Origin of the sequence: Flavobacterium sp. UMI-01 (assembly GCF_019656315.1) — a bacterium.
GTDB lineage: Bacteria > Bacteroidota > Bacteroidia > Flavobacteriales > Flavobacteriaceae > Flavobacterium.
On the sequence record NZ_BPLU01000035.1, the window covers coordinates 57,672 to 115,342 of the forward strand.

48 protein-coding genes and 1 tRNA gene (2 of these 49 cut by a window edge) are annotated in these 57,671 nt (G+C 36.1%); 28 read left to right on the plus strand and 21 right to left on the minus strand.

From position 1 onward, the window contains the following. From K5R64_RS10480 to K5R64_RS10510, 7 genes are all read left to right on the plus strand, one after another. Positions 1 to 322 carry the 3' portion of an NADH-quinone oxidoreductase subunit J gene (locus tag K5R64_RS10480; protein WP_220763298.1) on the plus strand. The gene continues 191 nt to the left of window position 1, outside the view, so the window shows 322 of its 513 coding nt (coding positions 192–513); its start codon lies off the left edge, out of view; it ends in the stop codon at positions 320 to 322. Further along, on the plus strand, positions 322 to 642 hold the full coding sequence (gene nuoK / locus K5R64_RS10485) for an NADH-quinone oxidoreductase subunit NuoK (RefSeq protein ID WP_220763299.1): 321 nt from the start codon (positions 322 to 324) through the stop codon (positions 640 to 642). Before K5R64_RS10480 ends, nuoK begins: the two co-directional genes overlap by 1 nt. A gap of 6 nt (positions 643 to 648) precedes the next feature. Next, a complete protein-coding gene (gene nuoL / locus K5R64_RS10490; protein WP_220763300.1) occupies positions 649 to 2,532 on the plus strand; it encodes an NADH-quinone oxidoreductase subunit L in 1,884 nt (627 codons plus the stop codon). A gap of 9 nt (positions 2,533 to 2,541) precedes the next feature. Next, positions 2,542 to 3,981 (plus strand): NuoM family protein, encoded by a 1,440-nt coding sequence (locus tag K5R64_RS10495; RefSeq protein WP_220763301.1) that lies wholly within the window; start codon positions 2,542 to 2,544, stop codon positions 3,979 to 3,981. A 110-nt stretch (positions 3,982 to 4,091) separates the two neighbouring features. Beyond that, positions 4,092 to 5,462 carry an NADH-quinone oxidoreductase subunit N gene (locus tag K5R64_RS10500; RefSeq protein WP_220763302.1) on the plus strand — a complete coding sequence of 457 codons (1,371 nt, stop codon included), beginning with the start codon at positions 4,092 to 4,094 and terminating at the stop codon, positions 5,460 to 5,462. Positions 5,463 to 5,760: 298 nt separating this feature from the next. Beyond that, a complete protein-coding gene (locus K5R64_RS10505; RefSeq protein WP_220763303.1) occupies positions 5,761 to 6,390 on the plus strand; it encodes a hypothetical protein in 630 nt (209 codons plus the stop codon). 595 nt (positions 6,391 to 6,985) lie between these two features. Next, a complete protein-coding gene (locus K5R64_RS10510) occupies positions 6,986 to 7,591 on the plus strand; it encodes a hypothetical protein (RefSeq protein WP_220763304.1) in 606 nt (201 codons plus the stop codon). A 1,020-nt stretch (positions 7,592 to 8,611) separates the two neighbouring features. On the opposite strand, the gene K5R64_RS10515 is transcribed toward K5R64_RS10510, so the two are convergent. Further along, the gene (locus K5R64_RS10515) at positions 8,612 to 9,349 is read right to left on the minus strand and encodes an NUDIX hydrolase (RefSeq protein WP_220763305.1); all 738 of its coding nucleotides are present in this window, start codon (positions 9,347 to 9,349) and stop codon (positions 8,612 to 8,614) included. Between the two features lie 286 nt (positions 9,350 to 9,635). On the opposite strand from K5R64_RS10515, the gene K5R64_RS10520 reads away from it, so the two are divergent. Further along, positions 9,636 to 11,120 (plus strand): mannitol dehydrogenase family protein, encoded by a 1,485-nt coding sequence (locus K5R64_RS10520; protein ID WP_220763306.1) that lies wholly within the window; start codon positions 9,636 to 9,638, stop codon positions 11,118 to 11,120. A 125-nt stretch (positions 11,121 to 11,245) separates the two neighbouring features. Here K5R64_RS10520 and K5R64_RS10525 read toward each other — a convergent pair whose 3' ends face one another. The 8 genes from K5R64_RS10525 to K5R64_RS10560 form a co-directional block, all read right to left on the minus strand. Then, positions 11,246 to 12,130, minus strand: a complete 885-nt coding sequence (locus tag K5R64_RS10525; RefSeq protein ID WP_220763308.1) for a carbohydrate kinase — start codon at positions 12,128 to 12,130, stop codon at positions 11,246 to 11,248. Between the two features lie 10 nt (positions 12,131 to 12,140). Next, positions 12,141 to 13,625: a mannitol dehydrogenase family protein gene (locus tag K5R64_RS10530; RefSeq protein ID WP_220763310.1), complete on the minus strand. Its 1,485-nt coding sequence runs from the start codon at positions 13,623 to 13,625 to the stop codon at positions 12,141 to 12,143. 5 nt (positions 13,626 to 13,630) lie between these two features. Further along, on the minus strand, positions 13,631 to 14,602 hold the full coding sequence (locus tag K5R64_RS10535; RefSeq protein ID WP_220763313.1) for an ABC transporter permease: 972 nt from the start codon (positions 14,600 to 14,602) through the stop codon (positions 13,631 to 13,633). 25 nt (positions 14,603 to 14,627) lie between these two features. Continuing rightward, positions 14,628 to 16,145 carry a sugar ABC transporter ATP-binding protein gene (locus K5R64_RS10540; protein ID WP_220763315.1) on the minus strand — a complete coding sequence of 506 codons (1,518 nt, stop codon included), beginning with the start codon at positions 16,143 to 16,145 and terminating at the stop codon, positions 14,628 to 14,630. 21 nt (positions 16,146 to 16,166) lie between these two features. Further along, the gene (locus K5R64_RS10545) at positions 16,167 to 17,219 is read right to left on the minus strand and encodes a substrate-binding domain-containing protein (RefSeq protein ID WP_220763317.1); all 1,053 of its coding nucleotides are present in this window, start codon (positions 17,217 to 17,219) and stop codon (positions 16,167 to 16,169) included. 46 nt (positions 17,220 to 17,265) lie between these two features. Continuing rightward, positions 17,266 to 18,147 (minus strand): hypothetical protein, encoded by an 882-nt coding sequence (locus K5R64_RS10550; RefSeq protein ID WP_255580345.1) that lies wholly within the window; start codon positions 18,145 to 18,147, stop codon positions 17,266 to 17,268. A gap of 350 nt (positions 18,148 to 18,497) precedes the next feature. After that, positions 18,498 to 18,938 carry a LexA family transcriptional regulator gene (locus K5R64_RS10555; RefSeq protein ID WP_220763320.1) on the minus strand — a complete coding sequence of 147 codons (441 nt, stop codon included), beginning with the start codon at positions 18,936 to 18,938 and terminating at the stop codon, positions 18,498 to 18,500. Continuing rightward, positions 18,928 to 20,202 carry a Y-family DNA polymerase gene (locus K5R64_RS10560; RefSeq protein ID WP_220763322.1) on the minus strand — a complete coding sequence of 425 codons (1,275 nt, stop codon included), beginning with the start codon at positions 20,200 to 20,202 and terminating at the stop codon, positions 18,928 to 18,930. The genes K5R64_RS10555 and K5R64_RS10560 overlap by 11 nt, the downstream gene beginning before the upstream one ends. A 223-nt stretch (positions 20,203 to 20,425) precedes the next feature. Here K5R64_RS10560 and K5R64_RS10565 point away from each other — a divergent pair, with 223 nt between their 5' ends. Next, positions 20,426 to 21,640, plus strand: a complete 1,215-nt coding sequence (locus K5R64_RS10565; RefSeq protein WP_220763324.1) for an MFS transporter — start codon at positions 20,426 to 20,428, stop codon at positions 21,638 to 21,640. Between the two features lie 193 nt (positions 21,641 to 21,833). Here K5R64_RS10565 and K5R64_RS10570 read toward each other — a convergent pair whose 3' ends face one another. Genes K5R64_RS10570 through K5R64_RS10590 form a run of 5 tightly spaced genes read right to left on the minus strand, consistent with a single transcriptional unit; the run spans position 21,834 to position 28,986 of the window. Continuing rightward, the gene (locus tag K5R64_RS10570) at positions 21,834 to 25,310 is read right to left on the minus strand and encodes an efflux RND transporter permease subunit (RefSeq protein WP_220763326.1); all 3,477 of its coding nucleotides are present in this window, start codon (positions 25,308 to 25,310) and stop codon (positions 21,834 to 21,836) included. 9 nt (positions 25,311 to 25,319) lie between these two features. After that, complete coding sequence (locus tag K5R64_RS10575) at positions 25,320 to 26,486, minus strand: efflux RND transporter periplasmic adaptor subunit (protein WP_220763328.1); 1,167 nt, start codon at positions 26,484 to 26,486, stop codon at positions 25,320 to 25,322. Between the two features lie 26 nt (positions 26,487 to 26,512). Then, positions 26,513 to 27,859 (minus strand): TolC family protein, encoded by a 1,347-nt coding sequence (locus K5R64_RS10580; RefSeq protein WP_220763330.1) that lies wholly within the window; start codon positions 27,857 to 27,859, stop codon positions 26,513 to 26,515. Next, positions 27,856 to 28,452 (minus strand): TetR/AcrR family transcriptional regulator, encoded by a 597-nt coding sequence (locus tag K5R64_RS10585; RefSeq protein WP_220763332.1) that lies wholly within the window; start codon positions 28,450 to 28,452, stop codon positions 27,856 to 27,858. The genes K5R64_RS10580 and K5R64_RS10585 overlap by 4 nt, the downstream gene beginning before the upstream one ends. A gap of 12 nt (positions 28,453 to 28,464) precedes the next feature. Next, positions 28,465 to 28,986, minus strand: coding sequence for a YceI family protein (locus tag K5R64_RS10590; protein WP_220763334.1), 522 nt, complete (start codon positions 28,984 to 28,986; stop codon positions 28,465 to 28,467). Positions 28,987 to 29,141: 155 nt separating this feature from the next. Here K5R64_RS10590 and K5R64_RS10595 point away from each other — a divergent pair, with 155 nt between their 5' ends. Genes K5R64_RS10595 through K5R64_RS10605 form a run of 3 tightly spaced genes read left to right on the plus strand, consistent with a single transcriptional unit; the run spans position 29,142 to position 31,222 of the window. Further along, the gene (locus tag K5R64_RS10595; RefSeq protein ID WP_220763336.1) at positions 29,142 to 30,116 is read left to right on the plus strand and encodes a polyprenyl synthetase family protein; all 975 of its coding nucleotides are present in this window, start codon (positions 29,142 to 29,144) and stop codon (positions 30,114 to 30,116) included. 21 nt (positions 30,117 to 30,137) lie between these two features. Then, positions 30,138 to 30,863, plus strand: coding sequence for a hypothetical protein (locus tag K5R64_RS10600; protein ID WP_220763338.1), 726 nt, complete (start codon positions 30,138 to 30,140; stop codon positions 30,861 to 30,863). Positions 30,864 to 30,865: 2 nt separating this feature from the next. Next, on the plus strand, positions 30,866 to 31,222 hold the full coding sequence (locus K5R64_RS10605) for a hypothetical protein (RefSeq protein WP_220763339.1): 357 nt from the start codon (positions 30,866 to 30,868) through the stop codon (positions 31,220 to 31,222). 113 nt (positions 31,223 to 31,335) lie between these two features. Here the strand turns inward: K5R64_RS10605 and K5R64_RS10610 are convergent, their stop codons facing one another. Next, positions 31,336 to 31,881 (minus strand): hypothetical protein, encoded by a 546-nt coding sequence (locus tag K5R64_RS10610; protein WP_220763340.1) that lies wholly within the window; start codon positions 31,879 to 31,881, stop codon positions 31,336 to 31,338. Positions 31,882 to 31,999: 118 nt separating this feature from the next. Here K5R64_RS10610 and K5R64_RS10615 point away from each other — a divergent pair, with 118 nt between their 5' ends. From K5R64_RS10615 to K5R64_RS10625, 3 genes are all read left to right on the plus strand, one after another. Next, on the plus strand, positions 32,000 to 34,789 hold the full coding sequence (locus K5R64_RS10615) for a 2-oxoglutarate dehydrogenase E1 component (RefSeq protein WP_220763341.1): 2,790 nt from the start codon (positions 32,000 to 32,002) through the stop codon (positions 34,787 to 34,789). A gap of 155 nt (positions 34,790 to 34,944) precedes the next feature. Further along, positions 34,945 to 36,171 carry a 2-oxoglutarate dehydrogenase complex dihydrolipoyllysine-residue succinyltransferase gene (gene odhB / locus K5R64_RS10620; RefSeq protein ID WP_220763342.1) on the plus strand — a complete coding sequence of 409 codons (1,227 nt, stop codon included), beginning with the start codon at positions 34,945 to 34,947 and terminating at the stop codon, positions 36,169 to 36,171. A gap of 120 nt (positions 36,172 to 36,291) precedes the next feature. Beyond that, complete coding sequence (locus tag K5R64_RS10625; protein WP_220763343.1) at positions 36,292 to 37,053, plus strand: ThuA domain-containing protein; 762 nt, start codon at positions 36,292 to 36,294, stop codon at positions 37,051 to 37,053. A 67-nt stretch (positions 37,054 to 37,120) separates the two neighbouring features. Here the strand turns inward: K5R64_RS10625 and K5R64_RS10630 are convergent, their stop codons facing one another. From K5R64_RS10630 to K5R64_RS10655, 6 genes are all read right to left on the minus strand, one after another. Then, a complete protein-coding gene (locus tag K5R64_RS10630; protein ID WP_255580346.1) occupies positions 37,121 to 37,876 on the minus strand; it encodes a hypothetical protein in 756 nt (251 codons plus the stop codon). 25 nt (positions 37,877 to 37,901) lie between these two features. Next, a complete protein-coding gene (locus K5R64_RS10635; RefSeq protein WP_220763344.1) occupies positions 37,902 to 38,339 on the minus strand; it encodes a retropepsin-like aspartic protease in 438 nt (145 codons plus the stop codon). Beyond that, positions 38,291 to 40,966, minus strand: coding sequence for a CHAT domain-containing tetratricopeptide repeat protein (locus K5R64_RS10640; protein WP_220763345.1), 2,676 nt, complete (start codon positions 40,964 to 40,966; stop codon positions 38,291 to 38,293). The genes K5R64_RS10635 and K5R64_RS10640 overlap by 49 nt, the downstream gene beginning before the upstream one ends. 213 nt (positions 40,967 to 41,179) lie before the next feature. Continuing rightward, positions 41,180 to 43,126 (minus strand): PKD domain-containing protein, encoded by a 1,947-nt coding sequence (locus K5R64_RS10645; protein ID WP_220763347.1) that lies wholly within the window; start codon positions 43,124 to 43,126, stop codon positions 41,180 to 41,182. 86 nt (positions 43,127 to 43,212) lie between these two features. Next, positions 43,213 to 44,232 carry a hypothetical protein gene (locus K5R64_RS10650; protein ID WP_220763349.1) on the minus strand — a complete coding sequence of 340 codons (1,020 nt, stop codon included), beginning with the start codon at positions 44,230 to 44,232 and terminating at the stop codon, positions 43,213 to 43,215. An 87-nt stretch (positions 44,233 to 44,319) separates the two neighbouring features. Next, complete coding sequence (locus tag K5R64_RS10655) at positions 44,320 to 44,757, minus strand: hypothetical protein (protein WP_220763351.1); 438 nt, start codon at positions 44,755 to 44,757, stop codon at positions 44,320 to 44,322. Between the two features lie 288 nt (positions 44,758 to 45,045). Here K5R64_RS10655 and K5R64_RS10660 point away from each other — a divergent pair, with 288 nt between their 5' ends. The 13 genes from K5R64_RS10660 to K5R64_RS10720 all read left to right on the plus strand — a co-directional run. After that, positions 45,046 to 45,624 carry an RNA polymerase sigma factor gene (locus K5R64_RS10660; RefSeq protein ID WP_220763353.1) on the plus strand — a complete coding sequence of 193 codons (579 nt, stop codon included), beginning with the start codon at positions 45,046 to 45,048 and terminating at the stop codon, positions 45,622 to 45,624. A gap of 7 nt (positions 45,625 to 45,631) precedes the next feature. Next, a complete protein-coding gene (locus K5R64_RS10665; protein WP_220763355.1) occupies positions 45,632 to 46,360 on the plus strand; it encodes a tetratricopeptide repeat protein in 729 nt (242 codons plus the stop codon). A gap of 223 nt (positions 46,361 to 46,583) precedes the next feature. Then, complete coding sequence (locus K5R64_RS10670; protein WP_255580347.1) at positions 46,584 to 47,363, plus strand: TatD family hydrolase; 780 nt, start codon at positions 46,584 to 46,586, stop codon at positions 47,361 to 47,363. Positions 47,364 to 47,425: 62 nt separating this feature from the next. After that, positions 47,426 to 48,568, plus strand: coding sequence for a 1-acyl-sn-glycerol-3-phosphate acyltransferase (locus K5R64_RS10675; protein ID WP_220763357.1), 1,143 nt, complete (start codon positions 47,426 to 47,428; stop codon positions 48,566 to 48,568). Then, positions 48,552 to 49,580 carry an asparaginase gene (locus tag K5R64_RS10680; protein ID WP_220763359.1) on the plus strand — a complete coding sequence of 343 codons (1,029 nt, stop codon included), beginning with the start codon at positions 48,552 to 48,554 and terminating at the stop codon, positions 49,578 to 49,580. The genes K5R64_RS10675 and K5R64_RS10680 overlap by 17 nt, the downstream gene beginning before the upstream one ends. Before the next feature lie 54 nt (positions 49,581 to 49,634). Then, positions 49,635 to 49,721 (plus strand) — tRNA-Ser (locus K5R64_RS10685). A gap of 841 nt (positions 49,722 to 50,562) precedes the next feature. Then, the gene (locus K5R64_RS10690) at positions 50,563 to 51,330 is read left to right on the plus strand and encodes a hypothetical protein (RefSeq protein ID WP_220763361.1); all 768 of its coding nucleotides are present in this window, start codon (positions 50,563 to 50,565) and stop codon (positions 51,328 to 51,330) included. A gap of 1 nt (position 51,331) precedes the next feature. Further along, positions 51,332 to 52,522: a nucleotidyltransferase gene (locus K5R64_RS10695; RefSeq protein ID WP_220763363.1), complete on the plus strand. Its 1,191-nt coding sequence runs from the start codon at positions 51,332 to 51,334 to the stop codon at positions 52,520 to 52,522. Beyond that, positions 52,500 to 52,931, plus strand: coding sequence for a hypothetical protein (locus K5R64_RS10700; protein ID WP_220763365.1), 432 nt, complete (start codon positions 52,500 to 52,502; stop codon positions 52,929 to 52,931). The genes K5R64_RS10695 and K5R64_RS10700 overlap by 23 nt, the downstream gene beginning before the upstream one ends. Positions 52,932 to 52,984: 53 nt before the next feature. Further along, a complete protein-coding gene (locus K5R64_RS10705) occupies positions 52,985 to 53,581 on the plus strand; it encodes a restriction endonuclease subunit S (RefSeq protein ID WP_220763367.1) in 597 nt (198 codons plus the stop codon). Beyond that, positions 53,571 to 55,136: a type I restriction-modification system subunit M gene (locus tag K5R64_RS10710; RefSeq protein ID WP_220763369.1), complete on the plus strand. Its 1,566-nt coding sequence runs from the start codon at positions 53,571 to 53,573 to the stop codon at positions 55,134 to 55,136. Before K5R64_RS10705 ends, K5R64_RS10710 begins: the two co-directional genes overlap by 11 nt. A gap of 10 nt (positions 55,137 to 55,146) precedes the next feature. Then, entirely contained in the window at positions 55,147 to 56,595 is a 1,449-nt protein-coding gene (locus K5R64_RS10715; RefSeq protein WP_220763371.1) for an RNA-binding domain-containing protein, read from the plus strand. Between the two features lie 205 nt (positions 56,596 to 56,800). After that, on the plus strand, positions 56,801 to 57,671 hold the 5' portion of the coding sequence (locus K5R64_RS10720; RefSeq protein WP_220763373.1) for a restriction endonuclease subunit S. 347 nt of this gene lie beyond the right edge of the window; 871 of the gene's 1,218 nt are visible here — the first part of the coding sequence; it begins with the start codon at positions 56,801 to 56,803; its stop codon lies off the right edge, out of view.

Here is a 57,671-nt window from a genome sequence, read left to right on the forward strand (position 1 = left end):
TGCGATTATGATTTTGTTCTTGTTTACGATTATGTTGATGAATTTGAACGAAAAAAAGGAAGTGCACCGTCCGCGTGTGACTCGATTGGGTGCTATTGTGGCTTTCAGTTTGGTGTGCTTGGTATTAATCAAAGTTTTTATTGATTCGAAACCGATTGTGGGTGAATACACCACAACAGGCGAAGATTACCAATCTATAAAAGTACTTGGAAAAGTATTGCTGAACGAATACATGGTGCCATTTGAATTTGCTTCTATCTTATTATTAGTAGCAATGATTGGAGCTGTTTTACTATCTAAAAAACAAAAAATCGAAAAATAATGGGCAATATATTAAACGAAATAGGTATTGAAAATTATATTTTTCTTTCAGTAATCCTTTTTTGCATTGGAATATTTGGAGTATTGTACCGCCGTAATGCTATTATTGTATTTATGTCTATCGAAATTATGTTGAATGCTGTTAACTTATTGTTTGTGGCTTTCTCTACCTATCATCAAGATGCGCAAGGGCAAATTTTTGTCTTTTTCTCTATGGCTGTTGCTGCTGCGGAGGTTGCTGTAGGATTAGCGATATTGGTTTCGATTTTCAAGAATTTAGGTTCGATAAGCATCGACAAATTAAAAAATTTAAAAGGATAAACTATAATGAATACAAATTTAGCTTTACTCTTATTATTAGCTCCTTTTTTAGGGTTTTTATTTAATATTTTCTTCGGGAAAGCGGTTGGTAAAACAGCTTCAGGAATTATAGGGACTTTGACGGTTGCTTTTTCTTTTGCTGTGACACTTTGCTTTTTCTCTCGCATTAATGCCACTCAAGAAGCCATCCAAGTTTCCTTATTTGATTGGATTCAGATTAGCCATTTCAAAGTAGACTTTGGTTTTTTATTAGACCAATTATCGGTGCTTTGGTTATTGTTTGTTACTGGAATTGGTTCGTTGATTCATTTATACTCCATTAGCTATATGCACGATGACGAGAATATGCACAAGTTTTTTGCGTATTTGAATTTGTTCATCTTCTTCATGATTAGCTTGGTTATGGGTAGCAATTTATTAGTACTTTTCATTGGTTGGGAAGGTGTTGGATTATGCTCGTATTTATTGATTGGATTTTGGCATAAAAACCAAGACTACAATGATGCGGCTAAGAAGGCTTTTATCATGAACCGTATTGGGGATTTAGGATTGCTTATTGGGATTTTTATCTTAGCTTCGATGTTTTCGACTTTGGATTATGCTAGTTTGAAAACGGCAATCTCTGCGGCTTCTAACATGGATTTAACTTTATTATCTGTTGCGGCTTTCTGTTTGTTCATTGGAGCTTGTGGGAAATCAGCGCAAATTCCATTATACACTTGGTTGCCTGATGCGATGGCGGGACCTACACCGGTTTCGGCTTTGATTCACGCGGCAACGATGGTAACGGCTGGAATTTTTATGATTACCAGATTGAATTATGTATTTGATTTGGCTCCAGAGGTTCAAAATATTATTGCGATTGTAGGTGCAGTTACCTCGCTTGTAGCGGCAACGATAGCTTTGGTACAAACGGATATCAAAAAAGTATTGGCTTACTCCACCGTATCTCAATTAGGATTAATGTTCTTGGCTTTAGGCTTAGGGGCTTATGAAGTTGCCGTTTTCCACGTGATTACACACGCTTTCTTCAAGGCTTGTTTGTTCTTAGGATCAGGTTCTGTGATTCACGCTTTGCATGGCGAACAAGACATGCGTAATATGGGTGGTTTGAAAAAATGGATGGGAATCACTTTCATAACATTTTTAATTTCATCATTAGCAATTTCTGGAATTCCGCCATTTTCAGGTTTCTTTTCGAAAGATGAAATTTTGATGGTAGCATTTGAGCACAACAAAGTACTTTGGGTTATTGCTTCGTTAGCATCATTGCTTACTGCTTTCTATATGTTCCGTTTGTTGTACTTAACATTCTTTAATGATTTTAGAGGAACGGACAAACAAAAAAGTCATTTACACGAAAGTCCCGCTTTAATTACTTTCCCGTTAATTGTTTTGGCAATTTTAGCAGCAATTGGTGGATTGATTAGTTTGCCAACGAATAGCTGGTTGAACGGATACTTAGCACCTTTATTTTCGAAAGAAGCACATGAAGCACACCACTTTGGAACACAAGAATTTGCACTTATGGCGATTGCAGTTGTTGGTGGATTGATTGGAATAGGAATTGCTTTTTCTAAATATTTGAAACAAAAACAAGTCCCTGAAGCGGATGAGGCGATTACAGGTTTCTCCAAAACCTTGTACAACAAATATTATGTGGATGAAATTTACGATGCGGTATTTGTAAAATCGATTAACAGTTTGTCGAGCTTGTTTAGAGACCGTGTTGAAACAGGATTGTCATCTTTGGTTTTTGGATTTGGAAAATTAACTAACGAAATAGGGTATCAAGGTAAGAAATTACAAAGCGGCAGTATTGGTTTGTATCTTTTTGTATTTGTATTAGGGCTTAGTGCCATTGTAACCTATTTATTTTTAGCTCAATAATTATATACCATGAACGTATCTCTTATATTAATAATTCTTTTAGTTGGTGCCTTTATAACCTATTTAGTGGGCGACAAAATAGCTTCTAAAGTGGCTTTAGTTTTTAGCGTAGTAGCTTTAGGATGCAGTGTAGTTGTACTTAATCAGTTCAATTTGGGCGAAAACATTGATTTTGTTGCACCTTGGATTAATCAACCTAAAATTTCGTTTGCTTTGGCAGCCGATGGATTAGCATTAGCAATGTTGTTATTAACGACAGCCTTATCGCCATTGATTATTTTATCTTCTTTTGGTACCCAATTTAAAAATGCCAAAAGCATCTACAGTTTGATCTTGTTCATGGCTTTTGCGATGGCAGGAACTTTCTTAGCTGCCGATGGACTTTTATATTATATCTTTTGGGAATTGGCTTTGATTCCGATTTACTTTATCGCGTTGATTTGGGGTAACGGTGATGCCGAAGACCGTAAAACCGCAGTGGTAAAATTCTTTATCTATACATTGGCAGGTTCGTTATTCATGCTAATTGCTTTTGTGTATTTGTACCAAAAAGCAGGAAGTTTATTAATCGAAGACTTATACAAATTAAACTTAACGACTGATGAACAAATTTGGATTTTTGCGGCTTTCTTTTTAGCCTACGCAATTAAGATTCCGTTGATTCCTTTTCATACTTGGCAAGCCAAGGTGTATCAAAAAGCACCAACTGTGGGAACCATGTTACTATCAGGAATTATGCTAAAAATGGGATTGTACAGTGTGATTCGTTGGCAATTGCCTATTGCGCCCTTAGCTGCTAAAGCATACATCAATATTATGATTGGTCTTGGAATTGCAGGTGTGATTTACGGTTCAATTGTAGCCTTACGTCAAAAAGACTTAAAGAAATTATTAGCCTATTCGTCACTTGCACACGTAGGATTAATTGCTGCGGGAGCTTATGCACTCAATCTTGACGGATTGCGTGGAGCAGTTTTACAAATGATTGCCCACGGTTTTGTAGTGGTTGGTTTGTTCTTTGTAGCCGAAATCATTTACAGAAGATACGAAACTAGAACGATTGCAGATATGGGAGGCATTCGTACTCAAACCCCTAAGTTTGCTTCTTTATTCATGATTTTAGTGTTGGCGTCGGTAGCTTTGCCTACGACTTTTAACTTTGTGGGTGAGTTTACCGTTTTATACAGTTTGTCACAAATCAATATTTGGTTCGCGGTATTAGGTGGAACAACTATCATTTTGGGAGCTTACTATATGTTGAAAATGTACCAACAAGTGATGTTAGGAGAAACAAATACTAAAGTTTTCGCCGAAGTGAATTTTAACGAAATTGCAGTGTTAGTCCTAATCGTGGCGGTATTGTTCGTTTTTGGTTTGTATCCAAAACCGATTAATGATTTGATTACGCCGAGCTTGGAGCATATTTTGAGTGTAATAAATAGAGGATAATATCTAATAAGGTAATAATAAAAAACAATAAATTCAGGATTTAGGAATTTTGATGGAGGGTTAAATCCTAAATAATAAAATCCTTAATCATTGAATCCAAAAATTAAACAATGAGTACATTAATAGCTATAGTAGGACTAGGTATTTTATGCCTTTTATTTGAAATTTTCGACTTCAGGAAAGCCATTATCCCGATAAGCATCATTGGCCTATTGGCTGTTTTGGGACTGAATGCAACTGAGTTCAGCAATCCAGCATCCTATTACAACAACATGATTGTGGTGAATAAATTCTCAACAGCTTTCAGTGGTTTGTTTATTATTCTAGCGATTTTCTTGATTGCATTGGGACATAAATTCTACGAATTTCAGCATTCAAAAATTTCAGATTTTATTGCTATCAAAATATTTTTACTAGCGGGAGCTGTAGCTATGGTTTCTTTTGGGAACTTAGCGATGTTCTTTTTAGGAATCGAAATTTTATCGATTTCACTTTACGTTTTGGCGTCAAGCGATAGAAAAAGTCTCAAAAGCAACGAAGCAGGAATGAAATATTTCTTAATGGGTTCTTTCGCTTCTGGAATTATCCTTTTCGGAATCTGTTTGATTTACGGAGCTATGGGAACTTTTGATGTAATCGAAATCAGTGAATTATCGTATTCAGCCGAGTTGCCTATCTGGTTCCCTATTGGAATCATCTTGGTAACTATCGGAATGTTCTTTAAGATTGCAGCGGTTCCTTTTCACTTTTGGGCACCAGATGTGTACGAAGGTTCCCCAGCATTGACTACTGCGTTGATGAGTACCTTGGCGAAAGTAGTAGCGATTGCCACCCTATTCAAATTACTAACGGCTATGAATGCGGAGATTTCTTCAGAATTCCAACTCGTAATCGTAATCGTTTCGATGGCATCGATGACCGTAGGGAACATCATGGCGTTGCGCCAAGTGAACGTAAAACGTATGCTAGCCTTCTCAGGAATCTCACATGCTGGTTTTATGTTAATGACTTTATTGAATACCGAAAACGCAGCAGGAACTTTATTGTATTATACTTCGGCTTATGCCTTAGCAGGTATTGCAGCCTTCAGTGTGGTGTTGTATGTGTGCTACAACAAACATAACGAAGACATTAACAATTTCCACGGTTTAGGAAAAACAAACCCGCTATTGGCCGCTATATTGACTGCGTCATTATTGTCTATGGCTGGTATTCCTATTTTTGCAGGATTCTTTGCCAAATTGTTTTTGTTCAACAACACTATCCAAGCAGGCTATTTATCACTAGTAATTGTAGCGGTAATCAACTCTATCATCAGTGTGGGCTATTACTTCAAACTCATCCTAGCGATGTACAACAAAGAACCAAACGAAACCAGAACAGCAACACCAGTAGTAATCTATGCCGTAGCCATCATCGCTATCGTATTGAATATCGCCCTTGGTTTGTTTCCATCATTCGTTTTGGACTTATTAGCATAAACTCTCTCCCGAAATATTTTCGGGAACCACATACACAACAGCAATAGATTTTTATTTATTGCTGTTTTTTTGTTTTTTTTGGAGCAGAAAATTTGGTAGTTTCAGGAATGATTAGTCCTGCTCACGATACTTCGGGACTGTCAGGGCTAAGGAGGGAGTTTTGTTTTTGTAAGGGGGTTTTTCTTATATTTGGGGTGGATATGTAGGACTAGATCATACATATCTACCCCAAAAGGAGTTGTTTTTGTATGATTTTGTTATAGATATACAAGTTAGCGAAAATTTAAAAAAAATGTAGATGAAGCAAAAATTAATAAATAATAAAGTATTCTGTGAAAACATTAAATCGCTCATCAAACTTTCTGAAGATTCCTTGAATTTAATTGATAACCAAAATTCAGTATTCATGTCTAAACTAACTAAAGGTGAAGCTGATGAAAACTGGTTGGACGAAAGTGCTCATCTTGCAAATTCTGATTGGATATTATTAAATTCAATATTTATAAGTATGTTTTCTCATTTTGAATTCAGATTGTTTCGTTTATGCAAAATTCTAGAAAAAGAATCAGTTAGTAAGATTAAAATTGAGCATTTAAGTGGTTCAGGAATAACAAAATTTTATAATTATTTGAATTTAGTCGGTAACATAAAATCTGCAAATAAAAACGCAACTGACTTTAATGAAATACAGAAGTTTCAAAAAATAAGAAATTTGATAACGCACAATGGAGGTATAATTTTGACTGATAAAAATAAAGACATTATTAAAGAAGATAGTTATAAATTCTTAAAAGGGCATAAAGTGGTAGTTGCTGGAAATTTGGGAATTATAAGAATAACAAAAACTACTTTTCTTGAGTATTTTGCCAACTTGATTTTTAAAATTATTAACGAAATAACGGAAGAGATAAATATAAATTTCACCTAGTATGGGTTTTTGCGCAATTTGCGAATTTATTGGAATTATCGTTTCGTATCAAGTTTATATTAAGCCGAAAATTGAGCGTTTACGAACCCAGTTCCCCAAAGTGTAGCTACTGCGCAAATGTCTTTGACTTTTCGCCATAAAGATTGGCAAGCACAGTGCTTTAGTCGCTTATGGAGATAACTCCTATCGTCGGAAAAGACAAGATTGTGGTATTGGACTTTATAATATTTGTGGATGTTATTCATATATACCGTCCCTGAGGGACTTTAGATTGCGTGTCAATTTATTTCCCCGAATTAAATTTCGGGACTAAAAATATATCATTCCTACGGATCTTTTCCACTTAAACAACATATAGAATTTCAATTGATCGTGTAAAATATTTCAAAGAGCCGTAGGCTCGGCTCCTATTTTAGGGATGGATTTTAATCCATCCTATTGTGGAGATTTCCCTGCTCCCGAGACTTCGGGACTGTCAGGGCTAAGGGGAATGTTCTGTTTTTATAGGGATGTTTTTTTTATATTTGTTTTTAAATAATGTGTAACGGTAATCATATATTTAGACTAGTTTGCTGTTGTTTAAAAATGTATAAATATGAACTCTTTCGATCCTCAAAGAACTTTTATTCATGAAATTGGACATTTCATAGCGAGAGAATTAAATAAAGATGTTTTCAAAATTGGCCTTGGAGTTGACGAAATTTACATAACTGGTAACGAAAATTTTTTTACGTCAAAAAATGGTGCTGGTGGAACTAAACCAAAAAAGCCAAAAGATTTTATAGAAAATAACATTGTTTATAATCCTGACGAACTCGTAGCAGTCTTGTTGTATGGCTGTTTATTCCAAAGTATTTATTATAAAACAAAATTTAACGATTGTTTTACCATTCAAAATTATGCAAGTGGTAAAAAAGACGCTGAACACTTTAGCTCATTAGAAAAATATATAAGTGGACAAAAAAGAAAGAGAATAGTAGAATATTTAGATGACGAATATATAAATGTTTTAAATTCATGTCCAGAGCATTTTGAATTGATAAATAAATTACATTATGAGGATTTTATACTTTGTATTAGAGATGGTGATTACATTATTGATATTGAAAAACTGAGAAATGAATTAAAACCATTTTCAGAAGAACATGCTAGTTACTACAAACAACTAATTGACAGGATTAAAATAATAAACAGTAGTTAGCTTTTGTCTACAATTACATCGTTCAATAGGTGAATTTAAATTAGCAATCTCAAAGTGATCGAACTTTCCTTGGCGCAAGCAGAAATAAACTGAAAGTCTAGTACGAGTTTTCAACTCGTATCCGCAAAGATTAACAAATGTGCTAGGTAAATTACCACATCTCCCCAAAGTATAGCTGCGCAAATGTCTCCAACTTTGCGCCACAATGATTGATAAATACAGTACTTTAGTCACTTGCGGAGGTTCCTCCTATCGTCGGAAAGACAAGATTGTGGTTACTGGGCTTTATAAATTTTATGACTCTTAATATTTTTTCTGTGAACCCACGAAGATTTTATGTTTGAACTCAGCCAACAAGAGTTCGATAACTTGAGGAGCCAGTTTGGTACCTCAAGTTGGGGTGGAATGCTACTGCACAAATGTCTCTGACTTTGCGCCACAATGATTGGCAAGTGCAGTACTTTAGTCGCTTATGGAGATTGCTTCGCCTGTTCGCTATCGCTCGAGTCTTCCTATCGTCAGAGAGACAAGATTGTGGTTACTGGACTTTATAATATTTGTGAATGTTATTCATATATACCGTCCCTACGGGACTTTAGATTGTTTTCAATTTATTCCCCGAAATGAATTTCGGGGCTACAAAATATATCGTTCCTACGCAACTTTACCATGTAAATCGGGTATAGAATTTTAATTGATTGTATAAAATCTTCCAAAGAGCTGTAGGCTCGGCTCATTATGTAGAGATAGATTTTAATTCATCCATAATATAATAGCTGTTACTTTGTGAATTTGAAAAGGTTTAGCAAAAAAAAACATGGAAAACACCCAATCTTTGCCACGCTGTAAGCGTCTCAATCAAAACACTCACATCACCTGAGATTCCTACGGAATGACAAACGGTGTGAATAAAATGTCATTAACGTATATGGAAATGTCCTTAGAAGAACCATATAAAATCTTCGAAAAAAAGTCACTCACGACAAAGGATTAAAAAAACACACAATTTCACCACCAAAACTATAATATCGTACTGATGAGATGGTCTTTCTCCGCTACTTTGTCATAGACGTCTTTACTGAACATGAACAACTTGGAGGGTTTTTTGGAGCCGGCTACTTTTCGTTTGTCTTCCAATGGGACAATGTACGGCTTGCTGAGTGTTTTCTTTCTGAAATTGCGGTTGTCTAATTCGATATTTAGCAGAATTTCGAAAGCCGTTTGAAGTTCGTTCAAGGTGAATTTTACGGGAACCAAGTCAAACATAATCGGCTCTGTCATGATTTTGCTTTGCAAATCTTCATAAGCATCCTGAATGATGAAGCGATGGTCAAAACCTACATCGGGTAAGGATTTGACTGGAAACCATTTTAAATTGCTGTTATCCTCAATCGTAAGGCTTGCTTGTGGAATGGTCAAATAATACACAACTGTGATGGTGCGTACTTCGGCGCCTTGACTTCTAATCCACAATAAATCTTTATCGGCTTTGAGACGTTTTTGGCTTCCGTAGGTTCTAAATTGCTTTTTATTTGTGAATTGCAGCCCTGAAATAGTGGCTAAAATCAAATCCGCAGATTCTTCTAAATTTTTACTCTTGAGTACATTTTTGCCAGGTAAAACCCAATCATCAATTTCGGGATAATTGTCATTGAAGAGATTTAAGGTTCTTTTGCGAAGCAAGACATTAAGACTATCTGCTCCTAGTCCAAAAATCACACAATCGACAGATAAGTTACTTATTTTTCTAAAGTCCATAATTCAATATTAGGATTTCGCATTGCCTTGTGGCATCTTACAAATATAGGTTTTTTTACTATTTTTATTGATTAATATGTGATTTACTCAGGGCAAATGCATGAGCTAAAAATAACCGCAGATTCGCAGATTTTATCTTATGTTGTTAGGGATGAATCAATTTGCGCTAATTCTGCTTTTAAGCGGGTTATTTACAATCAGAACTATTTAAAATTTGCGAATCTGTGGTAATAAAAAAAATATGTATTTTTAAGGCTTCAAAAACTTTTATAGCTTTCCCTAAACTATGGCAAAATCCTATTATCTTAATGCAGAAAACCTAAGTTTGTTGCCTTCAGAAGTTGCTGTTCCTTCGTATGACAGAAACCAAATTAAGACTAGCATTTTACACATAGGGGTGAGCAATTTTCACCGCTCGCATCAAGCGTATTACATTCACGAACTCATAGACAAATACAAAGAACTCCATTATGGGATTTGTGGCGTCGATTTATTGGATTCGGATCGTAAAATTTACAACATCCTAAAAGACCAAGACGGCCTTTACACCTTATATACCAAAGAACCCAATGGCTCTCACAAAGCCAAAATCATCGGAGCAATTGTGGAATATTTCTTTGGTCCTGAAAACCCTTTGGCTGTTATCGAAAAAATGGCGCATCCGGATATCAAAATCATCTCGATGACCATTGCTGAAGATGGCTACCACCTGAACGAAATTACCGGAGAATTTGATATCAACCATCCGGCAGTGAATGAAGATATCAAAAATCCGTTTAGTCCAAAAACCGTTTTTGGCTATTTGACACAGTCATTTAAATTAAGAAAACTGCGTAATTTACCCGGGTGTACGATTTTGTCCTGTGACAACATCAAATCGAATGGCGATACGATGAAACAATCGCTATTGAATTATGTGAGTAAAGTAGAGCCCGATTTGCTGGATTGGATTTCAAAAAACACCTGTTTTCCCAACACGATGGTGGACCGAATTACACCTATCACCAACTCCAAAGACATTAGTACGCTAAAAGAAGATTTCGCTATTGATGACCAATGGCCGGTAGTGTGTGAACCTTTTAGCCAATGGGTAATTGAGAATGCATTCATTCACGACCGACCAAATTGGGACAAAGTGGGCGTACAATACACCCAGAACATTGCTCCTTTTGAAAACTTAAAACTGCGCTTGCTGAACGCGAGCCACACCATATTAGGAATCTTAGGAACTTTACACGGGTATAAAACCGTTTATGAAACGGCTATTGATGCCGATTTTATGTTGTTCTTAAAAAACTTTCTGGACGAAGAAGTAACGCCTACACTAACGGACTCCGACTCAAAAAGTATTGAAGATTACAAGAAAAGCTTGGTAAACCGATTTAAAAATCCGCATATCAATGACCAATTGATTCGTATTTGTCAAGAAAGTTCGGCTAAGGTACCTTTGTTTATTTTGCCAACCATCAAGAACCAATTGGCTAACGAAAAAAAGATTAAATGGGCTGCTTTTATTATTGCCGCTTGGGCTAAATATAATGATGGTATTGACGACAATGAACAACCCTATGACATCATCGATACCATGAGCGGCACCTTGATTAGAACGGCTGCCTTATCTATCCAAAACCCGATAAAATTCTTGGAAATCAAATCTATTTTTGAGGATTTGAGCGAAAATGAATTATTTGCTTCGTATTATTTGGACGCTTTGGCACAATTGAGAGAAGAAAAAGTAAAAGTGTGTATCCAGAATTGGAATGCGAATTAATAAATTTCATTTCGGTGATTAAAATTTCACATCTAATCCTATAATGAAAAAACTCCATGATTTACATCATGAAGTTTTAGACAATAGTTCAAGTTAAAAAAATTATATAAAAAATAGTTGATGGGTTACGACATACCCATCAATTGTGTTAGTTCTTCCTCGTTAATTATAGGGTTGGCTCCTTCGTTACTGGCTACTAAAGCACCCATTGCACAAGCATAATTCAATGCTTCTTGAGGTGCTGTTTGTTTCATTATTTTACTAATTAAGGTAGCCAAAAAAGAATCTCCAGCTCCAACAGTATCTACAACGGTAACCTTATATCCTGAATTATAGTAAAATTTCCCTTCGAAAAACAAGACAGCTCCTGCTCCTCCTTTGGTGACACAAATACAGTCTGTATGTGTTTTTTCTGCAATAAATACAATGGTTTCTTCTAATGTTTGTGCATTAGAATGCATCAAACGGGCAATCTCAAAAATCTCTTCGTCATTAAATTTTATCAAATCAGCTTCGTTCATCAGATGATGTAAAACTTCGGCATTGTAATAAGGTGGGCGTAGATTAACATCAAAAATTTTGTAATTGGCCCACTTCAAAAGTTCGTATAATGTAGTTCTTGTGATTGCATCTCTAGAGGACAAACTCCCAAAAATAAAGGCATCAGCACTTTTGGCAAGTGCTATTGCAGTGGGTGTACATTCGATTTTATCCCAAGCTCTAGGATGCACAATTTCATAGGAAGCTGCACCGTTTTGATCTAAGGTAACTTCAACCGTACTGGTTTTGTATTGAGAATCAACTTGAATACCTGAGGTATCTACTTGGTTGTCTTTTAAAAAATTAACAATTTTCTTCCCGTCTTCATCGTCTCCAATTCTACTAATAACGGAGGTTTCATTCCCCATGGATTTCATCCTTACCGCCACATTCAAAGGGGCGCCTCCAATTTTTTTATGCGTTGGAAACACATCCCACAACACTTCTCCAAAGCAGCTTACTTTTATCATCGTTAGGGTATTAAAAGTTACTATTCATCTCCAAGATACATTTTTTTACTCCAAATGACACGATATCGCGATACGATTTTGTAAACGCATCACAAAAACGAGCTGATTGGCTTAAATTCCCGAAAACTTCTTCAAGAGTTAAAAATTGTGCTGGATTTTCTTTTGCCAGTTGGGCTTGAGCCAAAAGCGTTTCTTGAAGCGCATCTTTGATAGTAATGGGTTCATTTTTTTCGTTCACGCCCAAGCTATACACTGCCCAAGCCGCTAAAACAAAAGCCGCATAATCCACAGTCCCATTAATTTTTAATTGTTCGTGAACCGTTGGTAAAATAAACTTCGGAATCTTAGCTGATGTTTCGGAACAAATACGCTCTATTTGGTCTTTGATGTGGGTATTGCTGAATCTTTCGATAAGCGTTTTTTTGTATTTAGGCAAATCCATACCTTCTAATCCATGAAGAATCGGTGTAACCTCATTGTCCAAATAGATGGCTAAGAACTTCCCGATTTCAGGTTTGCTAATCGCTTCATCAATGGTCGTGTATCCCATCAAGCTCCCTAAGATGCCAACTACAGAGTGTCCTGCATTGAGTAATCCTAATTTCATTTTTTCAAAAGGCTCAACATCTTTTACAAACTGAACTCCCACCGTTTCCAACGGAGGTCTGCCAGCGATAAAATTGTCTTCGATAACCCATTGTTGAAAGGATTCGCATACGACAGGCCATTGGTCTTCAATTCCTGAAGTTTCTAGAAGATGGCTACAATCCGATGGCATCGTGGCAGGGGTGATTCGGTCCACCATACTGTTGGGAAACGATACATTAGCTTCCATCCATTCTAATAAATCAGGCTGTGCAAATTGGATATAAGAAACTAACATTCCCTTAGTAACATCGCCATTCCCTTCGATATTATCGCATGAAAGGATGGTACAAGGTCCGCTGTTATTTTCTTTACGCAGTTGTAAGGCTTGTGTCAGGTAACCAAAAATGGTTTTAGGCGACTCTGGATTTTGGCTATCGTGAATGATTTGAGGATTGTCAAAATTAAACTTTCCTGTTGCTTCGTTCAAGTTATAGCCTCCCTCTGTAATGGTTAGCGAAATAATTTTAACCTCTGGAGAGGCCATTTTTTCGATTACTGCTTTAGGATTTGCCGGTGCGTATAAATAGTCCACTATTGAACCCATTACGCGCTTAGTCAAACTCCCGTCAAGCTCTTTTACTACTAAGGTATATAAGCCGTCTTGGGTGTGTAAGGTGTTGTAGATTTTTTGATCAAAATCCAACAAAGCCACTCCGCAAATTCCCCAATTAGCGTTAGATTCCTCATGTAATAATTGGTCTAAGTACATGGCTTGGTGTGCTCTATGAAAACCACCTACCCCTACATGTACTATTCCTGACTTGATATTTTCTCGGTTGTATTGAGGTATAGCGACCCTGTCAGACAACTCTTGCAAGTTGCTGTTGTTCAATTTAATATGTTTCATGTTTGTTATTTTTTTCCTTCGAATTTTTGAAATAAAACCGCCAAGATGATGATTCCACCTTTTACGACTTGTTGTGGATAAGAAGGTACGTTGAGTAGATTTAAAATATTTCCAATTAAGCCTAAGATTAACACGCCCATAAGTGTATTCACGGCATTTCCTTTTCCACCATTCAAGCTAGCGCCACCAATGACCACTGCCGCAATGGCATCCAATTCCCAAGCTACTCCCATATTAGGCGAACCTAAGTTGGTTCTTGAAGCGGTGATAATAGCTGCCAAAGCTGCTAAAGAGCCTGATATGGCATAGACCAAAAATTTATATTTACTTACTTTAATTCCAGATAAACGAGAAGCTTCCTCGTTACTTCCCATCGCGATTACTAATCGCCCAAAAACATTGTACTTTAACACCACTGCGGCAATTGCTACAACGATAAAAAATACGATAGCGATATTTGGGATAAATAGGGTAGAGTTGTTTGCAAAATCAGACATGAAGGCTCCTCCTGGCGAATCAAATGTAACAGGTGAACCCTTAGAATAAATAAATCCTAATCCTCTTGCAATGGTCATTAAGGCCAAAGTTGCAATGAAGGGTGCCATTTTTTGATAGGCAACTAAATAACCCGACAAACTCCCCAGAGCAAAACCTAATAAGAGGGTTCCCAAAATGGCTACGGGTAAAATCACCACATTGATTAAGAGGGCAAAGGTTACCGCTAATAAGGCCACCATAGAACCTACTGACAAATCAATACCGCCAGTAAGAATTACAATTAACATTCCGATACTGATAATCCCAATTCCAGATACTTGTTTTAACAAGTTAGACAGATTGGTTTCAGTAAAAAATACATCAGAAATAAATGCTGAAAAAATAACCAGCAGAATAAAAATAAAAATGGTGTTGTGTTTAATCAGGAATTTTAATATCCCACCTGCACCGCTAGACTGTTCTTTTATAGATGAATTCATTGTTTTGATATTTAAGTTGTTATTTTTAATTTTTTAATTCTTCACCAATTGAATACCTTAAAATATTTTCTTCAGTGAATTTTTCCTTAGGTAATTCGCCAAAAATTGTTCCCTTATGCATTACCAGAATTCGGTCAGCTATTCCCATAATCTCTGGCATATCCGAAGAAATAACAATAACCCCAACTCCTTTTTGAGCTACTTCGTTTATGAGGTTGTATATCTCCACTTTGGCACCCACATCAACTCCTCTGGTGGGTTCATCAATAATAATCAGTTTGCTGTCAATGCTCAGCCATTTGGCTAAAGCTACTTTTTGCTGGTTTCCACCTGATAGGTTTTTTACATCTACCTCGCTACTGACTGTTTTGATTTTTAACTTACTGATCAAACCGCTAACATTTTCAAATTCTTTTTTATTGTTTATAAAACCAAATGCACTTGAAATGGGTTTGAAGCTCGTAATACTTATATTTTTTCTAATGGAAAGCGGTAAAAACACACCTTCTTCTTTTCTGTCTTCTGATACAAAACCAATTTCGTTTTTTACTGCATCAAAAGGTGTATTGGTAGTAATGACTTTCCCGTTAAGTATCAAGGTCCCCGATTTCTTTTTGTCGGCACCAAAAATAAGTTTGGCCATCTCGGTTCTACCGCTACCACCTAAACCAGCTATACCTAGTACTTCGCCAGGGCGAACAGAAAAAGAAACATCTTTAATAAATCCATCACTTCCGTAAAGATTTTTAACTTCAAAAACTGGAGTCACGCTAGTATTAGGGTCCCGACTAGGATACAAATCCTCCAAATCACGACCAATCATTAATTTTATCACATTGTCTTTATCAATGTCTTTTGTTGCCATGCTTCCCGTATCAACACCGTCTTTTAATACGGTTATGGTGTCAGCTATCTTGAATATCTCATCCAAGTGATGCGAAATATAGATGATTGACATGCCTTCTTTTTTGAGCCTCAAAAGATTGTCAAACAATTTTTGCGCATCATTTGGATCAAATACTGTCGTAGGTTCGTCCAAAACCAATACTTTGGTGTCTTCTGATAAAGCCTTTGCAATTTCGACCACTTGTTTTTGAACAATGCTTAAATCCCTCACTTTGGCCGAAGCATCAATGTCAAACCCCAAAGAGTTTATCAATTGCTGTGCATCATTGGTGATTTCTTTCCAACGCATCCAAAATTTACTTGCACCTAATTTGTGTAAATAAATATTTTCTGCAACGGATAAATCATTTACTAAGGACAATTCTTGGTACACGACACTAATACCTAACATTTGTCCGTAGTGGGTGTTTTTAGGATTAATTTCTTCTCCATTCAGCAGGACGGTACCACCATCCTTTTGATGTACACCACTTAGGATTTTAACTAAGGTAGATTTTCCTGCTCCATTCTCGCCGAGTAAAGCATGGATTTCTCCATGCTTTATTTTTAAATTCACTCCTTGGAGTACTGAAACAACACCAAAACTTTTGGTAATTCCAGTCATCTCAACTCGGTATTCACTTTTCCTGTTTTCCATGCTACTATAGTTTTGCAATTATTAAAACAATGCTTTTGGATTGTAATATTTAGCCGCGTTTTCTTTGGTGATTAATAAAGGTGCTGTATAAGATACTTTAGGGAAGTCTCTTTTGCCATTAATGTATTGAATGGCTCCTTCAACTGCATTTTTACCTATTTGTACCGGGCTATTCATAGCAGTACATCCATAAAAATTAGTATCCATAATGTATTTAATAGCTTCTTTTTGACCATCTGCAGCTGCTACAATTAAGATGTCATTTGTTTTTCCAGCTTGTTTGATTGCCTTGATAGCACCTAGTACACATACATCAGCTTCTGCCAATACTACATTGATATTTGGGTGAGCGACTAGGATATCTTCCATGGCTTTTTGACCTCCCGCGTATGTCCAATCTGTGTACATTTGCGTCTCAACAGTCAAGTTAATTTTTCCTTGGCTTCTCAATTGCTCCTCGGTAATACCTTGCAACAAACCTTGTTTGCGAGTTCTACCTACTGGGTTTCCTGCGTTTCCACTCAATAGGGCAATAGTCATTTTTTTAGCTCCAAATTTCTTAGCTACCCATTCACCAGCTAATTCTCCGTTTGCCAAATTATTTGACTGAATAGTAGTCACATAATCAGCTGAATCATCAATAGAACTATCAATAATAAATACTGGAATTCCTGCTTTCTTAGCCAATTTAGTTACACCAACTAAGGCATCAGGGTCTTTAGGATTCAACAATAAAGCATCTACTCCTTTGGTGATTAAATCCTCAACAGCAGCAATTTGTTTGTTGATGTCTCCTTGACCGTCTGCTGATAAGAAAGTCATTCCGTTTGCTTCTGTAGTTTCTTGAATACTTGTCAATAGCGCTTGGTAATACGGAGCGTCTAATGATGGCGTGCAATATCCAATTTTCATCCCTGTCAAATCTTTGGCGCTTTCAATTTTACTACCTGTATTTTCTGTAGTGCCAGCATCCTCAGGTTTTGCATTTTTTTCTTTATCAATACAACTTGCTGTAGTTGCAATAATGGCCAACATCAATAAAGGCTTAACTATTTTTTTAAATACTGTTTTCATGGTTTTTAAGTTTTTGATTGTCAATAATTTTTTTTTACTTTTTATATTAGAATAGTTTTACGTCAACTTGTAATACTGTTTTTTCTTTTTCTGGATTCCACATTGCGGTTACGTCCACTGGAAAAACATAGTTTCCTAATTTTACATTTTTAGACAAGACTGCTCCCACATTAATAAAGTTTCCTTTGCCTTCGGTATAAAAAGTTTTATCCGTTATAAAAGACCAAGCACCACCTGCAAAAAGAGAAAGATTGGTTCCGTTTTTCTTCTGCCAAACCTTGCTTTTTACTTCTAAATAATGCGTATAGGAATCCTTAAGTGAACCGTCGGCCTGAACTTCATAATCTCCAGAACCTCCACCTAAAATTGTGGCTAAATACAAAGAAGTGTTTTTAGTTGCTTGGTATCCGAAGTTTAAATCTACGAAATTATATCCTTGTGTTTTGTCATAACTCCAATAATGTAGCTTATCTCCTCTTTCTTCTACTCCAGTATAGTTGTTGTGTGTTACAGCTTCTATAAAAAATTTGTCTGTAAAATGATAGGCAGTATAGATGGAGAATTCTTTGTAATGTGCACCCACCTGATCGCCATTTTTGTTAGTAACATCAGAAGCTGCACCTGCTCCTCCCCAAAAACCAAATACAAATTTTTTATCCCTTGTGTTGTATTCTAAATTAGTAGCGACCATTGGGCCAGGAGTTACTACAAAGCCATGCCACAAGTGCATGTTTTTTAATCGAAGACCAAATGAGAACGGTTCGTATTTGTCTTCTACTTCTTCGGTATCTTTAAATACCTCATTTTTATTCTTCTGTGCCTGAATAGAAGTGGCACTCAATAACAAGACTACTGCTATGGCTTGTATTGTTTTCTTTCCTTTTTTAATTGCTTTAAAAGCTCCTTGAGTTTGGGCTAATTGATTCATAATTAATTTTTTTGTTAGTTTGATAGTTTGTTAGGTTTTTATAAAACGTATTTTGTACGCTTTATTAAAGCAAAGATAGAATTAATTTTAAGATATCTAAAAATATTTTACGTTAAAAAAACATTTAATATAAAAAAATAAACTATAAAATGCGATTAATGCCAATAAATACAAGTATTTTGGATATTTAAAATAATTACGTAAAAAATACGTTTTATTTTAAAATGAAAGAAAAGTAAGTCGCGATTTGTTTCAAAAATTCTTAAAAAAGACTTGCTAACAACCAAACCTTTACTAGAAGTAAGGGCGATGTAGTGTTGTAATAAAAAGTAGGGTGTAAAGGGAAGGCTTTACATTTTCTTAATCACATAAGTTACAATTCCCCAAATGACGAATTGATTCTCTTCGGTGACTTTAATAGGGTTGTACGTGGGGTTTTCAGGCATGAGATAAAGGAAATCTTTCTCTAATTTGATGCGTTTTACGGTAAATTCGCCATCGATAAAACAAATGGCAATTTTGTTGTTTTGAGGTTCTAAACTTCTGTCCACGACCAACACATCTTTGTCTTCTATACCCGCATCTACCATTGAGTTTCCTTTGACTTTGATGTAGAAAGTAGCCAACGGATTTTCGCTTAACTCTTTGTTCAAATCAATATTGTTCTCCATGAAGTCGGCTGCGGGTGAAGGAAATCCAGCCGAAACACCATCCGGAATAAAAGGGATGCGCAAATCACTTTCGTAATCTGGTTTGAAAAACTGGAGTTTGTTTTCTTTCTTAGCCGACATTGATTTCGAGTAGCTCTTTAAAATTAGTTGTGTATTTAGGCGATAAATGATTTTGATTCATGTCCCAGGTTAGGCGTAAATTTTGGGAAGCCAATTTGATTTTGGTTTCTCCTATTTTATGATTTAGTACATCCATTACCTGCATCAACGCCAAATGTTTGGGGTTTTCCTCCTCAAAAAGTTGGAATTGTTTTTTGTTTTCATCCGTAAGTCCCGTAACGATAACACCCGCTTTCTTGAATTTCAAATGTTCATTGCCTTTGTGCAATTGCTTTAATAATTGTACCGCTGCATTGGCAATCGTTAAACTGGAATGAGTGCCATAGGGCAGATTGACCGCTGCATTAAAATAATACTTATTGGTTTCAATACGGTGTTTGTCCACCACGAGCATCACGACAATGGTGTGACAACAGGACTTTTGTTTGCGTAATTTTTCGGCACAAACGACGGCAAAGGTGGTTATTCTTTCGCGAAGCAAATCAAAATCAGCGATTTGTTTGGGAAAACTTCGGGTAACGGATACGCTTTTTTTCTGCTCCACAATAGGTTCCAAATCCAAAACAGAGTTCCCTTCCAGTTCGTATTTCAATCGCATGCCTATCACGCCCATTTCTTTTTTAATCCAAGCCTCATGTTGGGGCTGAATAAAATCATAAGCAGTATGGATGTTGCGTGATTTTACTTTTTTGATAGTGCGGTAACCAATGCCCCATACATCTTCAATCTTGGTCCACTTCAACGCTTTGATACGTTTTTCATCCGAATCGATTACATACACTCCTGAGGTGCGGTCTTGAAATTTCTTCGCGATTCTATTGGCTACCTTGGATAAGGCTTTGGTAGGGGCAAAACCGATGCAAACAGGAAGTCCTACCCATTTATGAATGCGCTGTTTCATTTGAAGGCCATAATCGTGAAAATTGGTTACAGCAAGTCCGTCAAAATTCAGGAAAGCCTCGTCAATGCTGTAAATCTCCACATTAGGAGTAAATTGCCCTAAAATGGCCATTACCCGATTGCTCAAGTCGCCGTAAAGCGCATAATTAGACGAAAAAACCTGAATGTTTTTTTCGCGGATGAGCTCTTTGATTTGGAAGGCTGGTGCGCCCATAGGAACTCCTGCTTCCTTGGCTTCATTACTGCGCGAGATGACACAGCCGTCATTATTAGACAGAATAACCACTGGTTTTCCGTTCAATTCAGGACGAAAAACCCGCTCACAGGAGGCATAAAAGTTATTACAATCGACTAGTGCATACATGTTACAAAATTAAGCAATAGTGGGATGATACTCCTTTGTAATGGCGTTAAATTTATCAACTACTTCGCTCTAATTTAGCTTCCGTTGTTGGGTGTGTACAATCCATAATGAGAAGATTTTTGGGTTTTGTTGGAATAGGTATGGAGATTTCCGTTTGAGTGTTGGGGTGCCGTTCGGACAGAGTTTCGTATTTTTGTGATTTAGCAACTACAACATCATTATTTTGATTCGATTAAACTTTATAGGGAATTACCGCGCGCAAGGAAAAATAAAAAAGAGTTTTAGAAAAGCAAAACAATCTTATTTGCGACGTATTCGCTGGGCTGTTTCTTCTTTTTATTTTGGGATGGGATTGTGTTTTGCTACTTGGGCGAGCAGAATTCCAGATATCAAAGTAGCCTTGGATTTAAGTCCTGCTGATTTGGGTAGTATCTTGCTAGCACTTCCGTTAGGGCAACTCACGATGATGCCTTTTTCGGGTAAACTGGTCACGCGATATGGAAGCCATCGTTTGTTGTTGTTTTCATTGAGTATGTATGCTGTTTGTTTGTCTAATATGGGATTGGCGGTTCATTCGTGGCAATTAGCGCTTGGGTTGTTTCTTTTTGGTATGTGTGGCAATATGAATAATATAGCCGTAAACACACAAGGGGTTTATACTGAGAAATTGTATAATAAGAACATTATGTCATCGTTTCACGGCGTGTGGAGTTTTGCTGGTTTCATAGGAGCTTTAATTGGGATACTGATGCTGGCCATAGCATTTACGCCTTTTCAGCATTTCTTGACTGTGGCTTTTTTGGTATTTACCTTGGTTGCGGTTAATTTTAAGTTTTTAATAAAAGCAAAAGAATCACCTAAGTCTAATGAAAAACGGAAGCTTTTTACCAAACCAGATCCTGCACTTGTGTGGCTAGGGGTGATTGGTTTTGGGTGTATGGCCAGTGAAGGAATTATGTTTGACTGGAGTGGTGTTTATTTTGAAGAAATTGTTCAAGTCCCAGGGCCTTTAATCGTTCTGGGTTATACTTCCTATATGATTATGATGGCGACAGGACGTTTTTTGGGAGACGGACTGATTACTCGTTTTGGTCGTAAAAATGTTATTCAAATCAGTGGCGTACTGATTTCGACAGGATTGTTTACGGCGGTATTTTTTCCGTATTTAATTCCTGCCACTGCTGGATTTATGTTAGTTGGTTTAGGAGTTTCTACCATCGTGCCTACCATTTATAGTGTAGCCGGAAAAACACCGCATATTCCTCCAGGTGAGGCTATTGCCATGGTAACCAGTGTGAGTTTTTTGGGTTTTTTGATGGGGCCGCCGGTAATCGGATTTATTGCAGAGCTTTTTGGGTTGCGATTTTCGTTTGCTTTTATCGGTATATTTGGTTTGATAATTGCATTTTTAGTATCCAAAATACAGGCTTTAAGGTAAAAATCCCTTTGTTGTTTAATCCCAAAATGTATGGGGAAGACGAAATTATTTAAACAAAAAAACCATTCGCGAAGAATGGTTTTTTTGTTGGTGAAAATTTGCTTTGTTCCAAAATCTGTATTCCGATTTTTTTTACTCAAAAGATAAGCAGGAACAGAATTAAATAATCGGTATTCCAATGCGGAATCTAGGTTTACAACAAGCTTTTCTTTTTTTCGTTTTTCCAAAGCTTAAATCGTTCTACTAAATAATAGAGTACGGGAACAACGATTAGGGTAAGGAAGGTGGCAAACACCAATCCGAAAATAACGGTCCAAGCTAGAGGTCCCCAGAAAATAACGTTGTCTCCTCCTATGTAAATTTTAGGGTCAAATTCGTTGAACAAGGAGAAGAAATCGATGTTGAAACCAATGGCTAGTGGAATTAATCCTAAAACCGTGGTGATGGCAGTAAGCAATACGGGTCTTAATCTGGCTTTTCCACCAGTTACAATAGCTTCAAATATATGTTCTTTGGGTAAAATCTTATTTTGAGGAATATTCAATTCTTCTTTTTTACGATTCAATAATAACTCGGTATAGTCCAGAAGTACCACTCCGTTATTTACCACAATACCTGCGAGCGAAATGATTCCCATCATGGTCATCATGATGACAAACGGCCATCCTGTTGCCATTAAACCTAAAAATACTCCGATGAAACTCAAGAACACAGCCACCATGATAATAGCAGGTTTAGAAATAGAGTTGAATTGGAACACTAAAATCAACATGATAAGACCAAGTCCCGTTACCAAAGCCCCCATTAAAAACGCCATCTGCTTGTTTTGCTCTTCGATTTGACCAGTAAAGTCAAATTTTACGGTTTTAGGAGCATCAAAATCTGCCATTTCGGCTTGAATTTGACTTACCACTGCACCCGCGTCTGTAAAACCAGGTGAGAGCGCAGAATACAATACCACCACACGATTCAAATCACGGTGTTTGATAGCACTAAATGAAGAACTGTTCTTTTGGGTAGCTACTGTAGATAAAGGAATTTCCTTAATTTGTCCCGAAGCCATATCCCTAAACGTGATGTTTTGGTTGAAAAGAGTGCTTTGGTTGTAACGGTTTTCGTCATTGAATCGCACATTAATATCATAATCTTCACCGTTCAATTTGTACACCCCTGCTTTTTCTCCAAAAACAGAACGTCTGAGTTGGTTTCCTACTTGGCCAGCCGAAACTCCCATTTCACCTGCTTTTTCTCGGTCCACTTCGACTTTCATGGCCGGTTTTCCTTTGTTTACATCTACTTTTAATTCGTCGATTCCCGGAATGTTACGACTGTTCAAAAAGTCTTTCATTTTTTCAGCTGTTACAATCAGCTCGGTATAATCTTTTCCTTTAATTTCGATATTAATAGGATATCCTGCTGGTGGTCCTGCTGCGTCTTTTTCAACAGAAATAGAAACTCCAGGATAAATGTCTTTTAAAGCTTCTTGAACTTTTTGACGCATTTGTTCAGAATCTCTTCCGTTGCGGTATTTGTATTCGCGCATCGATACAGTGATTTTTCCTTTGTGAGGCATTTCGGCTGTTGAACCACCATCTGTTTGAGGGTTTCCAGCACCTTCACCTACTTGAGAAACAGCGGATTCAACTAAATAATTCGTACTGTCGGCTTCGTTGATGTATTCTTTAGAATTTAGAACAGTATAAACGCGTTTTTCAATATCTTTAGTTAAGGCATTTGTTTTTTCAATATCGGTTCCTTGCGGATATTCGATGTACACAATGATTTGATTGGGTTTGTTGTCAGGAAAAAACTCTACTTTGGTTCTTCCGCTTCCTACGCTCCATCCAAAATAGGTGATGATGACAGCAAAGAACATGAAAAACATTACCCCTACGACGATGAATGGTACTTTGCCTGATAAAAAGAATTTTAACCAACCTTCATACCCGTTTTCTAATTTGGTCAATGTAATTTGTTGGAATTTCAACGTCACACCTTTGATAACATATTTGTACAACCAGAACATTGCAGCGGTAAAAATCATCAAGGTTCCTAGTCCGCGCACAGCACCACCAAAAATTAGAATGAGTGTACCAAATCCTCCTAAAATAATACTCAAACGTATCAATTGTTTTTTAGAAAGTACTTTGTCTTTGATGTCCATAAATTGCGATACCAGTACCGAGTTGAAAAAGATAGCCACAAATAACGAAGAACCTAATACAACAGATAGCGTGATAGGGAAATAAATCATGAATTGTCCCATTACTCCTGGCCATAATCCTAGAGGGACAAAGGCGGCTACAGTCGTCAGAGTGGAGATGATTATAGGCATGGCGATTTCACCAATTCCTACTTTGGCTGCTTCATAGCGATTCATACCTTCGTCTTCCATTAATCGGTACACGTTTTCTACTACTACGATTCCGTTATCTACGAGCATTCCCAGTCCCATGATGAGTCCAAATAAAATCATCGTGTTCATCGTGTAGCCCAGTGCGTTCAGTATCATAAAGGATAAGAACATCGACATCGGAATGGCAAATCCTACGAAAAGGGCGTTTCTAAATCCTAAGAAAAACATCAAAACGCCTACAACGAGGATAATACCAAAAATGATGTTGTTTACCAAATCATCTACTTGATTCAAGGTTTTGGAAGAGGAATCATTTGACAAACTGATTTTTAAATCCTTTGGAAAATAATTCTCTTGCGTATCAGCTAGGATGGTTTTGATTTTTTCAGAGGCTTCAATCATGTTTTTTCCGGCTCTCTTTTTTACATCTAGCATCACTACGCTGCTGCCAAATTCTCTTGCATAGGTAGTTTTGTCTTCGTCTTTAAAACTTACTTCGGCAACGTCTTTAAGATAAATAGGGCCGTTTTCGTTTTTAAGAACAAAGTTTTCTAAGTCAGTTGGTTTTTCAATTTCGCCTTTGATGCTAATGGTTCTTCGTTGTCCACTTGAAATGATATTTCCGGCAGACATGGTTACATTTCCATTGCGTACCGCATTGATAACGTCATCAAAACTTACTTTTGAAGCACTCATTTTAAAAATATCAACCGCAATTTCGATTTCTTTTTCTTGTGCTCCACGAATGTCCACTTGCTTGATTTCGGCTAGTCCTTCAATTTCATCTTTTAGGTATTCGCCAAATTCTTTTAATTTTTCAACTGGATAATCGCCAGAAAGGTTGATATTCAAAATTGGAATTTCTTCGGATAAATTCAAGTCAAATACATTGGGCTCAACCTTAACACCGTTAAAAGTAGGCCAATCTTCGTTGGATTTTTTAGCATCCACTTTGTCTTTTACCTTTTGTTTGGCATCTTCTACAGTGATGCTTTCATCGAATTCTACGGTAATGATTCCATAGTCCTCTTGAGAAGTAGAGGTTACTTTAACCACATTACTCACGTTTTTGATGTCTTCTTCGAGAGGATCAATGATGAGACGTTCGATGTCCTCAGCAGTATTTCCAGGATAGACGGTACTGATGTAAATTTTGGTTTCCTTAATTTCAGGAAAGTCTTCTCTAGGCATGGAGTAATAGGCAGAAATACCTAATACAAAGAACAAAGCCATAATGACATATATGGTCATTTTGTTGTCAATGGCCATAGAAGAAAACTTAAATTCTTTATGCTTGATTGGTGGAATGTTCATCTTTCTCTATTATTTTTTTATTATAGACACAATTTGCCCGTCTTTTACGCTTCTAGCTCCTTCTTTGATAATTAAATCACCATCATTAATTCCTTCCAATATTTCAATCAAATCCCCTTGAGATTTACCAGTTGTTACAATCACTTTTTTAGCTTTGGTATGTTTGCCATCTTCTGTCTTTTCAGCGATGTAAAGGTATTGTTCTCCTTCGGCGTTTTCTGAAATAATACTCAACGGTACTGTAATCACGTTCTTGTTAGAGTAGTCGTTGATGTTTAGTTTTGAAGACAAATTAGGTTTGATTAAGCCTGATTTATTTGGTACTTGCACCTGAACTTTGAAAGAACGATTGGCAGGATTGATGTTGTTGTTTACTAACGAAATTTGGGTTTTGATGCTTTCGTTCAGCATTGGAAAGTCCACCACTACTTCAGTACCTCGTTTGATGTCGTTGATGAATTTTTCTGGAACTTCAGCTTCAAGATACATGTTGCTTAGGTTTATAATTCGCAACACAGGACTTCCTGGTGCTAAAACACTTCCTTTTTCAGAAATGATTTCGTCAATAACTCCTGAGAATGGTGCAACAATAACCGTTTTGGCAATTTGTTTTTTAAGTTGTTGTACGGCTCTTACTTGAGCTTCATAATTCGATTTGGCTTGTAAAAATTGAATTTCAGAACCAATTTTTTGGTCCCAAAGGTTCTTTTGTCTTTCAAAAGTAGTTTTAGACAAACTAGCTTGAATTTCGAGTTGGGCTAGTTGTTGTGATAATCCACCATCATCGATACGGCCTAAGGTTTGACCTTTGGAAACACGTTGTCCTTCTTTGACAGAAAGCTGCTCTAAAATTCCGCCTAATTGCGCATTGATAACCAAGTTTTCTTTGGTTTGTACTTGTGCTTGCAATTCGATATAATGTTTGAATACAGTGTCTTTTGCTGTTAAAGTTGTAATCAAAGTTTCTTTGTGGTGTTCATCTAAGACACTTATGGCATCATCTATTTTTTTTAATTCTTTAGATAATTCATCTGCTGATTTGATAATTTCAGCACGTTTTAATCGCAATTGTTCAAGATTCCCCGACGCAATAACGTTCTCTGTAGAATTTTTTTTATCGCCTCCACAAGAGAGCATAACGATTGAAAACACGGTTAATAAAATAGTTTTTCTCATTGGTATATCTGTTTTATTGCTGATTGTTATTTGTTGTTAAGTTTTTCTAGAATGGCTTTTTTATTGATAATATTCACCATCGATTGTAAGTAGTTTTGTTGTGTGGTGTAAAGTTGACGTTGTGCTTCGCTAAAATCAAAACTCGAGGACAAACCTTCTTTGAATTTGACTTGTTGTTTTTTCTCAATTCTTTCAGCTAGTGCTAAATTGCTCTTTGCAGTAGAAAATTCTTCTACGCTGAAATCAAATTCGCTTTTAGCATTGGCGTATTGTAATTTTATTTTTTGATCAGTTTCGTTAAGTTGTGTTTTGGCTTGTTCCAAAGCAATTTTAGCTTGTTGTGTTTTGGCACGATAAGCAAAACTACTGAAGATAGGCACGCTCAACCGAACTCCTAAATTGGAGTAGTTTAACCATTTTTGGTTGGCATTAAAAAAAGTAAATTCATTTGCAAATGAATTGTATCCAAAATTAACATTGGCTGATAGAGTAGGCAGTGCTTTGCTTCTTTCTAATTTGTATTCTAATTCTCTTTGTTTTTGAAAATTAGTCGCAATTTGGAAATCTACATTGTTGGTGACATTGAAGGCTTGTATGGCCAATGCTTCTCCTACGTTCTTTTGCGTTAGAGTTTCTAATTTGTCTGTTACAATCAACTCATCGTTAAGGTCAATCCCTAGGGTGATTTTTAGCATTTTATACGCTACATCAAGCAGACGTGTGGTGTTGTTGAGGTTGCTGTTTACAGAGGCTAAGGTAATTTGTAGTTGCTCTACATTTTCCTCTTCTATCAGTCCGTTCTTAAAAGTTTCTTTGGTGTCCGAAACTGTTTTTTCAAGTGTGGCTTTGTTCTTTTTAAGGATGGCAATGCTTTCTTGTGCTAGAAGTACGTTTCCATAAGCGTTAATCACCATTTCTTTGACTTCAACAGCTGTTTTAGTTTTGGCATTTTCATAGTATTTCAAATACGTTTTGGCCGCTTGCAAAGCAACTATATAGGAACCGTCAAATAAGAGTTGGCTTAAGGTTGCCACGGCATTCATGTTGTGTTTGGTGCCAAAAGCGAAAGTCGCAATCGTATTTTCATCACCGCCAAAAGGTCCACCGCCGGTAACTCCTTGTTGTTGTAATGAAAAATTGTTCAAATAATCTACCGTCCCATTAATTTGTGGTAAGCCTGCTGCAGTGGTCTCCCATTTCTTTTGTCTGGCTGCTTCCACATCACGACCCGAATTGATGACAGAGTAATTGTGTTCTAAGGCATGATGAATGGCCTGATCTAAGCTATACGAATAGCTTTGTTTTTTTTCTTGTGCTACAACATAAGCAGCAAAGAATAAAAGACTGATGAATAGTAAATTTCTTTTTATCATAAAAGTTGGTTTTGCATTTGTTTTTCAAGTTCGAGGAGCCCTTTTGGTGTTGCCATGGCTCGGGTATGGTATTCTAATGCTTTTAATTCTAGTTTTTGAGCTTCTTTTTCAGAGCTGGTGTTTTCGTTTATGCTAAATATTAGCGTGTAATAAAATTGTACATACGCCTCAATATCGATGTCGTCACGGTACAATCCGGCTTCGATCCCTTTTTCTATATTTTGACGAAAACATTTTCTGCATTCATTGATTTCAATGGTCAAGACTTCACTGTAAATTTCAGGGTAATGTTTTTTTAGTTGGTAAATAGGGGAGGTGTCAGAGGCTTGAAACATATCGCTGAACATTTTTCGAATTTCAAAATTTTCAGCTATTGCATTGCTATTTTTAGTGGTTATAGCTTCAATGATTAGATGTACTTCTTTGTGAACGTGCGCTGTTGTTTCCTTAATTAATGCTTCTTTGTTACAGAAATATTTGTAAATTGTTTTTTTTGAGATGCACATTTCACAGGCAATATCGTCCATAGTAATGCTTTTAAAACCTAGTTTTAGGAAAAGCTCGCTTGCTTTTTTTATAATTTTCTCCTTCATTTTCGTTTCTTTTTATGCGGTAAATTCTAGATTGGCTTCGATTTGTAAATCTTGTCCGAGCATGATGCCGTCTTTTTGAAAGATGGCATTGGTTTTTAAACCAAATTCTTTTCTGTTAATGGTGCCTTTAACTTCAAAGGACGCTTTGCGAACGCCATTGTAATAGTTATAGCCTAAAAATTCAGTATCGAGTTCAATTACTTTAGTGATGTTTTTTACGGTTAAATTTCCTTTCAAGAAGTTGATGTTTTTGTTTACTTTTTGAAAAGAAGTCGATTTGAAATTGATAACAGGGTATGTTTCGGTTTCAATAAAATCATCAATTTGTAAGGGAGAGTCTAGTGGTGCTAGTTTGGTTTCTTTATTGTTAATGTCTAATGAAAATTCGATAGAGGCATTCTCGATGGTGTCGTCTTTGAGTTCTACATTGCCTTTAAATTTGTTGGTAGTTCCAGCGATATAAGCAATTATCGAGTGTTTAATTTTTAGTAAAACATCTGATTGTTCCGAATCTATAATCCAATTTGTAGCCATACTAAATCATTTCAATATTTATCGAGGCAAATGTAGGAAGGAAACTTTTAACACCAAAATAGTTTCCATTGTATTTACGTTTTTTTAACATTTCATTTAGAAAGCCAGTTTGTAATCCAATCGGATTGCTGTAAATTAGCCGAAAATTAAAATTTATGCATGCAATCGTTCAGTACCAAGAGTTTTTTGTCAATTATTTGAAAGCTCAATCCATTGATAAAGAACCTAAAAATCTTTATGAGCCTATCCAGTATATAGTAGGTTTAGGAGGGAAGCGAATGCGTCCTGTACTGACTTTGATGGCAGCTGAGGTTTTTAATGCCTCATATCAAGAGGCGCTTCCTGCGGCTATGGCGGTAGAGGTATTTCATAACTTTTCGTTAGTGCACGATGATATTATGGATGATGCGCCTTTGCGTCGAGGTAACCAAACTGTTCATGAAAAATGGGATATCAATACAGGGATTCTCTCAGGGGATGCTATGTTAATCTTGGCTTACCAGTATTTTGAACAATATGAACCTATTGTTTTTAGGGATTTGGCCAAGTTGTTTAGCAAAACAGCTTTGGAGGTTTGTGAAGGGCAGCAATGGGATGTAGATTTTGAGACCCGTAATGATGTTACCATACCCGAATATCTTAAAATGATTGAGTATAAAACTGCGGTTTTGGTTGCAGCGGCTATGAAAATGGGAGCCATTATTGCTCAAACTACCCCTGAAAATGGCAATTTGATTTATGAGTTTGGTCTTAACTTAGGATTGGCCTTCCAGCTGCAAGATGACTATTTAGACGCTTTTGGAAATCCTGAAACTTTTGGTAAACAAGTGGGTGGCGACATTATTGAGAATAAAAAAACGTATTTGTATCTTAAAGCGATGGAACTTGCTTCGGCGTCGGATAAAATAGCGTTGGCAGAATTATTCGCAAGTCAATTAAAAGACAATACTGAAAAAATAGAGCAAGTGAAGGCTATTTTTATTCGTACAAGTGCCGATGTTTTGACCCAAGAAACAATTGAAGCGTACACTCTTAAGGCTTTTGCAACTTTGGATAAAATGGGAATTGCTCCTGCTAAAAAAGAAGTTTTGAAAGCTTTTGGTGAAAATCTAATGAAGCGAAAAGCATAAGTAGTGCTAAAAAAGGTAGTGATGAGTGGAATAGCAACGGCAACATGGGAACAAGAACGGGTATTAAGTACCAAATGGGAATTGGTTTACGCTTGTTGTTTTCCTTTTTTTACCATTTTAGCGCTAGGAATTGATTCGGTTTTCTTTACGAATCAATTTTTTGATGGCCGACAGCTGACGAACGTTTTGGCTATTTTATATTTTGTTGGGTTTTATTGGGTTGCCTCCGTGCCTCTACGAAAATTGATGTTTGTGATGGTAGGTTTGTCTTATATAGGAGAACTTATTTTTTGCAAACTACTAGGGATGTATGAATACCGCACCCCAATGATACCTTTGTATGTGCCTTTTGGCCATGCAATTGTTTATGCCTCGGGTTATGTGTATGCACACGCCTTTTGGTCTCTTCAAAAAGAATATTCTATTCGTAAATACTTCCTTTGGTTTTTTGCTGCATTATTTTTAGGCGTGGGCATACTATTACAGGATTATTTTTCGTTAGTGTTTGGCGTTTTGTTTTTTTGGTTGTTAAAACGAAAAAAATGGCAAAACTTGTATTGTTTTATAGCCCTTTGTGTGGTGTTTATAGAATTGGTGGGAACGTATTTTAAATGTTGGGCTTGGGAGCCTGAGATTTTTGGATTCATTCCTACCTCAAATCCGCCTATGGGTGCTGTTTTTTTCTATGCCGGTGGCGATGTGTTGTTGGCTAAAATTGTAAAAATTTGGGATACTAAAAAAAATTAAAAATGAATTTTATTGCGCCAAAATCGTCTGAATTGCTCTTGCAAGAAGCGACTCAAGAATCTCTTTACCTTCATTTGATTGAGCAAATCAATAAAGATTTTAATTTGGCCAATGAAGGAATAGACTTCCCTAAAAGCATTACGCCAGAGGAACTCAAAATTCAGTTACACGAAAAAATCTACCGCATGATTCAGTATAAATTTGCGGAGTATCTCAACCTGCTTTATATTATAGATGTATCTGAAGAAGAAATAAAAAAGCTAGACGGCTCTGATTTAGTAATCCTAGCAGAACAAGTTGCCTTCCTTATTTTAAAGAGAGAATGGCAAAAAGTTTGGTTTCGAAATAAATTTAAGTAAAGATTCAAATTATTTTAGGAATCTGAGATACTAAGATTGCAAAATATAGTTCTAGAAATTTCAAAATACTTATATCTCTCAGCTTCTTATTTGCTTAACAGCTTAGCTGCTCCTTAAAAATAAAACCTCACAAAAGGCATGAAAGCATCACTGTAAGCACGATTGTTTTCTTTGAACAATACATTGTATCGCACTCCGATTGTAGCATTGCCACTACGGTAACCAGCGCCTAGAAAAAGACCTGTGTTCCAAAAATTATCGGAAAAGTCATAAGGGTAATTGCCTTTTACATTCACTCGAAGTTGTTCCAATTCAGCTGAAAGTTGGATTTCCCTAATGGGATTAAATAAGGAGATTAAACTAGCACCGTACAGATTCGAAGTGTAGAAATTTTTTTGTTTGGCATAGGTGTATTGCGCTCCAATACCTACCGAAAAATATTCATTTACATTATAAATAGCACTAGGAGCAACTGAAATGTCAGTATAGCCATTGCCAATACTTAGCCCTAAACCGCCTCCAAATTGTACATTGTCCCAAAAATCAGTAGTGTTTGCAGTATTTCTATTTTGGAATTGTGCGCTTGCTGAAAAACTAACAAAAAGGAACAATAAAATTAAATTACGGTTTGCTAAGAGTGAAAGATGATTATTTTTCATGGTTTTGTAATTTTTTTTAACAAATCTTCACGTAAAAGTACTTAAAAAATAGATTCAGATATAATGGATTATTGTATTTTTGCCAAACTATTTAACAAAAAGTACATTCACTAACATTATGGATAGGTTTTCATTTTTAAACGCAGCACACACCGAATTTTTCGCTCAATTATACGACCAATATTTAGAAAATCCAGACAGCGTAGAGCCTAGCTGGAGAAGTTTTTTTCAAGGTTTCGACTTTGGTATGGAAACTTATAATGACGAAAATCCAATTCAATATAGCAATACCTCTTCTGTAGCGGCTCCAGTAGCAGCTGCCCCAGTAGATAGTAGCAAGATTTCAGAACAGCTCCAAAAAGAGTTCAAAGTTGTGAAATTAATTGAAGGGTATCGTTCAAGAGGGCATTTGTTTACCAAAACAAATCCAGTAAGAGAACGTAGAACTTTTTCGCCAAATTTGGATTTGGAAAACTTCGGACTTTCTTCGTCTGATTTGAGTACTGTTTTTGATGCGGCTAAACTATTAGGATTACAGCCTTCGTCTTTATCTCAAATTATCGATCACTTGAATAAAGTGTATTGTCAGCACATAGGGATTGAGTATATGTACATCCGTAAACCTGAAATCATTGAGTGGATTCAAAATAAACTTAATGTAAATGAAAACCAACCTACCTTTACGGCTGACCAGAAAAAAGGAATTTTAAACAAATTGAACCAAGCGGTTTCTTTTGAGAATTTCTTGCATACTAAATATGTAGGTCAAAAACGTTTCTCACTTGAAGGAGGAGAATCTATCATTCCTGCTTTGGATGCTTTGATTGAAAGAGCGGCTGAAAAAGGAGTGGAGCAATTTGTAATGGGGATGGCTCACCGTGGTCGTTTGAACGTTTTGGCAAATATTTTTGGCAAATCAACTCAAGATATTTTCTCTGAATTTGACGGAAAAGACTACGACCAAGAATATTTTGACGGTGACGTAAAATACCACTTAGGACTTACAGCTGACAAAATCACGAGTACAGGCAAAAAAATCAACATCAACTTAGCTCCAAACCCTTCTCACCTTGAAACAGTAGGTGCTGTAATCGAAGGAATTACTAGAGCAAAACAAGATAAATATTTCCCAGAAGATTTTTCTAAAGTATTGCCTATCGCCGTTCACGGGGATGCCGCTATCGCAGGACAAGGAATTCTTTATGAAATCATCCAAATGGCACAATTAGATGGATACAAAACGGGTGGTACCATCCACATTGTCATCAACAACCAAGTTGGATTTACAACGAATTACCTAGATGCTCGTTCTTCTACGTATTGTACTGACGTTGCCAAAGTAACTTTATCACCTGTATTACACGTAAATGCTGATGACGCAGAATCTGTAGTGCATGCCATGCAGTTTGCATTGGATTTCCGTATGGAATTTGGTCGTGACGTATTTATTGACTTGTTAGGGTATAGAAAATATGGACACAACGAAGGTGACGAACCTCGTTTTACCCAACCGGTATTATACAAAATCATCGCTAAACATAGAAATCCAAGAGATTTGTATGCAGAAAAATTATTATCTGAGGGCATTATCGATGCGAATTTGGTAAAAACTTTAGAAAAAGAATACAAAGACGATTTAGATCACAACTTAGAAGCGTCTCGTAAAAAAGACTTGACCATTATTACTCCATTTATGCAAAATGAATGGAAAGGGTTTGAGCAAGTTTCTACTGATGCGATGTTGCAAAAAGTAAACACAAGCGTTGACAAATCAATCTTGGATTCTATTATTGGAACCGTATCCAGCTTACCAACGGACAAAAAATTCATTAACAAAATCACTAAGATTGTTACCGATAGAAAAACAGGATACGACAACAATACCATCGATTGGGGTACTGCCGAAACTTTGGCTTACGGTACTTTATTGACAGAAGGTTACGACATTCGTATCTCAGGACAGGACGTAGAGCGTGGTACTTTCTCACACCGTCATGCGGTAGTAAAAGTAGAAGATTCTGAAGAAGAAGTAGTACTATTGAATAGCATCGAAAACAAAAAAGGGAATTTCCATATTTTCAACTCTTTCTTGTCTGAATATGGTGTATTAGGATTTGATTATGGATATGCATTGGCTAATCCAAATGCATTGACTATTTGGGAAGCACAATTTGGAGATTTTTCTAACGGTGCCCAAATTATGATTGACCAATACATCTCTTGTGGAGAAGACAAATGGAACAATCAAAACGGATTGGTAATGTTATTGCCTCACGGTTACGAAGGACAAGGGGCTGAGCACTCTTCAGCGCGTATGGAGCGTTACTTACAGTTATGTGCGCGTCACAATATGTATGTAGCGGATTGTACTACGCCAGCGAACTTCTTCCACTTGTTGAGAAGACAAATGAAAACCAAATTCCGCAAACCATTAGTAGTATTCTCTCCTAAAAGTTTGTTGCGTGACCCAAGATGCGTTTCAACAGTTGAAGAATTAGCTAACGGAGAATTCCAAGAAACTATTGACGATACAACCGTAAACAAAGCTGATGTAAAAACATTAGTTTTCTGTACTGGTAAATTCTATTACGACATCACTGCCGAAAGAGAAAATAACGGTCGCAAAGATGTAGCCGTGGTACGTATCGAGCAATTGTTCCCGTTACCAGTAGAACAATTAAAAGCCATTATAGCACAATATCCAAATGCTGATGATTATGTTTGGGCACAAGAAGAACCTAAAAACATGGGAGCTTACAGCTATATGTTGATGAACTTCGATTTGGTTAAATGGAGATTGGCGTCATTAAAAGCATACTCAGCACCAGCTGCCGGAAGCTACACAAGAGCAAAACGCCGTCATGCGGATGCTATCCGAATGGTATTTGATAAAAATTTATTTAGATAAAAATTTGGAGCTATTTCCTGCTGTCCGCTATATCTTTTTCTTTTTTTAAAGAAAAAAAAGAAAAAGGATGCCGCTTCCATCAGGGCTAGGGCCAAATGCAAACAATAACGATTCAGAATTAAAAAATTAAAATTCATCATTTAAAATATTAGGACATGATTTTAGAAATGAAAGTTCCATCACCAGGGGAATCTATTAAAGAAGTTGAAATCGCCACTTGGTTAGTACAAGACGGAGATTATGTAGAAAAAGATCAAGCAATTGCTGAAGTAGATTCAGATAAAGCGACTTTAGAATTACCTGCAGAAGCAAGTGGTATTATTACTCTAAAAGCAGAAGAAGGTGATGCAGTAGCAGTAGGCGCAGTAGTATGTCATATAGATACAGGTGCAGCAAAACCATCAGGTTCTTCAGCAGCGGCTCCAGCTCCAGCAGCTGAAGCTCCAAAAACAGAGGTTAAAGCTGAAGCTCCAAAAGCAGCGCCTGCACCAGCAGCAACTTACGCTACAGGAACTCCATCTCCAGCAGCTAAGAAAATATTAGATGAAAAAAATATTGCTCCAGCAGCTGTAACAGGAACTGGAAAAGCAGGAAGAATCACTAAAGAAGACGCAGTAAATGCAGTACCTTCTATGGGAACTCCTACAGGTGGTAGTCGTGGTGTAGAGCGTACTAAATTATCCATGTTGCGTCGTAAAGTAGCAGAGCGTTTGGTTTCAGCTAAAAACGAAACGGCGATGTTGACTACTTTCAACGAAGTAAACATGACGCCTATCAACAACATCCGTAACGAATACAAAGATGCTTTCAAAGCAAAACACGGTGGTGTAGGACTTGGATTCATGTCTTTCTTTACAAAAGCAGTAACAAGAGCTTTACAATTATACCCAGACGTTAACTCTATGATGGACGGTGACCACAAAATCGCTTTTGATTTCTGTGATATTTCTATCGCGGTTTCAGGACCAAAAGGATTAATGGTGCCTGTTGTACGTAACGCTGAAAACTTAACCTTCCGTGGTATTGAAGCTGAAATCAAAAGATTGGCTATCAAAGCACGTGACGGACAAATCACTGTTGACGATATGACTGGTGGAACTTTTACAATCACTAACGGTGGTGTATTTGGCTCTATGTTATCTACTCCTATCATCAACCCTCCTCAATCTGGAATCTTAGGAATGCACAACATCATCGAGCGTCCAATTGCGGTAAACGGAAAAGTAGAAATCCACCCAATGATGTACGTAGCATTGTCTTATGACCACAGAATCATCGACGGTCGTGAGTCAGTTGGTTTCTTAGTTGCGGTTAAAGAAGCTTTAGAAAACCCAATCGAATTATTGATGGACAACAATCCTAAAAAAGCATTGGAATTGTAATTTAAAATGTCATTCTGAGCGAGAGCGAAGAATCTATATAAAAAATCCCAAATTCCCCCCGAACTCTCGGGATTGGAATTTGGGATTTTCTTTTTATATTCGGAGAATAAATAGATGAAAATGAAAATCAAATTCCTACTTCTCACCCTTGTTTTCGGATTAACCACGGTTCCCGCTAATCCAATTGCTAAAAAAAGAATATTGGTTTATACCAAGAATGGCAAAGGCTATGTCCACGAAAACATTCCAGCGAGTGTGAAAGCGTTACAGAAAATAGGTGAAACCAATCATTGGAGCATTGATGTTTCGGATAATCCAGCGGTAATGACGACTGAAAATCTAGCAAAATACGATTGTCTAATTTTTTCGAATACCAACAATCAAATTTTTGATACCGAAGAACAACGTCAAGCTTTTGTTTCCTATATTCGGCAAGGTGGTAGTTTTGTAGGGATTCATATTGCCTCGGGTTCTGAACGGGAATGGCCTTGGTTTCACGCTATGATTGGAGGCAAATTCAAAAGACATCCTGCTTTTCAAGCATTCGATATAAAAGTAGTTAATAAAAATCATCCTTCGACTGAAACACTTCCTGAAATCTGGAAAAAGGAAGATGAATGTTATTATTCAAGCGAACTCAATCCCAACATCCAAGTACTCTTAGCCGCAGATTTACGCACCGTAACCGATAGTCAAAAAGACGTTTATCCAGGACGTATTTTTGGAGATTACTTCCCCTTGGCTTGGTGTCAGGAGTTTGAAGGCGCTAGAGTGTTTTATACTGCTTTAGGGCATGATAGTAAAGATTATGAAGATGTATTGTATCTTCAGCATTTAACAGGTGGAATAAAATGGGCGTTGCATAAGAAAGCTAAAAAATGAAATTCGCCTAAAAAGAAGATAATTTAAAAGCCTTCGAGAGCATGGCGTTCATCGAAGGCTTTTACTGTTAATTGCCTTGATACTTGACAAAATCAAACAAAGCATAGTTTAGTGAGTACGGAGTATGGTCGCCTATGAAATTCAGGTTTTCGACACTGCAAAAGATTTTAAATTTTTCTTTCGTGCCATAATTGAGTTGCAGGCTGCTTACGGTACTACCATCAATTTTCCATTTGGCAAAATATTTACTTTTGGAATTTAATGTCAGTTCCATAGACAAAGTGTACCATTGTCCTCGTTTGATTTTTATAACATTAGATTGAAAAGGATTGGCCTGAGAGGTCATGTACGCTAATAAATCATCAGGTGCAGCATTGATGGCTATTCGTTCGTTTTGTGAGCCGTATCCTATTTCAAAATCCAATTCATGGGTGTCGTCATTGTATAAAAAGGCACCGATACTAGCCCGATCTCCTACACCCATTTCAGGGACAAAAACACGCCAAGTGTAGGTTCCAGTGCTATACGTGGTCATGGACTTGACCTTAGGGCGGTCTATTGTGTAAGGACGGGTGTATAGGTATAGATTCCCGTTATCAAGTGAATAATTGATTTGTCCGTTCATGTTTTGGGAAGCGTCTTCCCATTCGTCTAAATTTTCAAAATCCCAAAATTTATAACTTACAGTTCTGGATGGTTTTTGAGTGTTTTCTGTTGTAGTGGGAATCGCAACAGATTTGGTTTCGTTTATCATCAGGTCTTCTGTACAAGAAAATAACAATAAGGCGATGATTCCGCTCAGTATTTTTGTATTGGATTTCATAATTGGTGCTTTTTTGGTTGGTTCTTTATTGTAAATATAAATAATGATTGTAATAATCAATAATAGCTTTTCCTCTCAAAAGGATATCTGCCCCTATGATTCCGTGTACAGGTTTTACCTTGTATTGAATTAAGGCTTCATTGACATGTGATAAATCAAAAATGACCAAATCAAATTTGTTTTTTTTCCAAAGACCTAATTGAATTTTGTTATTGCTTGCCGTTTGCGTAAGCATGCCTGTAGCTCCCGCTCCTGAAGCTTTGGTTTTAGAATCTTGGGCTTCCACCAAGAATAAGTTTACTGTTTCAAAACCAATGCAACTGTTGGATGCTCCTGTGTCCAAAATGAAATTTCCTTTTACACCATTAATTTTTGCTTTAATCAATAAATGTTGGGTCTTGGTAATCTTAAACTTTATTTTTTTATATTTTTCCTTTTTGAGGATTTCCTGTAGTTTTTCCATTTTTTGAAACGAGTAAAAATCAAAAGTAAGCTAATTACTCCTATAAACCCAAAAATAAGATAAGCATATTGGAATGATTCCTCACCTGCAGCGGGACTACCATAATAGACAAAAGCACTCCAGTAATACGGTGATTTCTTGGTGTTAGAAATGGTTTTGTCTGCTAAATAATCCAACTTGGCTTGATGATTTGCTTCTAGATACGAGCGGCCTTTTTCGCATAGGTGGTAAAAATAATCCATCCATTTGGAAGTAGTGAAATCATTTACTTTCCAAAGAGAGAATAGCAAATTTCTTGCTCCCGCAAACTGAAAACCACGGGCCACGCTCATCGCACCTTCGGATTTGTATAATTTGCCAATACCCGTTTCACAAGCACTCAAAACCACCAAGTCAGGATCAATATGTAGCGGATATAATTCGGAATACAACACCTCTTGGTCATAGAATTTGATGCTTGCAGCCGTTTCTAAATCACCTGCACTAGCATGTGTGGATAAGTGTAAAATGCTATGACTACTCGCATGGGTTTTAAAATTATCAAATGTGGCCTCTTCATTTTCAAAAAAAAGACCGCCAAATGTATTTTTAATCGAAGCCAATTCGTTTTTAGAAAATTCCAGTGCATAATCGGTTTTTTCAAAAACAGGGAAGAGGCCTAGCACATTTTTTTTGGGCTTTTTATTCTCTATTTCGTTCCAATAAAAAGTTACGGAGTTGTTGTAACCAATGATGAAGTCGTTGACCAAATAATGCATTTTTGCAAAATTAGTGGTGGTAGATTCTTGCGTAATCAATGCGTCAAAGGGTAAGAAATTCAGTAACCCATCTGGAATAATTATAAGTTTTTTATAAGCGGTAGGTTGTGGTATTTGCAAGAGATCGTAAACTTTTTTGGCTTGTTGTTGATAGCCTTTAGGGTTGTCTAAGATGGTATTGGCTTCTTTAAAATAGTACAAAAAACGCGTTATTTCCTTTAATATTGTAGTATTTGTAAAGGCTTGTAAGTGAAGGGTGTTGTCTTTAAAAACAAAGCAATACGTTTTTTCGCTTCCTGAAAAATAATTAAGAAGTAAGGTCTTTTCTTTCTTTAGTTTTTCAAAGAGGAGTGAGATGGTTATTTCTTGATTTTCAGTAGGGGTGGACTGATTTTGCAGTTTTTTGAGGGAAAGCACCAATTCATTTTGTTTTTCGATAGCATGGTTGATTTTTTCAATAGCAGCTTTTTCTCCTTTTTGCTGTTCTTTAGTGATTTCAATGGTCCAATTTTGCAATTGCTCTAAATGTAATTTTTCTTCCCTCGAAGCAGTTTTGTTTTTTTGAAGATAATTTTTTAAAACAGTCGATTTGGTTTTTTCAGCTAGTTGAAAAGCCTGTTCGATATAGCGCTGTTTTTTTTCTTTTTCAAATAACTCCTTGTAGAGCGCAATGCATTTTTCGGTGCGTAAGCGAACTCGGTTTTGGTGGAGGATTTTGGAATTCTCCGTAAGGAATAAAGTAGCAAAGGCTTCTTCGATGGGCATTGCCAGTGTATAGGCTTCTAAGGCTTTTTGAGGATTGTTTTTAAGACTAAAAATTGCGCCTTGTAAGTCCAATGCGTCTAGTAAAATCGTTTCGGCATATAGGGACTTCGTTTCAGGTAGAATACTATTTTTGTTGGAATAACTTGGGATTAGCGTTTTGAATACGAGGCTCAGGAGAGTGGTAGCTTCTGTGTATTGGCGCTGTTCAAAACGCAAAACGGCTTCTTCATAATACAATTTGGCTATTTGGCGTGGGTCTTGGTTGAGTGTGCTAAAGAAAAATTTTTTAGCTGTATCAAAATAATTGTTGGCTTGGTCAAAGAGCTTCTTTTGAGTGTAAAGAGCCGCTAAGTTGCGGTAACAATTGGCGAGTGCTTTGTTCTGGTTTTTACTTTTTTGCAACAATTGAATGGCATAGAGATAGGTCGATTCTATTTTTTTGAACGAAATTTTCTCGTTGGTAGGGGCAGTAGATTGACCGAGGGCTAACATGTAATTGTTTCCTATGTTGGTGATAATAATTCCTTTTTGTTCCGGCGTTAATTTTTCAGAATGTAAAGTCTTTTGTAGCAATTCGATGGCCATGTCGGTTTTGCCTGCACTTTGATAAACGTTGGATAAATTAAGTAAGGCAGCTAGTTTGTGTTTTGAAGCTTCGTCGGATTTTTTGGATTTAGAGGCAAGATAATAATATTGTTTGATGATGTTTTCCGCATTGTCATAATCGCCTTGCATGGTGTATAAATTGCCCAATGGCTTTAAGGCGTACTCGATAATGTCATATTGTCCTAATTGATTTTTATGATACGTTTCCCAGGCTTTTTCATAACTGGCTATTGCTTGCTGGTTGTGTCCTAATTGCATTTCGTAATACCCTTTGTTACAATTTAAAATAACTATAGCCAACAGGGCGTCTTTTGATTTGACGGTTTTATTGTTCCAAAATTTACGGTCAAGTTGGGTCAATTCATTGAGTCCTTTTTCTGAGGGTTGAGCCACAAAAGCATCAATAGCATTGTAAATGGAATCCTCTAAACGGATTGCGGATTGACCGAATGCAATTAGTGTTGAAAAGAGGATAAGTATGAAATGTTTTGTATTCATATTTTTAGTTTAACTACAAAAGAATGCAGGCGCTTTTAAAGTTACAAAAGAAAACTTTGCTAAAAACTTTTTCATCTACGATCATACTAAAATTTTCATTTTAGTTGTTTTTTATTGTTATAAAGATTTTTATTGGTTAATGCCTTGATAATATTCGTGACTTATTTCTTTATGACTTTTGTGGTTTTTTAGGTTTAAAAAAGAGTTATAAAATTAAAACTTCCATATTCCGTAAAACTGGAAATAATTGAAGTTTTCTTTGAAATTCATCACATATCGCGCTCCTAAACTGGGACCTATACGGGCGACACCAAAGGTAAGGTCGAAGAGAAGCCCTGACTTAAAATTAGTAAAACTTTTTGTGGTTGCTGAGGTTTCTTCCTTGGAAGCAACGGGGACAGTAGGTTTATCAGGGTCAAGTAATTCAGTTAGCGTTGTTTGGCTTTGTTTTTCGGAGGCATCGATATTGGCTTGAATTCCCGCTCCTACACCAATAAAATTATTAATGTTGTACCGAATCAGTAACGGAATTTCGTTGTTGAAACTGGTGTTTTCTGTGGTGGTTGTTGTACGTTGTAGTTGGCGAACACCATTAGAATTCTGAATGAACTCTTCGGATGTGGATTTCGCCGATTGGTATTTGTGGAGGCTATTGATTAATTCTGCTTGCCAATAGAATCGATAGGATTTGAAAGGCGATAGGGTTGCTCCTGCAAAATAACTGGTAGAATTGTTCAGGCTAGGATAGTAATTGTAACCAGCTTTTGCTCCTATGGAAATTCCAGGAAGGAAACGTGTGGTGGCATAATTGGTCAGAATGGGTTCGTTTTTATCAAAAAAGATAGCCGTTCTGCTTCGGGTATTTATTTTGTGAAAGTCTTTGTTGAATTTCATCGAATATTTTACAAATCCTTTGGTACTGTCTTTTTCATGTACATTTTTTTGATTGCTACCCGGGAGATAAATGTTTTTGAAAGTGAAGAAGATTTGTTTTTGTTTGATGATCGTGTCCAAGCAACTGGTTGTGGGAACTTCGTTTTTAGGGCAAATAGGGCATTTAGGATACATATCCTCAATTTGAAACGTTTTTTTGTCAAACATATCAGGAATGTCGGTTTCCAGTCGAATCATACGTGCTGGCCCTTCGCCATTGTTTTGAAAACGGGTTTTGAATGCCACTCTTTTAAAACGAACCAAACGGTAATTCATAAAACTTCCATTGGAGCCCATTTTGTTTGGGTCATGCGAGGTGACAATTTCCATTTCAAGGGTTTTTACTTTATGGTTTTTGTAGTTTCTATTGGGAACAAATACCCCCCGCATGGTTACGGTAGCGCTAGTGTCCTTGAGCATTTCAGGGGTGGTTTTGAAAGTATAAAATACATTTCGAGCTTCATTAGGATTCATATCGTCCATTTCTAAAATACTTACTTGGTGGTAGTCTTTTTTAGCAATGGCGAGTGTGGTTTCTAAATCGGTTTCATCGCTAGTGTTCCGTTGTTTTAGAATGGGTTTGGCATCATTGGAAACCAAAAAACGATTGTTGTCGTTAAGCTCTTGGGCAACTGCAAAGGTGTTTTCTTTTACCTCTCTTTCCCCTGAATGGGAACGGAAATCTACGAGTTCAAAGTTGCGATGTTTGAATTGAGTTTCATTATAAAAAAGGTACAATTTGCCATTAGAGACATAATTTTCGGTGTTTTGATAGCTGAGAATAACCACCATTTCTTGCTCGGGGATGGGGTCGCAGTTTTTTTGAAGTGTAAAACCACTCGGGTCGGTTAAGGTGGCGATGGTAGTATTGGCAGGAGTGGTAAGGTCATTTACAACCACTTTTTTAGGGCGTGTTGTGGGAGGTTTTCCGTTGTCGTAATTGTTAGTAACTGCCAGGCGAGCGTTGTAGGTACCTTTGTTTTTATAAACATGTTTGGGTTCTGCCTCTTTGCTGTAAGAACCATCGCCCATTTCCCATAAATAGGAAAAACTAGGTTTGGGAGCACCAGCAATCGGAATTAATGGGGGCAGTTCTGGCTTGAAATTGACTTGGTTCCCTGTTTGGATATAGCCTATGATGGCTCTACGGGTGATAGTATCCTTTACTTTGGTTTGTGAAAAGGATAATATAGAGAATAGGAAAATGAGTCGAAACAATATTTTCATAATCAATAGGTTTGGGTTAGGTTTTATAAAAATAGCAAAAAGCGGTGATTGCTTCACCGCTTTAATTTAAAAATCTATTTTAGGTATTATTGAATAGCGTTGATGGCCGCTACTAATTGTGCTTCGGTTCCTACTGTAGTTTCTCCGATTGTGAACTGGAAAACATCATTAGCTTGTATGGTTACCCCTTTGATAGCGTATCTCCATTGTCCATTTTCTTCAGTGACAAAGATGATGTGACAGGCTAGTCCTACTGGAATTTGTCCATAATGCTCACTAAACAAACCTGCATTGGTGAAAGTGTCAAGTTTGGCTAAAGCATTGGTTCCTTCACCATCATATGATAAATAAATGGCACTATTTGTATTGTCATAACCCGTAGGAGCTCCAACTAAGATCGTTGTTTTAGGTCTAGGGTCACTATAAAATTTGTCCACATTGGTCCAGCCAAAGTTTCCAAAAGACACATAGTAGCTGTTTTGTCCTGCTTCAACGCCTCCTTTTCCATTAGTTCCTGCAGCATCACGAGCATCAGCCCAAGCTAAGTTGCCTTCGTTATCAATGATTCCAGTCCATAAAGTCATGGCATTGTCAACACCATTGGTTAAGGCGGCAGGTACTTTTAAATTAATGTTGCAAGTAGGGACAAGATCCACACCACCTTGGGTAGCATTGATATAAAATTCTCCACCAGAGATTAGTAAGGCACGATCACCATTTGGCATGATTCCCATAGTAGGTTTATTGGTTACAAGCATGGTACCTTTGTCGAAAAGTTCCACATATTCTATGTCAATGGCACCAGTTACTGGACTTCCGTTTTTAGTCAAACAGTTGCCGTTAAGGGTGATGACAACACCATTTGCTGAAGTGAGCGTGATAACTCCTGCTCCTGCTGTAGCGGTAAATTTTTGGGTTTGCCCTTCAAGTGCAGCTTCACGTACGGCTGAAAATTCGGCAGCAGAGGCTGGTGTTATAGGGTGGTCGTTGTTATCACAACTGATAAAGGCTCCTGCGGTTAAGAATAAAAGTGCGATGTTTTTAAGATTTGATTTGCTTACAAATTTAAAATTGGTTTTTTGGTTTGCGTGAATCGTTGTTTTCATGATTTCTAATTTTTTAAAATGATTTGTATCTTCTTTTGTTTATATCCCTTAGGAGGGAAAATTGTTACCCCTTTTTTTTGATTTTTTTTAATAATTTATGCTTTGTATGATTTTGTAATTAAGAACATCGCCTTTACCAATCAATTCAATCATTTTTTTGGCTTGCTGTTCAGAGTTTGAAAAACCTTTAGCGTGTCCTGAACTTGTTTGAGCTTCCCAGAAATACAATTTCCCATTAGCTCCTTTTTCTTGATTTTTAATTTGGTAGTAACTTTCAATCTTTTTTTCAAGGATTACTTCGTTGTGGGTTACTAGGGCAATCATTTTGTGGGCATCGGCCAGTGAATGGGCTGTTCCTGAATAATTTTGCTGTGTGGTTTTGACAGTCCATTCAAAGGTTTCAATGATTGCATCTCTTGAAACAATTGGGGTAGTTTCAAATTCATTTGAAAATGAGGTTGCTTGTGTTGTATGATTTGAAAAGAATAAAGCAACAATGGCTAATGTTAAAATTGACTTTTTCATGATTTCTAATTTTTAGTGTTATTGTTTTTTGTTATATCCGTTGGGTTGTGAAATTGTTACCCCTTATTTTTATTTTTTTTGAAAACTTTTTTCATGATGTGTTATCGGGTGATGATTTTCCAAAGGGTGTAGCTAAAAAAGCGTTTGATTCTTTTGTAATATCTTTTCATCTTTCAAAAATTTAAATAGCGTTTATAGGGATATATACAGGAGGGATTTATATTGTTACCCCTTTATTTCAAAAATATTTGAGATTCTTTTTTTACATTAGCAGTTAAAATAGTTGCTATGAACACATTAGTACCACATCCGGACCAGATGTATATTGAAGGATTGGCTTCGAATAATTCGGGGGTAATTCAATCTATCTATAAAAAATTTGTTCCCAAGGTGATTCATTACATCCGAAATAATTCTGGAAACGAAGACCAAGCACAAGACGTGGTACAAGAAGTGTTGGTGGTGTTGTTTGATCAGGCCAAGGCTAATAAATTAGTGCTGACTTGTCCGTTTGATGCCTACTTTTTTTTGTTATGCAAAAGAAAATGGTTGAATGAGTTGAAAAAAACAGCGAATAGAGGGGTAACAATTGCGGATGGTTTTGCATCTATAAATGAATCCGCTGATGAAATGGTTGCGCAAACCGAATCTTTTGAGGAAAAACAACAACTCTTTGATGCTATGTTTCAAAAACTAGGCGAAAAATGCCAAGAAGTACTCAAGTGGAGTTTTACTTTAAAATCGATGGAAGAGGTTGCCGAAAAGTTAGGGGTGACCTATGGTTATGTTCGAAAGAAAAAATCGTTGTGTACGGGACAATTAACGCAATGGATTCAAGAATCAAGTCAGTATCAAAAATTAAAATAAGTACGCCATGAACGAGGAACGCTATATCATATTTGATCAATATTTGCAAGGAGAGCTTTCGGATGTTGATAAAAAAGCTTTTGAAAAAGAATTGCAAACCGATGCTGAATTGGCAATGGCTTTTGAGAATTTTAAAGAAGTTAATTTTCAATTGGAACAAAAATTTGGCATTGCAGCTGAGCGAAAAGCTTTTCAGGAAAATTTGACACAATTGGCCAAAAAGACCATCAAAAAGAAAAAATCCAAAATTAGAACCTTAAAGCCTTGGTATTATTCGGTTGCGGCTTCTGTGACGATTTTGCTAGGAGCTTGGTTTTTTCTGCAACAATCAAAACCGGTTTTTGAAGATTACAACCAATATGAAAACGCTTATTTTACTGAGAGAAGCGAGGAGTTGAGTGTGAATTTGAAAATGGCACAAGACGCTTTTAATGATAAAGATTATGCAGTAGCCTTGCCACAATTTGAAATGATTGTTAAGGAAAACGCAACACCTGAAATCGAATTGTACTATGGTATTTCGTTGATGGAAATGAATCGTTTGAAAGAAGCTGAAGTCGTTTTTAAAGGGATACAATCAGGAACTTCGATTTATAAAAACAAATCCACTTGGAATCTAGCCTTGTTGAAATTAAAACAAAAAGACTATGATGCTTGTGAAGCCATATTGAAAACCATTCCAATGGATTATGAGGGGTATGATAAGGTAGAAGAATTGTTGGGTAAACTGGATTAAGCAAAAAGTTTAATTAATACATCGCAAAGACTTTTCTTAAGGCTTTGCGATTTTTTTTTCGTTTCTAGTAAAAACAGGTGAATGTATGTTTGGCCACGAATTCACGAATTAAATCAAAAATTCGTGAATTAGTGACTTTTTAAATGGAAAGATAATCACCACTTATAATTTCAATTTTTGTGGCTATTATAATTCTTGTAATTTTGCAGTCTAAATAAACACCTTGGAAACAAAAACAATCTTTACCGATACCCATACGCATTTGTATTCAGAAGAGTTCAATGAAGATAGAAACGAAATGATTCAAAGGGCCATTGATTCGGGCGTTTCTCGTTTTTTTATTCCTGCCATTGATTCTAGTTTTACTGCGTCAATGTATGATTTAGAAAAAGCCTATCCAGAAAATATCTTTTTGATGATGGGCTTGCATCCTACCCATGTTAAAGATAATTACCAAGCGGAATTGCAACATGTAAGAGAAGAATTGGCTAAAAGAAAATTTTATGCCATTGGTGAAATTGGGATTGATTTGTTTTGGGATAAAACGCATTTGAAAGAACAACAAGACGCCTTTAGAATTCAAATTCAATTAGCCAAGGAATACCAACTGCCCATTGTGATCCATTGTCGGGATGCTTTTGATGAAATTTTCGAAATTCTGGAAGAAGAAAAATCGGATGATTTATTTGGGATTTTTCATTGTTTTACGGGAACGCATGAACAAGCTTTACAGGCAATATCCTATAATATGAAATTAGGAATAGGCGGTGTGGTTACCTTTAAGAATGGTAAGATCGATCAGTTTTTGCATGAGATTGATTTGCAGTATATTGTATTGGAGACAGATTCACCTTATCTTGCTCCTGTACCGTATCGCGGAAAACGAAATGAAAGTAGTTATGTTCTTAAAATAGCGGCAAAATTAGCCGAAATATATGGTGTTTCTATCGATGAAATAGCTGATAAAACAACCGAAAATTCAAAATCAATTTTTGGGATTTAAAGTTGAAATTATCTTTGTTTGACTTTTTTTTTGTTCTTTTGCTTTTGACTAAAAAAACTATAATGCAAAAATTTGACGCTATTCGTCCTTTTTATGACTCCGAGGTGAATGAAGTATTTATAAAATTACTACATCACCCGATGATGAAATCGTTAATGAATTTCTCTTTTCCTGATGTTGCTGATGAAGTGTGGAGAGAACAGCTATCAAAGACGCATTCTATTCGCGATTTTCAGTGCAATTTTATTTATCAATCGGTTCAAAAAGTATTAGAAAAAAGCTCTGAAGGGCTTTCGACTACTGGTTTTGAAAAATTAGAGAAAGGTGAAGCTTATCTCTTTATTTCTAATCATAGAGATATTTTATTAGACACTACTTTGTTGAATGCTTCCTTGTTTGAGCATGGATTAGTGATGACTGCATCGGCTATTGGAGATAATCTAGTTAAGCAGCCTTTTTTGATGGATTTGGCAAAGCTTAATCGTAATTTTTTAGTACAAAGAGGGTTGAGTCCACGTGAAATGCTACAAAGCTCCAAAACTTTATCCGAATACATAGGCCATTTGTTATTGCATGAAAGTCGTTCCGTTTGGATTGCACAGCGAGAAGGACGAACCAAAGACGGAAATGACGCCACCAATCCTGGTATTTTGAAAATGCTTGCTATGGGATCAGACGAAGAAAATTTGATGGAATATTTCAAGAAAATTAAGATAGTGCCCGTTTCTATATCGTATGAATACGACCCAACTGATGCTTTGAAAATGCCACAAATATTAGCTGAAGCCAATAATGAGGTGTATGTAAAAAAAGAGAATGAGGATTTTATGACCATTCTGAGTGGCGCTTTGGGACCCAAAAAACACATTCATATTCATATAGGAGATGTGTTGGATAACGCAATTGACCAAATTGCAACAGAGCATGATAATGTGAACAAACAAATCCAAGCCATAGCTCAAGCGATTGACGATTCAATCTTGCCGAATTATAAATTATGGCCTACAAACTATATTGCTTACGATATCATCAACAATAGCAACACATTTGCAGAATATTACACCGAAGATCAAAAGAGTGTTTTTGAACGCAGAATGGAAAAACGCATTGATGCTACTAATCCTGTTGCTTTGCAAGGTTTTTTGAATATGTATGCTAATCCTGTTGTGAATAGTTTAAAATATAAAAATGCGGTTCAAGGCTAAAATACTTTTGATTTATACAGGTGGAACCATCGGTATGAGTAAAGATTTGGAAACAGGAGCCTTAAAAGCGTTTGATTTTAGTCGGTTGTGGCAACAAATTCCAGAACTGGAACAATTGGATTGTGAGATTGAGTCGGTTTCTTTTGAAAAACCCATAGACTCTTCCAATATGAATCCTGAAATTTGGGGAACTATTGCTAAAATGATAGCTAGTAATTATGGTCAATTTGATGGGTTTGTAGTGCTTCATGGTACGGATACAATGTCTTATACCGCATCGGCTTTGAGTTTTATGCTCGAAAATTTAGCCAAACCAGTCATACTTACGGGTTCTCAATTGCCTATTGGTGATTTGCGTACAGATGCCAAAGAAAATTTGATTACCGCCATTCAAATTGCCTCTCATCATGATAAGGGACAAGCCGTTTTTCAAGAAGTGGGTCTGTATTTTGAATACAAATTGTACCGAGGTAATCGCACAACCAAAGTTAATGCGGAACATTTTAAAGCGTTTAATTCACCTAATTATCCTTGTTTAGTAGAATCAGGGGTGCATTTAAAGTGGAATTCCCATTTATTACTTCCCCACACTGACATTCAGAATTTGAAAGTACACTATCAATTAGATGCTCAGGTGCTTATCTTGAAATTGTTTCCTGGTATATGTGGCACCGTTTTACAAGCAATACTTGGAATTCCTACTCTCAAAGGGATTGTCTTGGAAACGTATGGGACGGGAAATGCACCTACCTCTCATAGCTTTGTCGAATCACTACAACAAGCCATTCATAAAGGTTTGTATGTGATAAATGTAACGCAATGTTCTAGTGGTAGTGTTGACATGGGGCACTATGAAACTAGTAGAGAATTGAAAGAGCTGGGGGTGATATCGGGTAAAGACATTACGACTGAAGCAGCAATTACCAAATTAATGTATTTGTTGGGGAAAAATACCCCAAAAAATGATTTTAAATTAGCATTTGAAACTTCTTTGCGAGGGGAAATGAATTAATCTAGTTTTTGCTTTTCTAACTCATTTTTTTTTGAGTTATTTGCAAACCAAAATAGAGAGGTGTCCGAGTGGTTGAAGGAGCAAGCCTGGAAAGTTTGTATGTGGGTAACTGCATCGTGGGTTCGAATCCCATCCTCTCTGCTGATTTAAAATTCAAAAGGTATCAAAACCTCGAAAACGCTATTGTTTTCGAGGTTTTTTGTTTTCGATAACTTAATTTTTGAAAAATATAGTCAAAAACTTCAGAAATGATTATGATTGTTTTGGAGAATTTTGATTAGTCGATACGAATAACTACTACTAAACAATATTGCGGTTAACTATTTTGCTTCCGAAATCGAAAAAGCCTACGGCAATCGAGTACGCTCTAGGTTAAGACAAATGTTTAACCTTATTGCCTTCGATTCAAATGCAAAGGACAAACGATGAGGTTGAGTATTCATTAACTCCAAAGAAAAATAATAATTTAAAATTTCAGATAAAACAAAAAAAGTAATTATTCGTACATATAACAAAACTACAGAAATATATTCGTTAACAAGGTGTAAGCATCTGTAATTATGTAAGATAGGTTGTAAATAGATAATAATGACTGGTTTGAATTTTAGTTTTATAGTTAGTGATTAAGGTGCATTTGTTAGTTTTGTAATCCTTGTACTTTGAAAAATATTTTATATTTTACTTGTTTATTTAAAACATTAACTTATCTTTGTACACGGATTACTTTGAAATAAAAAAACCAGAGACTACGCCAATAGTTTCTGGTTTGTGTAAAATCTAATTGATGACTAACAAAAATCATTACTGCGCTTAACAGTACAATTTAAGAGACTGGTCTCCTCATTTATGATTAGTGCATTAAAGTCAATGTGTTTTTAACTAATGCAAATATAAGGATTTAAAACCGTTTTTGCAAAACTTCATTGATTTCGGATGCTCCATTAAGCGATTTTATAAATATTAAATTTAAAAATAAAAGCAAATGGCAGAAACAATTTTAGCAGTCATAGGTATGACTGCAGGTAAAGTTATTGTAAAAAAAGCAACAGAATCGTTGTTAGACAACAAAAATCATTTATATACCTACTTACAATCCAATTTTACAAAAATCAAGCATCAAGATGTTCGGTTTTCTATCAGTTATCTAATCCGGATTAAAATCCCCGGAACTTCAAAATTCTTACTAGTTCGTGGACATCGTATTAAAGACCAACTTCAACCTGTTGGCGGTGTTTATAAAAAACTCAACGGTTTTTCAGAGTTTGAAAAATGGGGCTATAAATTGGACTGTTCTTCTAAAGGGATTAAAACAGATAATATCAGTGAAAATGACCTTCGTTTTCGTGTAAAAGGCAAACATGCTTTAGATGTCATTAATTGGTTTGAATCAAGAAAAGACCGTGAAACCACTTATGAACGTGAGTTTAACGAAGAACTTATTGATGACCTAAAATTTGATGCAAGTATCTTTTATTCTAAATCTTTTAGAGAAGTGCAAAAAGTAATGAAAGTATTCAATTACAGTACTTTTCACAGTTGTTACGAAGTATTAATCTATGACATTGTCGAATTTATTCCAACTCTCAAACAAGAAGAAGAGCTTAAAAAACTTCTGAAAAATCCTCGCCAGTTGGGTGACGACTTAATGATTGTTGATATCAGCGAAATCGAAAGATTGTTGGTAATGGAAAATGAAGAGCAAATTGCTAAAATTGGAGAACACGCTAAATACCTAATCAATGAGAAATAATATGAAAAAATATACAGAACAAGAATATGAAAAAGATGAGCTTTTGGCCATCATAGCATCAAACTTAGAGCTTGATGCAACACGAAAACAACAAATGGAATCGGCTTATAGAGCTGTAAATGATGTTCTATCAAAAGATGAAGAATTTTTTAAGAACATTACCATTTCCGTATATGCACAAGGTTCTTTATTAATAGACACCACAATCAAGCCTCTTTCAGGCGAAGAGTTTGATTTAGATATTGTTTTACACATAAAGGATTCGTATCGCAACTATACCCCTTCTGAAATTTATGAGGCCTTATATCGTGTACTGAGCAATCATGATACTTACAGACCATTATTGCAGAGAAAAAATCGCTGTATTCGTATTGACTATAATAGTGACTTTCACATGGATATCTTACCTGGTTGTATAATTACAATAAATAATAATCGATTAATGATTGCTGAAAACGAAAGAAGAAATTCATGGTCACGCACCAATCCTAAAGATTATGGCACATGGTTCAAAGAAATTGCGGAAAGAAATAAAGGAAGTTTTATTCTCAATGAAAGATACAATTTGATGCTAAAAGCTAAAGTAGAAACTGAAGATTTACCGTTAGAAGTATATCAAAAAACACCTCTGCAAAGTACGGTTCAAATAGTAAAACGATACCGCGATTTGTTCTATCAGGATAAAGATACTTCAAAAATGCCTGCTGTGTCTAGTATTGTGTTAACCACTTTAATTGCACAATGTCATGAAGGAAATCTGTCGATTAAGGAAGCATTAGTAAATGCCACTCAAAAATTACGCAAACTTGCAGAAGGATATAAATTGAGAAAAGAAAAATTTGCCGTTTACAATCCGGTAGATAATCATGAAGACAAGGAGAAAAGAGAAAATTTTACCGATTCTTGGGAGGACAAACACTTTAATAGTTTTGTTGCTTTTGTCGATGATTTTGCCAAAAAACTGAATGCTTTTTTAAATACAAGAACAAATGAAGTTACATACAAAGAGTTGTTTGGCAATGGTTTTTATAAACAAAACATTCAAACTTTGGTTAAACTAGAGGAAAGATTAAAAGGGAATAATCAATTCGCTACCTTACTTGCTGGGAATGCTTTTACAGATAATAGAGGGAATATCAATACAACAACAGGAGTTCGAAATGGTAGCCATGGATTTTTTGCTCAGCCCTAAAGAGCGCGCCCAAAAGTATTGGGATGGTTTTTTATACAAAACCTTAATCGAATGTGAAAGACAATTCACATGGCTCGCTTTCACAATAAAAGGAAAATCACTTGTTGGGAAAGGAACTTTGGAAAGAGAAGACAGGAAATATCACTTTTCGTTGGAATGTTCACCATTTAATCCTGGAAGAATGGAGCGAATTTGGGTAGAAACACCCCATCTAATAAAAAGCTTTGACATACATTTTAATGGGGATGGATCTTTATGTTTGTACCATCCAATTTTAGATTTGAAAGGAAGACCCTATATCGATTTGGTAGATGTTTTACCTTGGATCTCAGAGTGGATAGACTATTATGAACTATATTTGAAGTATAAAGTTTGGCTAGGCCCTGAACACCCTCATTATATTAAATAATTATGAAAGCTCTTTGTTATGAGCAAAGAGCTTTTTTTAACAATGAATAAACAATGACAAAAAGTTATAAACTTATCGATATTGTTAGTATACGTTCAGGAATGGTGGTTTCTAAAACTGCCAATAATGACGAATCACTACTTACTGATGCTTTTGTGAAAATGATTGGTACTTCTGATTTTGACGACGATGGTAATCTATTATACGATCTTGAAGCCAATGTTCTTTATAAACCATCAATAGAAAAGAATTTCTTAAAACAGGGAGAAATTGTTTTCAATGCAAAAGGAAGGCGTTTCTTTGCTATCTTAATAGATGAAAAATACGATGCTACAATTGCAAGCGCAACTTTTCTTGTTTTAACCATAGATAGTAAGACTATTTTGCCTGAATTCCTAGTTTGGTATCTAAACCATCCTGAAACATTAAAGGTGTTCGATTCAAAAACAAATACCCAAGTAATGCCCTCGATTACGAAACAAGAATTAGGTAACTTGGAAATTATTATACCTACTTTTGAAACGCAAAAACAAATTGTAGGATTAGATCTCCTCAAAAAGAAACAAACTAAACTTCAAAAAGAATTAATCACTCTAGAAGAAAATTACATCAACGCAATAACGTATAAAAAAATAAAGAATGAGTACTAAAGTTAGTCAAAAACACATCAACAATACTGTATGGAAAGCTTGTGACACGTTCCGTGGAGCCATAGATCCATCGCAATACAAAGACTACATTCTTACCATGTTGTTCTTAAAATATGTAACAGATGTGTACAATGAGAAAAAAGAAGAATATAATGCAAAATACGATGGAAACGAAGAGCGTGTTAAAAGAGCGTTAGAGCGTGAGCGATTTGTTGTTCCAGACGAATCGAGTTTTGATTACTTATACGAAAACCGAAGTAATCCTAAGATTGGCGAAATGATTAACCATGCTTTGGCAGAATTAGAAGAAGCCAACAGAGAAAAACTAGGCGGGCACGATGGTTCAAATATATTTAGAAATATCGATTTTAATAGTTCTAATTTAGGTGATTCCAAAGGAAAGATAGCAAGATTGCGTACTTTGTTAAATGATTTTAAATCTTTAAATCTTTCGTCATCTAATCTGGAGAATAACGATGTGATTGGTGGAGCTTATGAATTCTTGATCTCTAACTTCGCATCTGATTCTGGTAAAAAAGCGGGTGAATTTTTTACTCCTGCTGAGGTCTCTACTTTATTGGCCAAATTAACCAAATCAAGACCAGGTTCTCGTATATATGATCCAACATGTGGGTCTGGATCGCTTTTAATCAAAGCTGGGCGTGAGGTTGGTGATAATAACTTTTCATTGTATGGTCAAGAAGCCAATGGTAGCACTTGGGCTTTAGCCGTTATGAACATGTACTTACATGGTTATGATAGTGCAATTATCCGCTGGGGCGACACTATTAGGAACCCTAAACATTTAGAAAATGGTAAATTAATGTTGTTTGACACCGTGGTCGCAAACCCTCCTTTTTCTTTAGATAAATGGGGAATTGTAGATGAAAAAGACAAAAACAAAGAAACAACTCATACCAGTCTATTTGATCCCGCAACAGATGTTTACAATCGTTTTCATAGAGGTTTACCTCCAAAATCCAAAGGTGATTGGGCTTTTATCACACACATGATCGAATCATTAAACACTGCAGGTAAAGCGGGCGTTGTAGTGCCACACGGAGTATTGTTTAGAGGAGCTTCTGAAGGCAAAATACGTAAAGAGGTTTTAACAGAAGATTTAATAGAAGCCGTAATTGGCTTGCCGTCTAACTTGTTCTTTGGTACTGGTATTCCTGCAGCGATCATCATTTTTAATAAACAGAAACTAAATAAAGAAAAATTCTTGTTTATTGATGCCAGTAAAGGTTTTAACTCGGGCAAAAACCAAAATGTTTTAGGTGAAGACCATATTAAACACATTACAGATGTTTACACACAGTTCCACGACCAAATAATGGACAAAGGAATAATTGAAGATAAATTTGCCTATATAGCAGACTTAGCCGAAATTACCGAAAATGATTTTAATCTTAACATCCCTCGTTATGTGGATACCTATGAAGAGGAGCCTGAAATTGATTTAGCAGCTACTCAAACACGTATTACAGCCTTAGAAAAAGAACTTGCAGCTGTAAAAACTGAAATGGAAAAATATCTTACTTTCTTTAAATAAATTTTAAAATATGGACTTGCTGGATTTAAAAAAGCTAGTAGATGAACTGGTTTTACAACCACAAGAAAGCGAATGGCTAGAGTTTAAACATAATTTCCATTCTGCTGAAGAAATTGGTCAGCGAATAGCTGCGCTTTCTAATAGTGCTTGCATTCTAAACAAAGACTATGGTTATTTAGTTTTTGGTATAGAAGACGGTACGCAAAATGTTGTAGGAACTACATTTAAAGCAAAATCCCACAAAGCAAAAGGAAGTGAAGAGTTGGAACTTTGGTTGGCTCATAGATTAAATCCTAGAATTGATTTTCAAATTTATGAATTTGATTATGACCAAAAACACATTTCGTTATTCATCATTCCCGCAGCAAAAACACAACCTGTTGAGTTTTTGCATCAAGCTTACATCCGTTTGGGGTCTTATACAAAGAAACTGAATGATTTTCCTGAAAAACAGGCCAAAATATGGCGTAATACAGGAAAACCTTATGAGCTTGAATTGGCAAAAGACAATTTATCTGCATCCGATGTTATAAGATTACTTAGTACCGAAACTTATTTTGACTTAATGAAGATTCCCTATCCGTCAGATCAAAAAGGAGTAATCCAAAAGTTGATAGAAGATGATGTCGTTGTAAAAATCCATTCAAAATATGCCGTCACAAATTTAGGTGCTTTACTACTTGCCAAAGAATTAAAAGATTTTGAAACTGTCGATCGCAAATCAGTTAGAGTTATTGTGTACAAAGGTGCTAATAAAGTGGAAACAGAACGAGAGCAAATTGGCAGTAAAGGCTACGCAATTGGTTTTGAAGGCATGGTCAATTGGATAAATGGACAATTACCCGCCAACGAAGAAATTGGTAAAGCACTTAGAACAGAATCAAGAATGTATCCAGAAATTGCTATTCGAGAGTTAGTAGGTAACCTACTCATACACCAAGATTTAAGTAGTAAAGGCTTTCCTATGATTGAAATATTCAAAGACCGTATTGAGTTTACTAATCCAGGTGTTCCAATAGTAAACCCAGATCGTTTTATTGATTCCTATAATTCTCGTAATGATAAATTAGCCGATTTGATGCGTAGAATGGGGTTTTGTGAAGAAAAAGGTTCTGGTATGGATAAGGTGTTTTTTTATAACGAATTGTATCAACTGCCGCCTATCAATGTATTAGTGGTCGAAGACAAAACCAGAGTAACAATTTACTCATACAAAACGTTAAATGAATTAGATAAAAAAGAAAAAATAAGAGCATGCTATCAACATGCGTGTTTGAAATATGTGTCAAATGATAAAATGACCAATCAATCATTGCGAGATCGATTTAAAATTGAAGACCACAACGCAGCCATTGCTTCTCGTATTATCAAAGATGCGTTGGCCGATGAAGTAATCAAATTAGAAGATCCTGAAAGCAACTCACGTAAATACGCCAAGTACATCCCTTTTTGGGCATAAGTTTCTCATGAGTCTTATTTGATTGTAGTGCTAGGTTATCAAGATTCTTATTTGATGGTTGTTTGATAATAAAGCAAAAATAAAACACAAACTGCTGATTTTTAGTGCTTTTTTATTTGATGCTTATTTGATTGTAGCGCTGGATCTGGTGGATTCTTATTTGATGGTTATTTGACAACCAACCAATAGTTAAACTAAAAAAATTATGAAACAAGAATATAAAGAAACAGAATTGGGACGGATTCCTAAGGAGTGGGAAGTGAAAAAGTTAGATGCTTTAGGAGTTTTTTTTAAAGGCAAAGGTGTTCCTAAAGTTCAGATTACAGATAATGGTTTTAATTGTTTAACTTATGGTGATTTATACACCAAGTACGATGTAATTATTAACAATGTTAAATCTTTTATACCCAAAGAAGTTGCTAAAATAAGTCAAGAAATAGAATATGGAGATATTTGTTTTTCAGGTTCTGGTGAAACTCTTAAAGAAATAGGCAAATGTGCTGTTTATTTAGAAAAAGAACCTGGCTATGCTGGAGGTGATATTATTGTTTTTAGAGGTAATCAAGAACCATTAGCACTTTCATATATACTTAATTCGACAGTTGTAAATCGTCAAAAGTATAAATATGGTCAAGGTCATTCAGTTGTTCATATTTATAGTTCGCAATTAAAAAACCTAAAAATTCCACTTCCCCCGCTTCCAGAACAAAAAGCAATAGCCGAGTGCCTTTCTACTTGGGATTATGGAATAAAAAGTCAATCACAACTTATAAAAGCCAAAGAAAAGCGTCTAAAAGCTCTAATGCAACAATTGCTTACAGGAAAAAAACGATTGGCAGGATTTACGGATGAATGGGGTTTTACAAAATTTGAAGATTTCTACACTGAAAATAAGATTAAAGCAAATGATAGTAAATATGAAGTATTATCAGTAACAAAAAATGGTATTGTTTCGCAATCTGAATATTTCAATAAAGAAATAGCAAGTAGCGACACTTCAAAATATTTAGTTGTAAAGCAAAATGATTTTGTAATGAGTGGTTTGAATTTTTGGATGGGATCTTATGATGTTTTAA

Excerpts from the sequence above, each read along its gene's own strand:
- nuoK (WP_220763299.1), top strand. The coding sequence starts at position 322 with ATGGGCAATATATTAAACGAAATAGGTATTGAAAATTATATTTTTCTT.
- nuoL (WP_220763300.1), top strand. The coding sequence starts at position 649 with ATGAATACAAATTTAGCTTTACTCTTATTATTAGCTCCTTTTTTAGGG.
- K5R64_RS10495 (WP_220763301.1), top strand. The coding sequence starts at position 2,542 with ATGAACGTATCTCTTATATTAATAATTCTTTTAGTTGGTGCCTTTATA.
- K5R64_RS10500 (WP_220763302.1), top strand. The coding sequence starts at position 4,092 with ATGAGTACATTAATAGCTATAGTAGGACTAGGTATTTTATGCCTTTTA.
- K5R64_RS10505 (WP_220763303.1), top strand. The coding sequence starts at position 5,761 with ATGAAGCAAAAATTAATAAATAATAAAGTATTCTGTGAAAACATTAAA.
- K5R64_RS10510 (WP_220763304.1), top strand. The coding sequence starts at position 6,986 with ATGAACTCTTTCGATCCTCAAAGAACTTTTATTCATGAAATTGGACAT.
- K5R64_RS10515 (WP_220763305.1), bottom strand. The coding sequence starts at position 9,349 with ATGGACTTTAGAAAAATAAGTAACTTATCTGTCGATTGTGTGATTTTT.
- K5R64_RS10520 (WP_220763306.1), top strand. The coding sequence starts at position 9,636 with ATGGCAAAATCCTATTATCTTAATGCAGAAAACCTAAGTTTGTTGCCT.
- K5R64_RS10525 (WP_220763308.1), bottom strand. The coding sequence starts at position 12,130 with ATGATAAAAGTAAGCTGCTTTGGAGAAGTGTTGTGGGATGTGTTTCCA.
- K5R64_RS10530 (WP_220763310.1), bottom strand. The coding sequence starts at position 13,625 with ATGAAACATATTAAATTGAACAACAGCAACTTGCAAGAGTTGTCTGAC.
- K5R64_RS10535 (WP_220763313.1), bottom strand. The coding sequence starts at position 14,602 with ATGAATTCATCTATAAAAGAACAGTCTAGCGGTGCAGGTGGGATATTA.
- K5R64_RS10540 (WP_220763315.1), bottom strand. The coding sequence starts at position 16,145 with ATGGAAAACAGGAAAAGTGAATACCGAGTTGAGATGACTGGAATTACC.
- K5R64_RS10545 (WP_220763317.1), bottom strand. The coding sequence starts at position 17,219 with ATGAAAACAGTATTTAAAAAAATAGTTAAGCCTTTATTGATGTTGGCC.
- K5R64_RS10550 (WP_255580345.1), bottom strand. The coding sequence starts at position 18,147 with ATGAATCAATTAGCCCAAACTCAAGGAGCTTTTAAAGCAATTAAAAAA.
- K5R64_RS10555 (WP_220763320.1), bottom strand. The coding sequence starts at position 18,938 with ATGTCGGCTAAGAAAGAAAACAAACTCCAGTTTTTCAAACCAGATTAC.
- K5R64_RS10560 (WP_220763322.1), bottom strand. The coding sequence starts at position 20,202 with ATGTATGCACTAGTCGATTGTAATAACTTTTATGCCTCCTGTGAGCGG.
- K5R64_RS10570 (WP_220763326.1), bottom strand. The coding sequence starts at position 25,310 with ATGAACATTCCACCAATCAAGCATAAAGAATTTAAGTTTTCTTCTATG.
- K5R64_RS10575 (WP_220763328.1), bottom strand. The coding sequence starts at position 26,486 with ATGAGAAAAACTATTTTATTAACCGTGTTTTCAATCGTTATGCTCTCT.
- K5R64_RS10580 (WP_220763330.1), bottom strand. The coding sequence starts at position 27,859 with ATGATAAAAAGAAATTTACTATTCATCAGTCTTTTATTCTTTGCTGCT.
- K5R64_RS10585 (WP_220763332.1), bottom strand. The coding sequence starts at position 28,452 with ATGAAGGAGAAAATTATAAAAAAAGCAAGCGAGCTTTTCCTAAAACTA.
- K5R64_RS10590 (WP_220763334.1), bottom strand. The coding sequence starts at position 28,986 with ATGGCTACAAATTGGATTATAGATTCGGAACAATCAGATGTTTTACTA.
- K5R64_RS10595 (WP_220763336.1), top strand. The coding sequence starts at position 29,142 with ATGCATGCAATCGTTCAGTACCAAGAGTTTTTTGTCAATTATTTGAAA.
- K5R64_RS10600 (WP_220763338.1), top strand. The coding sequence starts at position 30,138 with ATGAGTGGAATAGCAACGGCAACATGGGAACAAGAACGGGTATTAAGT.
- K5R64_RS10605 (WP_220763339.1), top strand. The coding sequence starts at position 30,866 with ATGAATTTTATTGCGCCAAAATCGTCTGAATTGCTCTTGCAAGAAGCG.
- K5R64_RS10610 (WP_220763340.1), bottom strand. The coding sequence starts at position 31,881 with ATGAAAAATAATCATCTTTCACTCTTAGCAAACCGTAATTTAATTTTA.
- K5R64_RS10615 (WP_220763341.1), top strand. The coding sequence starts at position 32,000 with ATGGATAGGTTTTCATTTTTAAACGCAGCACACACCGAATTTTTCGCT.
- odhB (WP_220763342.1), top strand. The coding sequence starts at position 34,945 with ATGATTTTAGAAATGAAAGTTCCATCACCAGGGGAATCTATTAAAGAA.
- K5R64_RS10625 (WP_220763343.1), top strand. The coding sequence starts at position 36,292 with ATGAAAATCAAATTCCTACTTCTCACCCTTGTTTTCGGATTAACCACG.
- K5R64_RS10630 (WP_255580346.1), bottom strand. The coding sequence starts at position 37,876 with ATGAAATCCAATACAAAAATACTGAGCGGAATCATCGCCTTATTGTTA.
- K5R64_RS10635 (WP_220763344.1), bottom strand. The coding sequence starts at position 38,339 with ATGGAAAAACTACAGGAAATCCTCAAAAAGGAAAAATATAAAAAAATA.
- K5R64_RS10640 (WP_220763345.1), bottom strand. The coding sequence starts at position 40,966 with ATGAATACAAAACATTTCATACTTATCCTCTTTTCAACACTAATTGCA.
- K5R64_RS10645 (WP_220763347.1), bottom strand. The coding sequence starts at position 43,126 with ATGAAAATATTGTTTCGACTCATTTTCCTATTCTCTATATTATCCTTT.
- K5R64_RS10650 (WP_220763349.1), bottom strand. The coding sequence starts at position 44,232 with ATGAAAACAACGATTCACGCAAACCAAAAAACCAATTTTAAATTTGTA.
- K5R64_RS10655 (WP_220763351.1), bottom strand. The coding sequence starts at position 44,757 with ATGAAAAAGTCAATTTTAACATTAGCCATTGTTGCTTTATTCTTTTCA.
- K5R64_RS10660 (WP_220763353.1), top strand. The coding sequence starts at position 45,046 with ATGAACACATTAGTACCACATCCGGACCAGATGTATATTGAAGGATTG.
- K5R64_RS10665 (WP_220763355.1), top strand. The coding sequence starts at position 45,632 with ATGAACGAGGAACGCTATATCATATTTGATCAATATTTGCAAGGAGAG.
- K5R64_RS10675 (WP_220763357.1), top strand. The coding sequence starts at position 47,426 with ATGCAAAAATTTGACGCTATTCGTCCTTTTTATGACTCCGAGGTGAAT.
- K5R64_RS10680 (WP_220763359.1), top strand. The coding sequence starts at position 48,552 with ATGCGGTTCAAGGCTAAAATACTTTTGATTTATACAGGTGGAACCATC.
- K5R64_RS10690 (WP_220763361.1), top strand. The coding sequence starts at position 50,563 with ATGGCAGAAACAATTTTAGCAGTCATAGGTATGACTGCAGGTAAAGTT.
- K5R64_RS10695 (WP_220763363.1), top strand. The coding sequence starts at position 51,332 with ATGAAAAAATATACAGAACAAGAATATGAAAAAGATGAGCTTTTGGCC.
- K5R64_RS10700 (WP_220763365.1), top strand. The coding sequence starts at position 52,500 with ATGGATTTTTTGCTCAGCCCTAAAGAGCGCGCCCAAAAGTATTGGGAT.
- K5R64_RS10705 (WP_220763367.1), top strand. The coding sequence starts at position 52,985 with ATGACAAAAAGTTATAAACTTATCGATATTGTTAGTATACGTTCAGGA.
- K5R64_RS10710 (WP_220763369.1), top strand. The coding sequence starts at position 53,571 with ATGAGTACTAAAGTTAGTCAAAAACACATCAACAATACTGTATGGAAA.
- K5R64_RS10715 (WP_220763371.1), top strand. The coding sequence starts at position 55,147 with ATGGACTTGCTGGATTTAAAAAAGCTAGTAGATGAACTGGTTTTACAA.